The organism is Propioniciclava soli (assembly GCF_014858005.1).
Classification (GTDB): Bacteria; Actinomycetota; Actinomycetes; order Propionibacteriales; family Propionibacteriaceae; genus Propioniciclava; species Propioniciclava soli.
This window is the reverse complement of the sequence record NZ_JACYOT010000007.1, coordinates 1-57,254: the sequence shown is the minus strand read 5'-3', so window position 1 is coordinate 57,254 and position 57,254 is coordinate 1. Positions and strand designations below refer to the sequence as shown.

48 protein-coding genes and 1 pseudogene (1 of these 49 running past the window's edge) are annotated in these 57,254 nt (G+C 71.7%); 19 read left to right on the top strand and 30 right to left on the bottom strand.

Translation table 11 applies throughout. The features are described 5' to 3' along the window. On the top strand, positions 1-511 hold the end of the coding sequence (locus IFY26_RS09155) for an LssY C-terminal domain-containing protein (RefSeq protein WP_232548700.1). 752 nt of this gene lie to the left of the window's left edge; only the last 511 of its 1,263 coding nucleotides appear in the window; its start codon lies off the left edge, out of view; it ends in the stop codon at positions 509-511. 27 nt (positions 512-538) lie between these two features. Here the strand turns inward: IFY26_RS09155 and IFY26_RS09150 are convergent, their stop codons facing one another. From IFY26_RS09150 to IFY26_RS09135, 4 genes are all read right to left on the bottom strand, one after another. Beyond that, the gene (locus IFY26_RS09150) at positions 539-2,008 is read right to left on the bottom strand and encodes a rhamnulokinase (protein WP_232548699.1); all 1,470 of its coding nucleotides are present in this window, start codon (positions 2,006-2,008) and stop codon (positions 539-541) included. Between the two features lie 26 nt (positions 2,009-2,034). Beyond that, positions 2,035-3,201, bottom strand: coding sequence for an L-rhamnose isomerase (rhaI, locus tag IFY26_RS09145; RefSeq protein WP_232548698.1), 1,167 nt, complete (start codon positions 3,199-3,201; stop codon positions 2,035-2,037). 1 nt (position 3,202) lies between these two features. After that, positions 3,203-3,598 carry an L-rhamnose mutarotase gene (locus IFY26_RS09140; RefSeq protein WP_232548697.1) on the bottom strand — a complete coding sequence of 132 codons (396 nt, stop codon included), beginning with the start codon at positions 3,596-3,598 and terminating at the stop codon, positions 3,203-3,205. 110 nt (positions 3,599-3,708) lie between these two features. Then, positions 3,709-5,292, bottom strand: a complete 1,584-nt coding sequence (locus tag IFY26_RS09135; RefSeq protein ID WP_232548696.1) for a Na+/H+ antiporter — start codon at positions 5,290-5,292, stop codon at positions 3,709-3,711. Between the two features lie 215 nt (positions 5,293-5,507). On the opposite strand from IFY26_RS09135, the gene IFY26_RS09130 reads away from it, so the two are divergent. Then, positions 5,508-6,521, top strand: a complete 1,014-nt coding sequence (locus IFY26_RS09130) for a LacI family DNA-binding transcriptional regulator (protein ID WP_232548695.1) — start codon at positions 5,508-5,510, stop codon at positions 6,519-6,521. Beyond that, positions 6,521-7,558, top strand: a complete 1,038-nt coding sequence (locus IFY26_RS09125; RefSeq protein ID WP_232548694.1) for an ATP-dependent DNA ligase — start codon at positions 6,521-6,523, stop codon at positions 7,556-7,558. Before IFY26_RS09130 ends, IFY26_RS09125 begins: the two co-directional genes overlap by 1 nt. Positions 7,559-7,806: 248 nt before the next feature. Here the strand turns inward: IFY26_RS09125 and IFY26_RS09120 are convergent, their stop codons facing one another. Next, on the bottom strand, positions 7,807-9,222 hold the full coding sequence (locus IFY26_RS09120; RefSeq protein ID WP_232548693.1) for an MFS transporter: 1,416 nt from the start codon (positions 9,220-9,222) through the stop codon (positions 7,807-7,809). 91 nt (positions 9,223-9,313) lie between these two features. Further along, the gene (locus IFY26_RS09115) at positions 9,314-11,803 is read right to left on the bottom strand and encodes an alpha-L-rhamnosidase (protein WP_232548692.1); all 2,490 of its coding nucleotides are present in this window, start codon (positions 11,801-11,803) and stop codon (positions 9,314-9,316) included. A 136-nt stretch (positions 11,804-11,939) separates the two neighbouring features. Between IFY26_RS09115 and IFY26_RS09110 the strand changes: the two genes are divergently transcribed. After that, a complete protein-coding gene (locus tag IFY26_RS09110; protein ID WP_232548691.1) occupies positions 11,940-12,968 on the top strand; it encodes a LacI family DNA-binding transcriptional regulator in 1,029 nt (342 codons plus the stop codon). 40 nt (positions 12,969-13,008) lie between these two features. On the opposite strand, the gene IFY26_RS18175 is transcribed toward IFY26_RS09110, so the two are convergent. Further along, complete coding sequence (locus IFY26_RS18175; protein ID WP_232548690.1) at positions 13,009-14,469, bottom strand: LCP family protein; 1,461 nt, start codon at positions 14,467-14,469, stop codon at positions 13,009-13,011. Between the two features lie 88 nt (positions 14,470-14,557). Then, on the bottom strand, positions 14,558-15,505 hold the full coding sequence (locus tag IFY26_RS09100; protein ID WP_232548689.1) for an asparaginase: 948 nt from the start codon (positions 15,503-15,505) through the stop codon (positions 14,558-14,560). 90 nt (positions 15,506-15,595) lie between these two features. Here IFY26_RS09100 and IFY26_RS09095 point away from each other — a divergent pair, with 90 nt between their 5' ends. Continuing rightward, positions 15,596-16,270 carry an aggregation-promoting factor C-terminal-like domain-containing protein gene (locus IFY26_RS09095; protein ID WP_232548688.1) on the top strand — a complete coding sequence of 225 codons (675 nt, stop codon included), beginning with the start codon at positions 15,596-15,598 and terminating at the stop codon, positions 16,268-16,270. 7 nt (positions 16,271-16,277) lie between these two features. Here the strand turns inward: IFY26_RS09095 and IFY26_RS09090 are convergent, their stop codons facing one another. From IFY26_RS09090 to IFY26_RS09075, 4 genes are all read right to left on the bottom strand, one after another. After that, positions 16,278-17,156 carry an amino acid ABC transporter permease gene (locus IFY26_RS09090; protein WP_232548687.1) on the bottom strand — a complete coding sequence of 293 codons (879 nt, stop codon included), beginning with the start codon at positions 17,154-17,156 and terminating at the stop codon, positions 16,278-16,280. Continuing rightward, on the bottom strand, positions 17,153-17,839 hold the full coding sequence (locus IFY26_RS09085) for an amino acid ABC transporter permease (protein WP_232548686.1): 687 nt from the start codon (positions 17,837-17,839) through the stop codon (positions 17,153-17,155). The genes IFY26_RS09090 and IFY26_RS09085 overlap by 4 nt, the downstream gene beginning before the upstream one ends. Positions 17,840-17,934: 95 nt before the next feature. Further along, positions 17,935-18,795: a glutamate ABC transporter substrate-binding protein gene (locus IFY26_RS09080; RefSeq protein WP_232548685.1), complete on the bottom strand. Its 861-nt coding sequence runs from the start codon at positions 18,793-18,795 to the stop codon at positions 17,935-17,937. An 81-nt stretch (positions 18,796-18,876) separates the two neighbouring features. Beyond that, complete coding sequence (locus IFY26_RS09075) at positions 18,877-19,635, bottom strand: amino acid ABC transporter ATP-binding protein (RefSeq protein WP_232548684.1); 759 nt, start codon at positions 19,633-19,635, stop codon at positions 18,877-18,879. 148 nt (positions 19,636-19,783) lie between these two features. Here IFY26_RS09075 and IFY26_RS09070 point away from each other — a divergent pair, with 148 nt between their 5' ends. Genes IFY26_RS09070 through IFY26_RS09060 form a run of 3 tightly spaced genes read left to right on the top strand, consistent with a single transcriptional unit; the run spans position 19,784 to position 24,491 of the window. Next, positions 19,784-20,917 (top strand): rhomboid family intramembrane serine protease, encoded by a 1,134-nt coding sequence (locus tag IFY26_RS09070; RefSeq protein ID WP_232548683.1) that lies wholly within the window; start codon positions 19,784-19,786, stop codon positions 20,915-20,917. A 16-nt stretch (positions 20,918-20,933) separates the two neighbouring features. Next, complete coding sequence (locus IFY26_RS09065; RefSeq protein ID WP_232548682.1) at positions 20,934-21,824, top strand: DUF4031 domain-containing protein; 891 nt, start codon at positions 20,934-20,936, stop codon at positions 21,822-21,824. A gap of 60 nt (positions 21,825-21,884) precedes the next feature. Continuing rightward, on the top strand, positions 21,885-24,491 hold the full coding sequence (locus IFY26_RS09060; protein WP_232548681.1) for an alpha-amylase family glycosyl hydrolase: 2,607 nt from the start codon (positions 21,885-21,887) through the stop codon (positions 24,489-24,491). A 4-nt stretch (positions 24,492-24,495) separates the two neighbouring features. Here the strand turns inward: IFY26_RS09060 and IFY26_RS09055 are convergent, their stop codons facing one another. Together IFY26_RS09055 and IFY26_RS09050 are read right to left on the bottom strand one after the other, a co-directional pair. Further along, entirely contained in the window at positions 24,496-25,470 is a 975-nt protein-coding gene (locus tag IFY26_RS09055) for an ABC transporter permease subunit (RefSeq protein ID WP_232548680.1), read from the bottom strand. Next, entirely contained in the window at positions 25,467-26,645 is a 1,179-nt protein-coding gene (locus IFY26_RS09050) for an ABC transporter ATP-binding protein (protein ID WP_232548679.1), read from the bottom strand. Before IFY26_RS09050 ends, IFY26_RS09055 begins: the two co-directional genes overlap by 4 nt. Before the next feature lie 789 nt (positions 26,646-27,434). Between IFY26_RS09050 and IFY26_RS18380 the strand changes: the two are divergent. The 3 genes and pseudogenes from IFY26_RS18380 to IFY26_RS09040 form a co-directional block, all read left to right on the top strand. Continuing rightward, a pseudogene (locus IFY26_RS18380) lies at positions 27,435-27,515 on the top strand (hypothetical protein); the annotation flags it as partial. 121 nt (positions 27,516-27,636) lie between these two features. Continuing rightward, positions 27,637-28,728: an alpha-L-rhamnosidase-related protein gene (locus IFY26_RS09045; RefSeq protein WP_232548678.1), complete on the top strand. Its 1,092-nt coding sequence runs from the start codon at positions 27,637-27,639 to the stop codon at positions 28,726-28,728. 169 nt (positions 28,729-28,897) lie between these two features. Further along, positions 28,898-29,920, top strand: coding sequence for a hypothetical protein (locus IFY26_RS09040; protein ID WP_232548677.1), 1,023 nt, complete (start codon positions 28,898-28,900; stop codon positions 29,918-29,920). Between the two features lie 58 nt (positions 29,921-29,978). On the opposite strand, the gene IFY26_RS09035 is transcribed toward IFY26_RS09040, so the two are convergent. Next, on the bottom strand, positions 29,979-31,001 hold the full coding sequence (locus tag IFY26_RS09035) for an alpha/beta hydrolase (protein WP_232548676.1): 1,023 nt from the start codon (positions 30,999-31,001) through the stop codon (positions 29,979-29,981). Continuing rightward, entirely contained in the window at positions 30,998-31,978 is a 981-nt protein-coding gene (locus IFY26_RS09030) for an aldo/keto reductase (protein ID WP_232548675.1), read from the bottom strand. Before IFY26_RS09030 ends, IFY26_RS09035 begins: the two co-directional genes overlap by 4 nt. 468 nt (positions 31,979-32,446) lie before the next feature. Here IFY26_RS09030 and IFY26_RS09025 point away from each other — a divergent pair, with 468 nt between their 5' ends. Beyond that, complete coding sequence (locus IFY26_RS09025) at positions 32,447-34,129, top strand: S-layer homology domain-containing protein (RefSeq protein ID WP_232548674.1); 1,683 nt, start codon at positions 32,447-32,449, stop codon at positions 34,127-34,129. A gap of 3 nt (positions 34,130-34,132) precedes the next feature. On the opposite strand, the gene IFY26_RS09020 is transcribed toward IFY26_RS09025, so the two are convergent. From IFY26_RS09020 to IFY26_RS09010, 3 genes are read right to left on the bottom strand one after another with little or no spacing between them, the layout of a single operon-like run. After that, a complete protein-coding gene (locus IFY26_RS09020) occupies positions 34,133-35,392 on the bottom strand; it encodes a glycine C-acetyltransferase (protein WP_232548673.1) in 1,260 nt (419 codons plus the stop codon). A gap of 48 nt (positions 35,393-35,440) precedes the next feature. After that, positions 35,441-36,478 carry an L-threonine 3-dehydrogenase gene (tdh, locus tag IFY26_RS09015; protein ID WP_232548672.1) on the bottom strand — a complete coding sequence of 346 codons (1,038 nt, stop codon included), beginning with the start codon at positions 36,476-36,478 and terminating at the stop codon, positions 35,441-35,443. A gap of 55 nt (positions 36,479-36,533) precedes the next feature. Further along, entirely contained in the window at positions 36,534-37,994 is a 1,461-nt protein-coding gene (locus tag IFY26_RS09010; protein ID WP_232548671.1) for a serine hydrolase domain-containing protein, read from the bottom strand. Between the two features lie 162 nt (positions 37,995-38,156). Between IFY26_RS09010 and IFY26_RS09005 the strand changes: the two genes are divergently transcribed. Together IFY26_RS09005 and IFY26_RS09000 are read left to right on the top strand one after the other, a co-directional pair. After that, a complete protein-coding gene (locus tag IFY26_RS09005) occupies positions 38,157-39,008 on the top strand; it encodes a Sir2 family NAD-dependent protein deacetylase (protein ID WP_232548670.1) in 852 nt (283 codons plus the stop codon). Positions 39,009-39,078: 70 nt separating this feature from the next. Then, the gene (locus IFY26_RS09000; RefSeq protein ID WP_232548669.1) at positions 39,079-40,170 is read left to right on the top strand and encodes a GNAT family N-acetyltransferase; all 1,092 of its coding nucleotides are present in this window, start codon (positions 39,079-39,081) and stop codon (positions 40,168-40,170) included. A 6-nt stretch (positions 40,171-40,176) separates the two neighbouring features. Here the strand turns inward: IFY26_RS09000 and IFY26_RS08995 are convergent, their stop codons facing one another. The 3 genes from IFY26_RS08995 to IFY26_RS08985 form a co-directional block, all read right to left on the bottom strand. Next, on the bottom strand, positions 40,177-41,163 hold the full coding sequence (locus IFY26_RS08995) for an aldo/keto reductase (protein ID WP_232548668.1): 987 nt from the start codon (positions 41,161-41,163) through the stop codon (positions 40,177-40,179). Between the two features lie 89 nt (positions 41,164-41,252). After that, entirely contained in the window at positions 41,253-43,820 is a 2,568-nt protein-coding gene (locus tag IFY26_RS08990; protein ID WP_232548667.1) for a 5'-nucleotidase C-terminal domain-containing protein, read from the bottom strand. A 138-nt stretch (positions 43,821-43,958) separates the two neighbouring features. After that, complete coding sequence (locus IFY26_RS08985; RefSeq protein ID WP_232548666.1) at positions 43,959-44,588, bottom strand: hypothetical protein; 630 nt, start codon at positions 44,586-44,588, stop codon at positions 43,959-43,961. A gap of 56 nt (positions 44,589-44,644) precedes the next feature. On the opposite strand from IFY26_RS08985, the gene IFY26_RS08980 reads away from it, so the two are divergent. Then, complete coding sequence (locus IFY26_RS08980; RefSeq protein WP_232548665.1) at positions 44,645-45,046, top strand: hypothetical protein; 402 nt, start codon at positions 44,645-44,647, stop codon at positions 45,044-45,046. Between the two features lie 10 nt (positions 45,047-45,056). Here the strand turns inward: IFY26_RS08980 and IFY26_RS08975 are convergent, their stop codons facing one another. The 3 genes from IFY26_RS08975 to folP all read right to left on the bottom strand — a co-directional run bounded on the left by IFY26_RS08975 (position 45,057) and on the right by folP (position 47,421). Continuing rightward, positions 45,057-46,001: a hypothetical protein gene (locus IFY26_RS08975; RefSeq protein WP_232548664.1), complete on the bottom strand. Its 945-nt coding sequence runs from the start codon at positions 45,999-46,001 to the stop codon at positions 45,057-45,059. Between the two features lie 122 nt (positions 46,002-46,123). After that, positions 46,124-46,507, bottom strand: a complete 384-nt coding sequence (locus tag IFY26_RS08970) for a DnaJ family domain-containing protein (RefSeq protein ID WP_232548663.1) — start codon at positions 46,505-46,507, stop codon at positions 46,124-46,126. After that, entirely contained in the window at positions 46,504-47,421 is a 918-nt protein-coding gene (gene folP / locus IFY26_RS08965; protein WP_232548662.1) for a dihydropteroate synthase, read from the bottom strand. Before folP ends, IFY26_RS08970 begins: the two co-directional genes overlap by 4 nt. A 163-nt stretch (positions 47,422-47,584) precedes the next feature. On the opposite strand from folP, the gene IFY26_RS08960 reads away from it, so the two are divergent. Then, entirely contained in the window at positions 47,585-48,595 is a 1,011-nt protein-coding gene (locus IFY26_RS08960; RefSeq protein WP_232548661.1) for an aldo/keto reductase family protein, read from the top strand. 74 nt (positions 48,596-48,669) lie between these two features. Here the strand turns inward: IFY26_RS08960 and IFY26_RS08955 are convergent, their stop codons facing one another. Then, entirely contained in the window at positions 48,670-50,037 is a 1,368-nt protein-coding gene (locus IFY26_RS08955; RefSeq protein WP_232548660.1) for an NAD(P)/FAD-dependent oxidoreductase, read from the bottom strand. Positions 50,038-50,217: 180 nt separating this feature from the next. Here IFY26_RS08955 and IFY26_RS08950 point away from each other — a divergent pair, with 180 nt between their 5' ends. Both IFY26_RS08950 and IFY26_RS08945 read left to right on the top strand, forming a co-directional pair. Then, the gene (locus IFY26_RS08950) at positions 50,218-50,742 is read left to right on the top strand and encodes a SigE family RNA polymerase sigma factor (RefSeq protein WP_232548659.1); all 525 of its coding nucleotides are present in this window, start codon (positions 50,218-50,220) and stop codon (positions 50,740-50,742) included. Further along, positions 50,739-51,731, top strand: coding sequence for a hypothetical protein (locus tag IFY26_RS08945; protein WP_232548658.1), 993 nt, complete (start codon positions 50,739-50,741; stop codon positions 51,729-51,731). Before IFY26_RS08950 ends, IFY26_RS08945 begins: the two co-directional genes overlap by 4 nt. A 7-nt stretch (positions 51,732-51,738) precedes the next feature. Here IFY26_RS08945 and IFY26_RS08940 read toward each other — a convergent pair whose 3' ends face one another. The 3 genes from IFY26_RS08940 to IFY26_RS08930 all read right to left on the bottom strand — a co-directional run bounded on the left by IFY26_RS08940 (position 51,739) and on the right by IFY26_RS08930 (position 55,013). Further along, positions 51,739-52,710, bottom strand: a complete 972-nt coding sequence (locus IFY26_RS08940; RefSeq protein ID WP_232548657.1) for an LCP family protein — start codon at positions 52,708-52,710, stop codon at positions 51,739-51,741. A 287-nt stretch (positions 52,711-52,997) separates the two neighbouring features. Beyond that, a complete protein-coding gene (locus IFY26_RS08935) occupies positions 52,998-53,846 on the bottom strand; it encodes a sugar phosphate isomerase/epimerase family protein (protein WP_232548656.1) in 849 nt (282 codons plus the stop codon). A 3-nt stretch (positions 53,847-53,849) separates the two neighbouring features. Then, positions 53,850-55,013, bottom strand: coding sequence for a Gfo/Idh/MocA family protein (locus IFY26_RS08930; protein ID WP_232548655.1), 1,164 nt, complete (start codon positions 55,011-55,013; stop codon positions 53,850-53,852). 148 nt (positions 55,014-55,161) lie between these two features. On the opposite strand from IFY26_RS08930, the gene IFY26_RS08925 reads away from it, so the two are divergent. Beyond that, on the top strand, positions 55,162-55,962 hold the full coding sequence (locus IFY26_RS08925) for a maleylpyruvate isomerase N-terminal domain-containing protein (RefSeq protein ID WP_232548654.1): 801 nt from the start codon (positions 55,162-55,164) through the stop codon (positions 55,960-55,962). Between the two features lie 35 nt (positions 55,963-55,997). Here the strand turns inward: IFY26_RS08925 and IFY26_RS08920 are convergent, their stop codons facing one another. After that, positions 55,998-56,990, bottom strand: coding sequence for a Gfo/Idh/MocA family protein (locus tag IFY26_RS08920; protein ID WP_232548653.1), 993 nt, complete (start codon positions 56,988-56,990; stop codon positions 55,998-56,000). Positions 56,991-57,254 lie beyond the last annotated feature (264 nt).

The window sequence follows — 57,254 nt, the reverse complement described above, 5'->3', positions numbered from 1 at the left end:
TGACCTCCCCATCCTCAACGTCCACGGCGCCGAGACCCGCCGCGAGGAGCCGACCCGCCTCCCCGCCCACCGACCCGCCCGCAGCCACGGCGTCCCACCCCTGCCCCTGATCGTGGCACTGACCCTCCTGCTCGGTCAGACCGTCTGGTTCGGAGTCTGGTGGTGGGTGACCGGCGCCGGACGCACCCTGGCCGCCGACGACGAGATCGAACTCGCCGTCAACCTCGCGGCCGTCGCCTTCATGCTGCTGCTCCTCGGCCTCTGCACGCTCATCCTGTTGCGCCGCCGCTGGGCGAAGCTCATCGTGATGAGTTTGATCGCGGTCACCACGGTGAGCGACCTCATCGATGTCAGCGTCGCCCGCGCCAACCTGGATTCGGTGCTCACCAGCTCGGTGGGCGTCCTCGTCCTGCTCTGTCTGAGCGCCGACTCCGTCCGCTCGTGGGTGTCGTTCAAACGCGGCGGCCGGGTCGCCAAACGCGACCGGGAGGTCACCGTCCCGGCGCCGTGACCGCCGGCACCGACCAACGAGCGCCGGTCAGAAACGGCTGCGGGCCTCGTCCCAGCGGTGCGCGGGGATCGGCAGGACGCCGGGCCGATAGCGCCGCACGTCCGAGGACGCGATCGCCACGCGGCGCAGGGCGTCCAGCCCGCCCTCGATGGCGCCGACGGCCCGCGCCTGCACCAGCAGGTTGCCCAGCGCGGTGCCCTCCGCCGGGCCCGCGACGACGGGCAGGCCGGTCGCCTCGGCGGTGAGCTGGCACAGCAGCTGGTTCTGCGATCCGCCCCCGACGATGTGCACGACGTCGACCGCGTGGCCCGACAGCGCGCAGGCCGACCGGATCGCGTCCCGATAGGCCAGCGCCAGCGAATCCAGGATGCACCGCGCCACCGCCCCCGGGTCGGGCCGCAGCGACTGGCCGGTCTCGCGGGCGAGCTGGGTGAGGCGTCCGAGCATGTTGCCCGGCTTGAGCAACCGGGGGTCATCGATGTCGACGACGCAGGCGAGCGCAGGGGCGTCCGCCGCCAGGTCGACGAGCTCGGCCCAGCTGATCTCGATGTCGGCCTCGCGCCAGGTGCGGGCGCACTCCTGGAGCACCCACAGGCCCATGACGTTCTTGAGGTAGCGCACCGTGCCGTCGACGCCGAGCTCGTTGGTGAAATTCGCCGCCGCGCTCTCCGGCGTCAGCACGGGTGCGGCCAGCTCCAGACCCACCAGCGACCATGTGCCCGAGCTGATGTAGGCGAACCGCTCGGTCGTGGCGGGCACGGACACGACCGCGGACGCTGTGTCGTGCGACCCGACCGCCACCACCGGCACCGGCCGGGCCAGCACCCCATCGGCCGTGGGGCCCAGCACCGTCCCCGGTTCCACGAGCGCCGGCAGGACGCGGCTGGCGGGCACCCCGTAGCGGGACTCGAGGTGCGCCAACACCGCTTCGGACCACTGCCGGGCCGCCACGTCGAGCACCGCCGCCGTGGAGGCGAAGGTGACCTCCGACGCGGCCACACTGGTCAGCCCATAATTCAGCAAATCGGGGATGAACAGCAACGTCTCGGTCTCATCCCAGCCCTCAGCACCCGAAGCGGCCAGCTGGAACACCGTGTTGAACTGCTGCACCTGGGCGCCGGTCTCGGCGTAGAGGCGATCGGCCGGGAAGTCGGCGAAGAACCGCTCGGGGACGCCGTCGGTGCGCCCGTCGCGGTAGCACCACGGCTGCTCGAGCAGGCGCCCCTCGGCGTCCAGGCGGCCGTAGTCGACGCCCCACGTGTCGATGCCGACGCTCGCCAGCTCCGGCTCGGCCGCCAGCGCTCGGGCAAACCCCTCCCGCACGGCCGCCGCGAGCTCGTCGAACGCCCAATGGAGCGCGCCGTCGCGCGAGCGGACCGGCCCGTTCTCGAAGCGGTGCATCTCCTCCAGGGTGATCTGGCCGTCCTCCAACCGGCCCAGGATCACCCGCCCGCTGGAGGCGCCGAGATCAGCCGCCGCGAAGGCGTGGTGCGTCATGGTGTCTCCCGTCCGCGAGGGCTGCCTCAGGCGCCCCAGCCCGCCTGCGTGCCGCCGACGCGCTCGGCCGTGATCTTCTCCTGGTAACCGGACGCCGCGTAGGCCGCCATCGGGTCGGCCGACAGGCCCTTCGACTCCCGCCACGCGGCCAGGTCGGCCCGCACATCGGTGGAGAAGGCGTCCATGAAGACGCCGTGCGCGGCCAGCACGTCGTGGTCCTGCTGCGCCTGGCCGAGTGCCTCGCGGTCGACGAGCAGCGCCCGGGCGAGCATCTCCTGCACGTTGAGCACCGAGCGGATCTGGCCGGGCACCTTGAGCTCGAGGTTGTGGCACTGGTCGAGCATGAACACGACGCCGGAGTCGGCGTCCAGCGCACCACCGCGCACGCACTCGTACATGATGCGGAAGAGCTGGAACGGATCCGCCGAACCCACGATCAGGTCGTCGTCGGCGTAGAACCGGCTGTTGAAGTCGAAGCTGCCGAGGCGTCCGAGCCGCAGGAGCTGCATGACGATGAACTCGATGTTCGTGCCCGGCGCGTGGTGGCCGGTGTCGAGGCAGACCCGCGCCTTGTCACCCAGCGCCAGGCACTGGACGAGCGAGGTGCCCCAGTCCGGCACATCGGTGTGGTAGAACGCCGGCTCGAAGAACTTGTACTCCAGCACGAGGCGTTGGTCGTCACCGAGCTGGGCGTAGATCTCGGCGAGCGCCTCGGCCATGTGGTCCTGGCGGGCTCGCAGGTCGTCCTGGCCCGGGTAGTTGGTGCCGTCCGCCAGCCAGATCTTCAGGTCGGTCGAGCCGGTCGCCTTCATCACCTCGATGCAGTCGAGGTGGTGGTCGATCGCGCGGCGCCGGACGCCGGCGTCCGAGTTGGCGAGCGAGCCGAACTTGTACTCGTCATCCTGGAACGTGTTCGAGTTGATCGTGCCGATCTTCACGCCGAGGTCGGCGGCGTGCTGCTTCAGCGCGTCATAGTCGTCGACCTTGTCCCACGGGATGTGCAGGGCGACGGCCGGGGCGAGCCCGGTCAGCTCGTGCACCTTGGCGGCGTCCGCGATCTTCTCCCACGGGTCGCGCGGCGTGCCCGGCGTGCCGAACACGCGGAAGCGGGTGCCGGAGTTGCCGTAGGCCCACGACGGGACCTCGATGGCGAGCTTCTCGAGCTGGGCGAGCTGGTCGGTCGTGAAAGTCATGTCAGGCTCCTGTCCTGGTCGACGTGGTGGCGGGCGGGTAGTTGGCGTGGGTCGGCAGACCGGCGGCGGTGAGTTGTGCGTCGAGGTTGAACACCTCAGACAGGGTGACGAACCCCTCGTCGGGAGGCGCGTCGGCATCGGCGAAGAGGGCGCCCATCTCTGCCTGCCAGGCGGCGTTGACCTCCGTGGCAGCCATCCGGCGCTGCGCCGCGTCCAGGCTGTCGTCCACCTCGACGACGCCAATCAACAGGCCGTCGTCGTCGAGGAAGAGGGAGTAGTCGCGCCAGCCGGTGTCGCGCAGGGCTTCGAGCATGGCGGGCCAGACCGCCGCGTGGGCGTCCTTGTAGGCGTCGAGCAGCGCGGGGTTGACCTGGGAGCGGAAGCAGATGCGGGCCATTCGTCCCCCTTTGGCGTCGTGGCTCATTCCGATGGTTCATTCCATGAAACGATTCATGGGCAGCCTAGGCGATGCGCCTCCCGGTGTCAACCGTCCGCCCATCGTGGCGGTCACTCCACCGCGCCGGAGCCGGTGAGGCGCACCTCCTCCAGATCGAGGCTCGCCTGCACCTGTCTCAGCACGGCGTCGTCGATCGTGCCCTCGTTGCGCAGCCGGACGACCGTGGCGCGCTTGTGCCCGATCACCGCCACGCGCAAGGCCCGGTACTGGCTGTGCGCGTCGGCGACCCGGGTGCGAAACTCCTCGTCCTCGGGGTCGATCTGCTCGAGATGGGTGCGGATCTCGGCGGTGACGTCGTCGATGACCTCGGACGCGATGCCCAGCTCCCGGGCCAGGGACGGCAACGCGTCGAACGCCTCACGGCTGGCGACGCGTCGGGCAAGGGCGAGCTCGTCCTCGGCGGAGGTGTCCTGTGGCAACCGGGCCCACCGCACCACCGCGGGCAGGGCCAGACCCTGGAGCACGATCGAGGTGACCACGACGCCCGCCACCACGAACACGATCATGTCGCGGTGGGGCCAGACGCCCACACCGTCGGCCGCCAGCGGCACCGACAGGGCGACGGCCAGCGACACCGCGCCGCGGAACCCGGCCACCGTGCTGACCACACGGGCGCGATTGGTGGTGCGCAGCGTCCGCTGGTGGGGACGTCGGTCGAGGAACCGGATGAGGTAGGCGCTCGTCACGAGGAAGGCGAACCGCACTGCTGTCATGGCGACGTACACCGCCACCGTCACCAGCATGCCGGTGCCGATGCTGGCTGCGGAGAGTCCCCCCACGGCGATGGGCAATTCCAGCCCGATCAGCACGAACAGAGCGCCGTTGAGCAGAAAGGTGGTCAGGGTGAAGAACGGTGTCGCGTGCTGGCGCGATTGGGCGTTCACCACGAGGGGCGACATCCGCACCCAGAGCAAACCACAGGCGACCACGGCCAGGACCCCGGAGGCCCCCATCTCCTCGGCCACCAGATAGAGGATGAACGGCGTCAGCACGATGAACACGGCGTTGAGCAGCGGATCGGTGAGCCGACGGCGGATCTGGAACAGCAGCCACCCACCCGCCAGCCCCACGGCCAGGCCGCCGAAGAACGAGACGGAGAACAGCACCGTCACGTGCCCGGGCGTGATCGCTTCCTCGTGCGTCGTCAGCGACAGGGCCAGGGCGTAGAGCACCAGCGCGGTGCCGTCGTTGATCAGGGACTCCGACTTCAGGACGCCGGCCGTCCGGCTCGGCAGGTCGCGGCCGAGGGCGGCGACGGCGGTGGCGTCCGTGGGTGCAAGGGCGGCGCCGATGATCCAGGCCGTCTCCCAGGGCAGGCCCAGCAGGTGCGCCACCCAGGCGATGGCGGCGGCGGTCACGACGACGAGCAGGATTCCGGAGAGCAGGATGCCACGGAAGAACCGGCGCAGCAGGCGTCCCGACGAGGTCAGCGCCTCCCAGAACAACAAGATGGGCAGGAAGAGCACCAGGACGGCCTCGGCCGGCAACTCGATGCCGCGCAGCTGGGGCACCAACGCCAGCGCCAACCCGGCCACGACGAGCGTGATCGGGGAGGCGATGCCGGTGCGCCGCGCCACCACGCTCCCGACCAGCAGGGCCACGCCCAGCGCCACCACGATCTGCAGGGCCTCCACGCGTCCCTCCCCTCTCGACGGTGCGCACCGCACCGCCCACATGATGCACCCCGCCGCCCAGGGGTGCCGCGACACGCTCACTTCGGTCTCAAACTCCAGCTCCGAACCGGAGTTCGGGACCGGAGGCAGCGTGTCGGCGCCCCCCTGGTCACGCGCCACCCGCACCCCCGCGTCAGGTACGCTCACCCCAGCTGGATCGGTTCAAGGGAGGCTTCGTGGCTGTCAGCGTGAAGGACGTGGCCGCGCACGCCGGGTTGTCCGTGGGCACGGTGTCGAATGTCCTCAACCGCCCCGAGAAGGTCGCCGAAGCCACGCGCGTCAAGGTGCTGGACGCCATCGCCGAGCTCGGGTTCGTGCGCAACGAGGCCGCCCGGCAGTTGCGCGCCGGCCTGAGCCGCACGGTCGGTCTGCTGGTGCTGAACCCCGCCAACCCCTTCTTCACCGACATCGCCGAGGGCGCCGAGCAGTATGCCGGTGAGCACGCCATCTCGATCCTCACCGGCAGTTCGGCCGAGGATCCCTCCCGCGAGGATCACTACCTCGAGCTGTTCGAGCAACAGCGCGTCCGCGGCATTCTCGTCAGCCCGGTGGGCGACGTCACCGGGCGCCTGACCCGCATGCGCCAGCTGGGCATCGCCGGCGTGCTGGTTGACCGCGACCACACCGGCGGACGCTTCTCGTCGGTCTCGGTCGACGACGTGCTCGGCGGCCAGCTCGCCCTCACCCATCTCGCCGACCTCGGCCACACCCACGTCGGCTTCGTCGGTGGGCCGTCCTCCCTCCCCCAGGTGGCCGACCGGCTCGAAGGCGCCTGCCGCGCCGCGGGTGAGCGCGGCGTGCGCCTGGAGCACCTCGAGGTCAGCTCATTGCACCTGCGGTGTGGACGCGAGGCGGGGCTCCGCCTCTTGGACCGGCCTGCCGCCGAACGCCCCACCGCCCTGTTCGCCGCCAACGACCTCGTTGCCCTCGGCCTGCTGCAGGCGCTGCTCGGCGCCGGCGTCCGCGTGCCGCAGGACATGGCGCTCGTGGGGTACGACGACATCGACTTCGCGGCCGGCGCCGCCGTGCCGCTCACGTCCATCGCGCAGCCCAGCCACGAGATCGGCACGCGCGCCATGGAGTTGTTGTTGGCCGAGTCCGACGATCCGGAGCGCCCCCGCGAACACGTCGTGCTGACGCCCACCCTGGTCGTCCGGCGATCCACGGACGCCGACGCCCCCATCTCCTGATGGCCCTCCCCCTCGCCCTGCCGATCGAGCCGATGCTGGCGCGGTCGGTGCCGAACATCCCGGAGGGCCGCCCCGGAGAATTCGCGTACGAGCCCAAGTGGGACGGCTTCCGTTGCATCGTCGCCCGCGACGGCGACCACGTCGACCTGTGGAGCCGCAGCCGCAAACGCCTCACCGAGTATTTCCCCGACGTGGCGGACGCCGCGCGTCGCCACCTGCCGCCGCAGGTGGTGCTGGACGCCGAGCTGATCGTCCGCACAGGTGCGACGGGGGCGGAGCGTCTCGACTGGGAGGCCCTCAGCCTGCGCATCCACCCCGCCCGGAAGCGGGTGGTCGAGCGGGCCGCGCTGACCCCCGCCGAGCTCGTCTGCTTCGACCTCCTGGCGCTGGCCGACGTCGACCTCACCAGCCTGCCCCAGGCCACCCGCCGCGACGCGCTGGCCCAGGTGGTGGGCGGGATGGCGGACGCCGGCGTCCACCTGAGCCGCACGACGAACGACGCGGCCGAGGCCCGGGCCTGGTTCGAGCGATTCGAGGGCGCCGGGCTGGACGGGGTGGTCGCCAAGCCGACCGCCTCTCCGTACGCCCCGGGCCGTCGAACGATGCTGAAGGTCAAGCACGAGCGCACGGCTGAGGCGGTCGTGATCGGTTACGGCCGCTCACGGTCGGGCCACGGGGTCGGCTCGTTGCACCTCGGGCTGTACACCTCCGGGGTGCTCGTGCCGGTGGGCGGCATCGGCGCGTTGCCGGACGCCGCGCGCGCCCAGTTGGTGGACGCCCTCGCCCCCCTGGTGCTCACCGGATCCGAGGCGGACGCCGCGCCCGCACCGGCGCAGCTGACCCGCGCCGGCGTCCGTGACTTCGTTCCGCTGCGCCCCGAGCTGGTGGTCGAGGTCGCCTTCGACCAGCTTGAGGGAGCCCGGTTCCGCCACGCAGTGACCTTCCGGCGCTGGCGTCCCGACCGCGACCCGGAATCCTGCCTGCTCGACCAGATCGAGCGCGCCCCGGCCTATGACCTGGCCGACGTCCTGGGGTGAGGACGCCGTCGTCAGCCGCAGGTGACCGCTTGAACCCCACTTCGCTCCCCGCCCGTAGCGCTGCCCTTTGTGCTGCGAGAGCATCGCCATGCTCGGGGAGCGAAGTGTCCCAAGCCGGGGAGCAGCGCTACGACAAGGGAGCCCCGCGGCCCCAGGGGAGCGAGGTGTACCCCGCGCGAGACGCCCGTTGGCCGGTCCCACCCGGTGACGGCCGGGCGTCCTCGCTCCTCACCAGTGCCGGGGCGGCGTCACTCCGCTGCGACGGCGGCGGCGTCCGCCCGGGCTGCCGCACGACGCTCCTCCAGCTCGGCAATGACGCCCGGGTAGATCTTCTCCAGGTCGAAGCGCCACAGCAGCAGCCACTGGATCAGCGCCAGCAGTCCGGGGATCCACATCGAGAACGCAAGGATGCCCAGGTAGGCCGGGGTCTCCTGCGCGGGCAGGGACGGGTCGTAGGCGGTGGCCGCCAGGATCCAGCCGATCATCGCCGCGCCCACGCCGGCGCCGATCTTGCCACCGAAGTTGCTGGCGCTGGCATTCAGGCCGGCGAGGTTGTGGCCGAACTTCAGCTCGTTCCATTCCGCGATGAGCGACACCAGCACGATGGTGTTCACCATCATGGCGATGCCACCGAGCCCACCGAGCGCGCCGCCGACGAGCACGACGGTCAGGTTGGCGGGCGCGAGCGAACGGATCACGAACGACACGACCGTGAGCACCAGGCTCCAGCGCAGCACATTGGTGAGGCCGAACCGCTTGTTGAGCGGGCCGATGGCGGCGAAGCCGACAACGTAGGGCAGCAGCCCGACGGTGCCGAGCAGGGCGACGATGTTCTCATCCCCCATCACCCACTTGGCCCAGTAGACACCCGACGCGCCGCCGAGACCCCACACCATGTTGGCGAGCAGACCGAAAATCAGCAGCTTCACCCAGTAGGGGTTGCGCAGCAGGAACAACAGGCCCTCCCGGACCGGGGGCGCCGCCTCCGTCGACGACTCGGCGGCCACCTCGTTGCGCTCGCGGGTGCCGAGGAAGACGATGAGGGACGCCAGCCCCGCGATCACACCGAAGGCGATGCCCAGCTTCTGCCAGGCCGCCTGGTCACCGCCGAGCATGTTGGACAACGGCACGGCGAAGATGGACAGCACCGCCCCTGCCAGGAAACCCGCGATGGCGCGGAACAGCCCCCTGGACCCCCGCTCCTGGGAGCTCTTCGTGGCGTACACCATCAGCACGGCGTAGGGGATGCCGAGCGCGGTCGCCACCACCCCGGTGGCCAAGATGTTCGTGCCCAGCGCCCAGGCGAGCTGAGTGCCGTCCGAGGCGCCGCTCGGCACGGTGAACAGCAGCGGAACCACCACGGCCGCAGGCAGGGCCATCCACAGGAACCAGGGCCGGGCCTTGCCCCAGCGGGTGTTGGTCCGGTCGACCAGCGGGCCCATGACGAGGTCGGTGAACGCGTCGACGATCTTGGCGAGGAAGATCGCCAGGCCCGCGGTGCCGGCCGCCATGCCCACCTTGTCGGTGTAGACGAACACGAGCAGGCCGACAAGGCCGGTGATCGAGTTCATGGCCACCTGAGCGAAGGCGTCGGCCAGGTAGTTGCCCGGCCGCACGGATTTCTCGACGCCCAGGCTGTCGGTGGTGGAACGGATCTTCTTCATTGAGGTTCCTCTCGTGATGCGGCGTGGACGCCGTGCGGATGGGTCGGGCGGCGCGGACCGCCGCGGTGGTTCGGGGTGGGGAGCGGTCGGGTCAGGAGCTGGTTTCGTCGCCGGCGACGGCGGCGCGGAGGGCGTCCTCGAGCCCGGCGGGCACACCGGGGATGAAGCCGAGCAGCCCCGCGAGCGTGACCGACCCGGCCTGCGGGTCGGTCGGGTCGATGGGGATGCCGGGCAGGTAGGTGTCCAGCGCGGCGCGGACGCGCCCCCAGGCATCGGGATCGGCGCCGACGTCGGCCAGGGTGGAATCCATCGACAGCTCGACGGCGGACACCACCGGGATCGCGTAGGTCCAGCTGTGCTCGCCAGCACCGACGTCCAGCACGACGCCCTCCGGGTGGTCGGGCAGCACGACGCGCGCGGTGCAGCCCTCCGGGACGAGCACGTCAACGGTCACGGTGTCGCCCTCGCGCCGCCAACCGGCGGACGCCGGACCGTGCGGCGTCTCGAGCCGCGCCGAGGCGTGGTCGAGCCCCGGCCCGGGCTGCGGCGCGACGTCGAGCGTCCGGTAACCGGCCTCCCCCGGCGCCAGCCCGGCGACAATGCGGTGCAGCCAGTCGGCCACCGCGCCGAGCGCGTAGTGGTTGAACGAGGTCATCCCGGACGGGTTGACCGTGCCGTCGGGCAGCAGGGAATCCCAGCGCTCCCAGATCGTGGTGGCCCCGAGCGTCACGGGGTGCAGCAGCGACGGGCTCTGGGTCGACAGCAGCATGCGATAGGCGGTGTCCACCTGCCCGGCGCGGGTGAGGGCGTCCATCACCAACGGCGTCCCGGCGAAACCGGTGGCGATGCGGAAGCCGTCCTTCGCCACGATCTGCGCCAGGTGGCGTCCCGCCCGCTCGACCTGGTCGGCGTCCAGCAGCTCGAAGCTCAACGCCAGCGCGTACGCCGTGGCCGACTCGTTCACCAGCCGGCCGTGCGCCGTCACGTACTCGGCGCGGAACGCCGCCCGGACGCGCTCGGCCAGTGCCGTGAACGTCGCGGCGTCCGCGTCGCGCCCCAGGACGCCGGCGGTGTCGGCCATGATCCGCGTCATGCGGGCGAAGAACGCCTGGGCGACCAGATGCGGGTCGGTCTTGCCCTCGGTCGGCCGGTCGGCGGGGGCGTCCGGGTCGAGCCAGTCGCCGAACTGGAAGCCGGACGACCACAGGCCGTCGGCGTCCAGCAGCCCCTCGACCTGGCGGATGAACGCCACCATCGAGTCGTACTGGCGCTCCAGGATGGCCGGGTCGCCGTAGGCGCGGTAAAGGGCCCAGGGCAGGCCGACCGCGACGTCGCTCCACAGGGCCGTGGGCGAGGAGTCGTAGGCGAAGCAGTCCGGCACGACCCACGGGACGAAGCCGCGGTCGGCCTGCTCGGCGGCGAGGTCGTCCAGCCACGAGCCGAGGACACCGCGGACGTCGTACAAGAACGCGGCGGTGGGGGCGAAGGCGTGGATGTCGCCGGTCCAGCCCAGGCGTTCGTCGCGCTGAGGGCAGTCGGTGGGCAGGCCGACGAAGTTGTCGCGCATGCTCCACACCACGTTGCTGTGGAAGCGGTTGAGGAGATCGCTGGACGACGTGAAGTGGCCGAGGCGCGGCATGTCGCTGTGGACGACGCGGGCGGTCAGGTCGGACGCCGCCAGCTCACCCGGCCAGCCCTCCACCTCCACGTAGCGGAAGCCGTGGTAGGTGAACCGGGGCTCCCACTCCTCCACCCCGCCGCCGCGCAGCGTGTAGCTGTCGGTGGCGCGGGCCGAGCGCAGCGGAGCGTAGGCGGGCTCGCCGTGCTCGAGCACCTCCGCGTGCCGCAGCGTGATCGTGGTGCCCCGCGGGCCCTCGACCCGCAGCCGCACCCACCCGGAGATGTTCTGCCCGACGTCGACGACCGTGCGCCCGGACGGCGAGGTGGTGATCGCCACGGGTGCCAGGTTCTCGACCACGCGGATCGGTTCGAACGTGCGGGGCACGAGCCGGCCGAGGTCCACGGGGACGCGCTCGGCCGGGGCCCAGGTTCCGTCCTCGTACCCTGGTTCGCACCAACCGGTCAGCTCGCGCCTCGCGTCGTAGACCTCACCGTCGTAGATGCTGTCGGCGAGGAGAGGGCCCTCGCGGGTGACGCGGAAGTCGTCGGAGAGGACGCGCACCGTGCGGTCGGCGTAGGTGAGCTCCAGCTCGGCGAACACCGCGGCGCGGTCGGCGAACAGGTTGAACTTGCTGCCGGGGGCATCCCAGTCGGCGAGGCGTCCGCGCGCCCAGCCCTGGCCGACGACGGCGCCCAGCACGTTCTCACCGGTGTGGATGCGATCGGTCACGTCATGGGTGCTGACGACGATCCGGTGGCGGTAGGACGTCCAGCCGGGGGCGAGCACCTCGTCACCGACCCGGGCGCCGTTGAGCCAGGGTTCGACCACACCGAGAGCGGTGACGGCCAGGGTGGCGCGGATCGGGGCCTCGTCCACCACGAAGGCGAGGCGGAACCATGCCGCGGGGTCATCCGGGGCAGACGTGCCGGCCGGAGCAACAAAGGATGCGTGCCACATCATCGGGACTTCCTCACTAGAGCGTGCTAGTTGAATCGATGAAAAGGTAACACGGCAAACTAGCGCGTGCAAGTGGGCGAAGGCAGAATGGGGGGCGGGAGCGGCCAACCGGTTGCACACCCCGCGTGAAAGGACCCCCATGGCTCGCCGCATCACCGCCCGCGACATCGCCGACGAGGTCGGCGTCTCCCGGGCCACCGTCGGCTTCGTCTTGAACCGGACGCCGGGCCAGTCGATCTCACCCGATGTGCAGGACCGGGTGCGGGCCACCGCGGAGCGCCTGGGCTACCGGCCCCACCGGGGCGCGCAAACCCTGGCCCGCGGCGCCAGCCACGTGGTGCTCTACCGCCTCCCGGACTGGCCGATGGGCCACGCGATGCGGCTCCACCTGGCCGAGTTCACCCGCCTGCTCGGTGAGGCGGGCTACGCCGTCGTCACCGAGACCATCACCGCAGCACCCGCCGTGCGGCCGCTGTGGGAGGTGGTCGACCCGGACGCGGTCGTCCAGCCCGTCCCGCTCTCCGAGGAGGAGTCGCGCGCGTTGGCCACCCTGACCATCACCCGGGTGGTCGCACCGACGGCCGCGGTCGACGAGGCGGCCTACGGGTTGGTCGAGGGAACGCGCCACCAGGTGCGTCACCTGACCGGGCTCGGCCACCGCCGGCTGGCGTTCGCACGGCCCGGCGACCCGCGGCTGGCCGGCCTGGCCGGGCTTCGTGCGACGGCGGCGCAGCAGGAGGCCCGCGACGCCGGCTGCGGCGAGCTGGTGGTGGTGGACACCCCGGCGTCGGCGACGGAGGCGGTGGCGGCCCTGGCCGAGGTGACGGACGCCGGCGCCACGGGCGTCGTGGCCTACGACGACGATGTGGCCGCCGCGCTGATCGGGGCGGCGGCGCTGGCGGGGGTGGCCGTGCCGGCCGAGCTCTCGGTCGTCGGGCACGACAACGCGCCCCTGTGCGACCTCGTCGTCCCGGCGCTCACGTCGGTCTGGATCGACCACCGCGACCTCGGACGCCGCACGGCCGAGGCGGTGCTCTCCCTGCTGACCGATCGGGACGCGCCGACGCGGGAACCCATCGTGACCCACCTCGCCGAGCGCTGCTCCACGGCTCCGATGCCCCCCAAGCCCTCATCGCCCCCAGCGCCGCCCCGGGACGCCGGCGCCTGAGGTCTGGCCCCAAGCCACGAGAGCAGCGCGGCCTTGCGGGTCAGGCGAACGACTCCACGGACTGCCCGGCCTGCATGGCGGCGAACATCTCCTTGGCGCGCGCCTCGTCCCACAACACGCTCGACCCCGCGGACGTGTGCGCGTTGGCATTCCCCACCGGAACCGACAGTTGGACGCCGTCGCCGCCGGCGATGCGGACGGCGGCGGTCCGCAACCCAGCGAGTTGGCCGATGCCGGTGTCGCGGCCGACCGTGACCGACTGCGACAGCGCCCGGTTGACCCCCCACCAGCGCCAGGGCAGCAGCACGGTGGCGGGCGACACGGTCTTCTTCGCCAGGGCACCGAGCATCTCGCGCTGCCGTTCGGCGCGGCCGAGGTCGCCGCGCGGATCGGCCTTGCGCATGCGCACGTAACCGAGCGCCGTCACCCCGTCCATCTGCTGGCAGCCGGCGGGGATGTCGAGGTTCGAGTCCCGGTCGTTGATGGCCTCGGCCGGGCACATCTCGATGCCGCCCACGGCGTCCACGGCGTTCACGAAGCCACCGAAGCCGATCTCCGCGTACCCATCGACCTGCACGCCGGTGCTCTGCTCGATCGTCGCCACGAGCAGTTCGGGCCCTCCCAGGGAGTAGGCCGCGTTGATCTTGTTCTTGCCGTGCCCGGGGATGGTCACGAAGCTGTCGCGCGGCACTGAGATGAGCGCCGCCCGGCCGTCGCGCGGCAGGTACAGCATCATGATCGTGTCGGTCCGCTGCCCGGCATCGTTGCCCGTGCCGAGGCGGTTCTGCTCCTCCTCGCTGAGGCCGGCCCGCGAGTCCGACCCGGCCAGCACGAACACCTGCCCCGGCTGGGAGGCCGGCCGTTCCCCCTCGGGAGTCGCATCCACGCGCGGCATGAACGGCCACGTCACCAGCGGGATGCCCAGGAGGTAGGCGAGCACGACGGCCACGATCGTCACCCCCACGCGTCGCCGACTCCCCCGGCGCACGCGGCCCCGCGACGCCGCCGCGGTCATCGAGCCGCCGGTCGCCATCGGACGCGAACCCTGCGGCGGGCCCGGCGGGCGACCCGGGATGCCGGGTGGACGCCCACCCGCGCCGGTCGGTCGCCCGGCCGGCCCGGCGGTGCCCCGCGAGCCGTGGTGCGCCACGGGCGTCGGTGTTCCGTACCGGGTGTCGCCGCTGCGCCCCGCTTGCGGGGCCCTCCCCCGCCCGTCGCCGAGAACGGCCGGCGCGTCGACCTCCTGCTCGTACGCGTTCGGCGCGTATGGCCTCGGGGCGCGCACGGGCGGTGAGTCCGAGTTCAGGCCGTACGGGTCCTGCGCAAAGGGATCCTGAGCATAGGGATCCTGCGCAGTGGGGTTGCGCCCCCCATCGAAGGACGCGCGCTGCGACGGAGCCCGGTCGCGGCCGCCGTCGTCGCGCCGGCGGGTCGCCTCGGCGTCGCCGTCGGCATAGCGGCCGCGGCGGTAGAGCCAGTCCTCGTCGTCGTTTCGCGTCACCCGTCCACCGTACGGGCCCCACCCGCCCTCACCATCGAACCGCGGTCGGAATTCACGTCCGTGCCGCCCGACCGCGGGGGCACCCGGCTCAGAACCCGACGGCGCGCACCTCGCCGACCCGCTCGCCGTGCCCCAGCACGGGCACGAGGCCGAGCGCGTCGCAGGCCGACGCGTCCTCGCCGAGGCTCCGCAGCACGGCGGCCGCCACGGTGCGTCCGGCCCGGAACCCGTCCCCGACCTTCACGGCCACGCCGCGTCCGTCCGGCAACCCCACGGCGAAGACGCCCTCGGCACCCTCCTTGGCGATCACGCCGGGCGCCGCCCGCATCAGCTCGGTGTCCGGGCGTCCGTCGCCGCCCACGAAGGCGGGGTGCGCGCGCATCGCGTCCGCCACCTGCCGCTCCGGGCCGCCCGTCGCCGCAGCGAGACGCCCGAACGCCCTCGCCAACCCCGCGAACGCGAACCCGTGCAGCGGCGCCCCGCAGCCGTCCACGGCTGTGACCGAGACCTTCTCGCCGGTCAGGTCCTCGACCGTGGTGACGATGAGGCGCTGCACGGGGTGCGCCACCCCGAGGTAGTCGGCCGTCGGCCACCCCGCCGCCACGCAGGCCGCGAGCATGCCGGCGTGTTTGCCCGAGCAGTTCTGGGCCAGCGACTCCTTGCCGCGCCCGGCCACCAGCCACGCGGCCCGGCTCGCCTCGCCCAGAGGCAGGTCGGGGGTGTTCTGCAGGTCGGCCACCCCCAGGCCGGACGCCGCCAGCATCGCCTCGACGCCGGCCAGGTGCGCCGGCTCGCCGGAGTGGGACGCGCACGCGAGCGCCAGGTGCTCCCCGGCCAACGGGGCGCCGGCCCGCAGCATGCCGAGGGCCTGCCCCGGCTTGAGCGACGAGCGGGGCAGCACGGTCGTCGCGGGGTTGCCCACGGCCCGGATCACCGCACCGTCGGCGTCCGTCACCACCGCGATGCCGTGGTGCACCGACTCGACGAAACCGTTCCGGACCACTTCCGCCACCACGGGCGCCTCGCGCAGACTCACGGGCAGATTGTGGCACCTCGGCCCCACCCGTGCGGCGGCAACAACCTTCCTTAATTTTTCCTGAGGACTCTCACCTGCCACTCTGGAGGTGTGAAGCGTGGAATCCAGACCCTGTTGCTCTCGACCGGCGCCGTGTGCGTCGCCCTGGGCGGCATCACCACCCTCACCGCGGCCCCGGCGGGTGCGACCAACCCGGTGCCCGCCGTGGCGACGACCGCTCAGGCGGACGCGACGGCGTCCGAGCTGGTGGACAGCCGACTGGCCGGAGAGCTCGCGTCCCGCAGCAGCGACCGCACCGACCCGGCCGCGGCCGCCGACGCGCGCAGCGCCCAGCTCACCGCCACCGCGCAGGCCATCGCCGATCGCGAGGCCGCGATCGAGGCCGAGCGCCAGGCCGAGATCGACCGCCAGGCCGCGGAGCGGGCGGCGTTCATCGCGACGCAGGGTTACACCCCCGAGACGACGGAGCCGAAGGAGATCGCCCGCCAGATCGCGGCCAACTCCTACGGCTGGGGTGAGGACCAGTTCACCTGCTACAACAACATCATCATGCGCGAGTCGATGTGGGACACCTTCGCCGACAACCCGACCTCCAGCGCCTACGGCATCCCGCAGGCCCTGCCCGGCAGCAAGATGGCCAGCGAGGGTGCGGACTGGGAGACCAACCCGGCCACCCAGATCAAGTGGGGTCTGAAGTACGTCAAGGAGCGCTTCGGCACCCCCTGCAGCGCGTGGTCGTTCAAGCAGGCCAACGGCTGGTACTGAGACCCGCTCAGCGCACGGCGGGGGTCTCGTCGCCCGTCAGCACAGCGCCACCTTCGGCCACGTGCAGCACGTGCCCGGCCTGGCGCGTCGAGAGCCAGGCCTCGAGCCGGTGGGCCAGCGTGGCCAGCGCCCAGTTGATGAGCACGAAGATCACGCCGGCGACGAAGAACGCCACGATGATGTTGCCGTAGTTCGCCGCCAGGTTCTGTGAGCGCTGCAGCAGCTCGGCGTAGACGATCAGGTAGCCGAGCGCGGTGTCCTTCAACACCACGATCAGCTGGCTGACCAGGGCCGGCAGCATCGCCCGGATCGCCTGCGGCAGCAGGATCGAGCGCAGCGTCTGGCCGGGCGTGAGCCCGACGGCCAGGCCGGCCTCGGTCTGCCCCTTCGGCAGCGCGTGGACGCCGGAGCGCACCAGCTCGGCGATCACGGCGCCGTTGTACAGCGTCAGCCCGACGACGACGCCGGCCAACGAGGCCGCCTGGCCGCGCAGCACGCCGGAGTAGATGAAGGCGTAGTACGCGAACACCATCATCATCAGCACGGGCACGGCGCGGAAGAACTCCACGAGCACGCCGGACGCCGCGCGCACCACCGGCTGCGCGGCGAGGCGTCCCACCCCGAGCAGCAGGCCGACCACGAGCGAGGTCACGACCGAGATCGCCGCGGCGGTGAGCGTGGCCTGCAGGCCGGGCAGGAGGTAGGCGGTCCAGGTCACGGGGTCGATGAACGGACGCCACATCGCCCACCGCAGCTCGTTGCGGAGCAGGTAGACGGCGCCGGCCACGAGGGCGGCGATCAGCAGGACGCCGACGACGGCCAGCACGCGGTGCCGCGCCCGGGCCCGGGGGCCGGGGAGGTCGAACAGCAGGTTCTGGGCGCTCATCGCAGCACCGCCGCCCGCTTGGACCACCAGGTGAAGAACATGCCGAGCGGCAGGGTGAGGATGACGAAGCCGGTCACCATGATCACGAAGATCGGCACGATCAGGTCGGAGTAGAACTCGATCATCGACTTCATCAGGGCCGCCGCCTCGGTCACCGAGATGGTGGCGACGACGGTGGTGTTCTTGCACAGGGCGATGAGCGTGCTGCCCAGCGGCGCGATGGCGCCGCGGAACGCCTGCGGCAGGATCACCTCGCGCAGCGATTGCCCGAAGCCCAGCCCGAGGGCGCGCGCCGCCTCGGCCTGGCCGAGCGGCACCGTGTTGATGCCCGAGCGCAGCGCCTCGGCGACCAGCGAGGAGTGGTACACCGCGATGGCGACCACCCCCATCGCAAAGTGCTGGTCGAGCAGGGTCGCCGGCGGCTCGGGGAGCAGCCGGATGTTCATCTTGATGAGCACTCCGAACGCGAAGAAGAACGCGATCAGCGTGAGCGGCGTATAGAGGATGACGTTGGTCCACAGGGCCGCAGCCCTGCTGAACACCGCCACCGGCGACACCCGCATGACGGCCACGATCGTGCCGAGCACCAGCGCCCCGATGGCACCGTAGACCGTGAGCTGGATGGTCGTCCAGAACGCCGCCAGCACGTTGTAGTCGCTGAGCATCTGCATCAGGCGCTCCACGGGCGTCGCCTCCTATCGCGAACCGGGGGTGGAAGGGACCGAACCGGCCGCACCCGGTCTCGAGGGGCGGGGCGGCCGGTCGGCCGAACCGAGGGTCAGGCGCAGTCCTCGTCCACGCTGGGCGGGTTGCGGTCGTCCGGCTCGAACCCGGAGCGTCCGACGGTCTCGTCCAGGGCGGTCTGCCACGCCCCGTCCTCGATCATCTTCTCCAGCGCGGCGTTGACGGCCTCGCACCGCTCGGTCTCCCCCTTCGGCACGCCGACGCCGTAGCGCTCGGTGCTGAACGGGTTGCCGACGACGCGGAACTTGCCCTCCCACTGCGGCTGCGCCGCGTAGCCGGCGAGAATGACGTTGTCGGTGGTGAGGGCGTCCACGGCCCCGGAGTCCAGCGCGGAGACGCACAGCGAGTAGGTGTCGTACTCGATCAGCTCGACGTCCGGGTGCTCCTTCTTGACGTTCTCCGCCGGGGTGGAGCCCGCGACCGAGCACAGCCGCTTGCCGGTGAGGGTCTCCGGGCCGGTGATGGAGGTGTCGTCGGCGCGCACCAGCAGGTCTTGGCCCGCAATGAAGTACGGCCCGGCGAAGCTGATGCGCTCCTTGCGGGTGTCGGTGATCGAGTACGTGGCGAAGATCAGGTCGACCTGGTCGCCCTCCAGCATGGTCTCGCGCTGCGGCGAGGGCGCCTGGATGAACTCGATCTGGTCCTCGGGGTAGCCCAGCTCCCCGGCGACGTACGTGGCGACCTCGACGTCGAAACCGGTGAAGTTCGTGCCCTCCTGCAGGCCCAGCCCGGGCTGGTCGTACTTGATGCCGATGCGGATCGGGCCGGACGGGGCCGCGTCGCCCCCGGCCGTCGTGTCCGTGCCGGGTGCGGCCGCGCTGCCGCCACAGGCCGACAGGGTCAGGGCGAAGGCGGCCGCGCTGGCGGCCAGTGCCCAGGTGGTGGATCGGGTCATGGTCGGTCCTCTCTCAGGGGTGTGTCGTCGGGAGTGCGGGGCCGGACGCCGGCGGCGTCCGGGGCTGGGGGACGCCGGGCGTCAATGGGTGAGGATCTTGCTCAGGAAGTCCCGGGCACGGGTCGATTGCGGGCGGGTGAAGAACGATTCGGGGTCGGCCTCCTCGACGATCTGCCCGTCGGACATGAACACGACCCGGTCGGCGGCCTTGCGGGCGAACCCCATCTCGTGGGTGACGACGATCATGGTCATGCCGCGCTGGGCCAGGCCGACCATGACGTCCAGCACCTCGTTGACCATCTCGGGGTCGAGCGCCGAGGTGGGCTCGTCGAACAGCATGACCATCGGGTCCATCGCCAGGGCCCGGGCGATGGCGACACGCTGCTGCTGCCCCCCGGAGAGCTGGGCGGGGTACTTCGCGGCCTGGTTCGCCACCCCGACGCGCTCCAACAGCTCCATGCCGCGCTTCTTCGCGTCCTCGGTGCCGGACTTCTTGACCTTCACCGGCCCGAGGGTCACGTTCTCCAGCACGGTCTTGTGGGCGAACAGGTTGAACGACTGGAACACCATGCCCACCCGCGACCGTAGCCGGGCGAGCTCCCTGCCCTCCTCGGGCAGCACCTCACCCGCCACCTTGATCGTGCCGGAGTTGATGCCCTCGAGCCGGTTGATCGTGCGGCACAGCGTCGACTTGCCCGAGCCCGAGGGTCCGATCACGACGACCACCTCACCGGCACGGACGGTGAGGTTGATGTCGTTGAGCACGTGGAGATCGCCGAAGAACTTGTCGACGTGCTCCATCTCCACGACCGGCTGGGCAGCGGCAGGCGAGTCGGTCATGGGCGGCACCCTAGCGAGGCCGGGTGCACGGTGAGGTCGCGGAACGGTTACTTTCTGGTTGCAGCTACTTTCTGGTGGCAGCCGCCCGCCGGCTCCCCCGTGGTCGGTGGGACGCCCCTTCTAAGCTGGCGGGCAGGAGGTGGTTCTCGTGACCGACCCGAACCAGCGACCCGACGAGTGGCTCGCGCCGGACGCCGGCGCCGCGCAGCCCTCCTTCCCCAACTCCGCCACGCCGCCGCCCACCCCCGGTCACGCTCCGCAGCCCCAGCAGCCCTACCCCCCGGGCGCGCCGCAGCCGCCCTACCCGCAGGCGCAGCCCTACCCGCCGGCGCAGCCGTACCCGCCCCAGCCGTACCCGTTGGCGCCCCAGCAGGCCGGGATGAACGTCGTCTCCTGTTACCGCCACCCCGGCGTCCCGGCCGGAGTCGGCTGCCGGCGGTGTGGGCGTCCGATCTGCGGTGCCTGCATGGTGGAGGCCCCCGTGGGGCACCAGTGCCCCGAGTGCGTGGCCCGCGGCACCGCCGAGACGCGGCAGGCGACGCTGCCCTACGGCGGACGCCGCTCGGCCGATCCGACGCGCACGAGCATCGTGCTCATCGGGGTCAACGTGCTGGTCTGGGTCGTCGGATTCCTCACCGGCGGCGTCCGGAGCCCCCTGTTCAGCACCCTGTCGCTCTCTCCGACCAGCATCTGCCTGGCGGGCAACAGTTACTACCCGGGGTTCGACCGGGCGGCATGCGCGGCCTCGGGCGCCACCTACGTGCCGGGCGTCTCCGGCGGCGCGTGGTGGCAGCTGCTCACCAGCGCCTTCGTGCACGTGGACCTGATGCACATCGCCTTCAACATGCTGGCGCTGTGGTTCCTCGGCCCGAGCCTGGAGCGGGCGCTGGGTCGCGGCCGGTTCCTCGCGCTGTATCTCCTGGCAGCGCTGAGCGGCTCGGTGTTCGTGCTGTTCCTCTCCGATCCGCTCTCGCAGACGGCGGGGGCGTCCGGGGCCATCTTCGGCCTGCTCGGCGCGCTGCTGGTGCTGGCCGTCCGGGCGGGCGGCGACGTCCGCAGCCTGCTGATGTGGCTCGGTCTCAACGTGGCGATCACCGTCTTCGGCGCTTCCTGGATCTCGTGGCAGGGTCACCTCGGCGGGTTCGTGGGTGGCGCGGTGGTCGCGCTGCTGCTGATCGCGTTGCGGGGCCGCGGCCGCGAGCGGCTCCAGATCGGGGCGCTCGCCGGCCTGGGCGTGCTGCTGGGTGCCGCCACGCTCGTGTGGCAGCTCACGCTGGCCTGAGCGGCCCGGACTCCCCGTGATCTGGATCGACCCGCCCCGCTGGCCGGCGCACGGCACGCTGTTCTGCCACGTCGTGTCGGACGCCTCGCTGCCTGAGCTGCACCTGTTCGCCCGCCGGGCGGGGCTCCACCCGGGCGCCTTCGACCACGACCACTACGACGCCCCCGCCGAGCGCCACGCCGCCCTGGTGGACGCCGGCGCCACCCCGGTCGACTCCCGCGAGCTCCTGCGCCGCCTGGTCGCCGGCGGGCTGCGCGTCCGGCCCGCCCAGAAGGGCCCCCGCCGGGCCGCGGCGGCGGCGTCCGCCCGTCGCCACTGGGACGCCGACCCACCTGCGACGGCGGGCGTCCGCGACGCGCTGCTCACCCGTTGGGGCGAGCCCCACCGGCGCTACCACGACGTGCGTCACCTGGCCCAGTGCCTACACGCGCTGGACGCCCTCGGCGCGACCGACCCCCGGGTGCGGCTGGCCGCCTGGTTCCACGACGCCGTGTACGAGGGAAGGGCCGGCGAGGACGAGCGGGCTTCCGCCGCGTTGGCCGGCGCATTGCTGGCGCCGCACCTGCCCGTGGCCGACGTGGCCGAGGTGCAACGGCTGGTGCTGCTCACAGCGACCCACGACCCCGACCCCGGCGATGTCCGCGGCGCCGCGCTCGTGGACGCCGACCTCTCCGTCCTCGCGTTGCCCACCGCCCGCTACCACGTGTACGCGCGCGACGTGCGGCAGGAGTACGCCGCCGTGGCCGAACCGACGTTCGTGGCGGGCCGCACGGCCGTCCTGCAAGGACTGTTGGCCCTCGACCCGCTCTACCGCTCGGCGTCCGCCCAGGCCTGGGCGGACGCCGCCACGGCGAACCTCTCCGCCGAGCTCGACCACCTGCGGACCCACCGCGTGCCCCTGGTGTGACCGTTCCGCCCGGCGGGCCGTCTTGGCCTGACTTGGTCGAACATGGCACTCTGGGCCGACGTGAGCCCTGCACCCCGTGCCGTCCAAGAATCCCGCTGGAGCGAGGCCGAGTGGCCCCTCGGCGCCCTCCTGCGCCGCAGCGAGGGCACCACGACGTTCGCCGTCGCCGCACCGCGCGCCACCCGCGTGCAGCTGGAGTTCTACCCCGAGGCCGTGGGTGCGGACGCCCACGCGACGTTCGCCATGGGCCAGGGGGCGGACGGCCTCTGGCGCGCGGAGGTGGACGGCGCCCGGCACGGCACCCTCTACGGCTTCCGCGTCTGGGGTGAGAACTGGACCTTCGACGAGGCCTGGACCCCCGGCTCCACCGCCGGTTTCGTCTCCGACCGGGACGAGGAGCTGAACCACTTCAACCCCAACAAGGTGCTGTTCGACCCCTACGCGCGCGAGGTCACGCACAACACCATGAGCGCCCGGGTCGAGGAGGCCGGCGGCGACCGCGGCGTGTTCGGTTCGGGCCCGGTGGAATGGCGGGGCCGCCCGGGACGCGAGGTGGACACGGCGCGCTACGCGCCGAAGGGCGTGGTGATCGAGGATGACACCAGCATCGGCGTCCACCCCCGCCACCCGGAGGAGGACAACGCGATCTACGAGGCGCACGTCAAGAACCTGACGATGCACCCCAGCTCGGCCAAGCTCGGTGACCTCCTGGCCGGCGTGCCCGGGTTTGCCGGCCTGCCCAACATCCCCGACGAGCTGCGCGGCACCTACGCCGGCGCGGCCCTCATGGCGCCCTACCTCAAGGCGCTCGGGCTCACGGTCATCGAGCTGCTGCCCGTCCACGAGACCGACTCCGACCAGGTGGGCGACCAGAACGGCACCACCAACCACTGGGGCTACCAGACCCTGGCCTTCTTCGCGCCCAACCGCGACTACGCCCACGACAAGTCCTTGGGCGGCCCCACCCGCGAGTTCAAGCAGATGGTGCTGGCCTTCCACGAGGCGGGGATCGAGGTGTTCCTCGACGTGGTGTACAACCACTCCGCCGAGGGTGGCAACTGGAACGGCGAGCTGGACGCCGCCGGCTTCACCACGCTGGGGGGCTTCGCCACCACCGAGTACTACGTGTTGACCTCGGACGGCGGCCTCATCGACGGCGCGACCGGCACGTCCAACCAGATGAACTTCAGCTCCACGATCACCTGCAACCTCGTGCTCGACTCGCTGGTGCACTGGCACGACACCATGGGCGTGGACGGCTTCCGGTTCGACCTCGCGCCCGTCCTCGGACGCCGCCCCGAGTCCGCGCAGGCCGAGGACTGGGTGGCCCAACGCCGCTTCTTTTCCAACCACCCGCTGTTGGACGACGTCGCCCGGCTCGCCGCCGAGAACGAGTTCGAGGTCATCGCGGAGGCGTGGGACCTGTGGGGTTACGAGGTCGGCAACTTCCCCTCCGGTTGGGGCGAGTGGAACGGGCGGTTCCGCGACGCGATGCGCGCCTACTGCAAGGGCGACGCCAACACCGACGACTTCATGGCGTTCTTCAACGGCGACTACCTGCACTTCAACAGCAACGACGGCCCGCAGAAGTCGGTCAACTTCGTCACCGCGCACGACGGTTTCACCATGTTCGACCTGGTGGCCTACAACGAGAAGAACAATGACCAGCCGTTCCCGTTCGGGCCCTCCGACGGTGGCTCGGACAACAACCTGTCGTGGGATTCGGGCGGCGACCTGGCCCTGCGCCGGACGCGGTGGCGCAACTTCTGGCTCCTGACGTTGCTGGCGCGCGGCGTCCCCATGGTGGTCTCGGGCGACGAGTACGGCCGCTCGCAGAACGGCAACAACAACCCGTGGTCGCTCAACACGGTCGGGATCTGGAACAACTGGGCCCAGGCCGCCTCGAACGCGCCGATGCGCGTCCCGGTCGACCCGCGTGACCCCGAGCTGACCGGCTACAACCACGCCATGGGCATCACGGACGCCCCCGAGGGCGTCAACCCGCTGCTGGTGTTCGCGCGCTTCGTGGCGCACCTGCGGCAGTCGCAGGAGACGTTCCGGCAACGGACCTGGGGCGACACCGAGCGGGGTGGCGAGAACGTCGCCTACGTGTATTTCAGCACCGACCTGAACGATCCGCCCTCGCCGGGCGACCGTCAGATCGCCGTCGCCATCGACTCCGGCGCGACGAACGGTGACGACTTCTGGGTGCTCATCAACATGTACGACCAGCCCGCCCGGTTCGACCTGGCGGAGTGGACCGAGGACGAGGACACCCAGCACGACTGGTACCGCATCATCGACACGGCGCCGTGGGCGGAGTCCGAGTTCAACTGCTGGTCGCAGGAGGACGCCCTCCACGTCACGGGCGAGTACACGGTCGAACCGTGGTCGATCGTCGTGCTCGAAGCCCGCCCGACCAGGGTGCCCGATCCCGTGCCCGGCAACCTGTGGGGTCGCGGCGGCGGTCTGCAGATGGACCGCTGGGGCATCCCCTACCTGCGGGGCCGGTTCGGCGAGGTGCTGGACCGCATCCGGCGCGGCGCCGACCGTCCGGCCCCGGTGGCGGAGGGCCCGACCGGACAGATCAGCGCCGACGGCACGCCCTCGGGCAAGCCCGCCGCCCCGGTGGCCGACGTGCCTACCGACGACGACCAAGGCAGCTGAGGCGTCACTCGGCCACGTCGCGGCGCTGGAACGCGATCAGGGACGCCACCGCCAGCGCGCCGGTCAGCACCAGCAGATAGGTGAGACCGTGGGCGAATGGCAGGTGACGTTCCACCATGCCCTCGCCCGGTTCGAGGGCCGGCACCCAGTAGGTGGTGCCCAGAGCGAGGTAGGCCATCAGGTTGGTCTCGGGCATCAGGGTGGCGAGGAATTCCAGGCCGGGCACGTAGGTGACTGCGCCGAACATCGACGTCAGCACCAGGTAGGCCACCGGCACAGCGGCCGCGGCGACGGTGTTGCGGAACAGCACGGCCATGGCCGCCCCGATCAGCGCGGCCAGCGCGGCGAACCCAAGTCCGCGGGCGGCGATGCCGAGGGGTGGGCCCCAATCGCCCACCGATGCCGGGCCCTGGAACATGACGAACCCGATGGTGGTCACGCCCAGCACCACCGCGCTCATCACCAGGGCTGCCACGGCGGACATCAGTACCGCGACCACGTTCTTGGCGGTCCAGACGCGGGTGCGGTCGGGGACGAAGGTGAGCCAGGTGGCGATGGTGCCGTGCCGGAACTCCGCCCCCCAGAAGCTCGCCGCGACCAGCATGGCGAGCATCCCGCCCAGGATTCCCGCAAAGATCGCCGCGCTGCGCATCCCGTCCGCCCATGCGAGCGGGGCGGGGACGTAGTCAGATTCCACGGGGGCCGCGAGTGTCTCCGCACACATGGCCTGCGGATTCTCATCCTCCGGCGTCGCGTCCAGGCAGTCCTGGTACCACTCCTGGTGATTCTCGTTCCAGTCGGCCAGGTAGGAGGCGTAGTCAACCTTGGCCTGGGCCACGGTGGCCTCGTCGGGTGGCTCGGCGCTCGCGGCCATGGCCACGCCGCTCATCACGGCGAGCAGGAGGAACACGGCAACGGTGGCCCACAGGCCCCGCCGGCGCAACCACCGGAGCGCCTCGGCCGCGATGACGTGCCTCATGCCGCTCCCTCCCGTGCCCCGCTCGGGTCGCCGGGGAACACGATGCCCTGGCCGGACGTGGCCGTCAGGTGTTCGCGCGCGGTGAGGGCCAGGAACACGTCTTCCAGGCTCGGCGTCGCCCGGATCAACTCGGTGGGCCACAGCCCGGCCTCACCCAGGGTGCGAGCGATGGCGTCCGGCCGCGGGGCGGCGTCCGGGTGGCTGACGGTGACACGGTCGGAACCATCGAGGGCGACCATGTAACCCGCGTCGGTGAGCGCGCGCGCGGCGTCCTCCACGGGCCGGACGCGCACCTGCACCCGGCCGGACGACGTCAGCAGTTCCGCCACGGTGCCTTCGCGGAGCAACCGGCCGCGTCCGATGATGCTGACCGTGTCGGCCACCTGCTGCACCTCGGCGAGCAGATGACTCGAGATCACGACCGTGCGCCCCGCCTCCGCCAACCCGCGCAGCGTGACGCGCACCTCGTGCATTCCGGCCGGGTCGAGCCCGTTGGTGGGTTCGTCGAAGATGAGCACCTCCGGATCCTTCAGCAGTGTCGCGGCGATCGCCAGGCGCTGCCGCATGCCGAGCGAGTATCCGTGGACGAGGTCCTTCGCCCGTGGCCCGAGACCGACCTGATCGATCACCGCGTCCACCCGCTGCCGCGGCAGCCCGATGCCACGCCCCAACACGACGAGGTTGTCGCGGCCGCTCATGGTGGGGAACAGCTTTGGCTGCTCCACGATCGCACCCACGCGGTCGATGACGTCGGGGAGCCCGTCCGGCACCGGCGTGCCGAGAATCGTCATCGTGCCGGCGTCCGCCCGCGTCAGGCCGAGAAGCATCCGCAGCGTGGTCGTCTTGCCCGAGCCGTTGGGCCCCAGAAACGCATGGACGCCGCCGCGCGGCACGGTGAGATCCAGATCGGAAACCGCTGCGACGCGTCCGCGCCGATACGTCTTGCGCAATCCGCGGATCACGATCGCGTGCTGGCCGGGATCCTCGGCGTCCGGGACGCCGGGGTCGTGGTCGTTGGGGCCAACGAGGTGGCGGTCGTGGGCGTCGCGGTCGTGGGCGTGGGCGTCGCGGTCGTGGGCGTGGGCGTCGCGGTCGTGGGCGTCCCCCCCGATGTCGGGGCGATGGGCGTCGCGCTCAGCGGGGTCGCTGGCACCCTCGGATCGGCTGGCCTGCATGGGCCCATCCTCCCCTGTCGCTGCCGACTGGACGACCCGCCCCGGTCGGACGTTGCCGCCCCCCGGTCCGACCACGGGCGGACGAGCCCCGACGGCCACCCCGCCGTGGGGGCCACCGCCACGCTGCCCCGCCACCCGGAGCCAGCGGCCCCGACCTTGGCGCCCCCCTGCCCGTCGCGCCGCCACCCTGCCAGTGCCACTGCCCCGCTGCGCTGACCGCCTCGCTCTTGGCCCCGCCACCCTGCCCTTCTCGCCGCCACCCTGCCCTTCTCGCCGCCTCCCCGCCAGAAGCCCAGCACCCTGCCGTTGCGACGGCAGGGTGGTGCACGCGCGACAGGGTCGCAGCGCGAACGGCAGGGCGGGGGCCGCATAGGCAGGGAGGCCGCACCAGACACCGGGGGTTCCTGCGCACGAGCGACAGGGTCGCAGCACGAACGGCAGGACGGCGGCCGCATAGGCAGGGAGGCGGTCGCTTTGGCAGGGAGGCGGTCGCTTTTGGCAGGGAGGCGGTCGCTTTGGCAGGGAGGTCTCGACAAGGCCAGAGTGGGCGGCTCCTCCGCCGGCTAGGGGACCCCCGACCGGGGACCCCGAGTCGCTCTCCCCGGGTCGTCGGTTGCCACGCATTGCCCACCCCATGCTTGCCGTGGGGTGGCGCCATGGGTTACTTTCTTCGCGAGCCAGTTGGTTCATTCAGGGTTGTTACTCTCCTCGCCGCAGAGGCAAGACCTGGGACGATGCGTCGTCCCGGGCTTTTTTTGTGCCCGGGGAGCGGATCGAAAGGGGGTCGACATGGCAGTCGACTACGACACGTTGGCGTCCGACATCGTCGCCAAGGTGGGCGGCAAGGAGAACATTCGCTCGGCCAAGCACTGCGCCACCCGGCTGCGGCTCGACCTACGCGACGAAGGCAAGGCCGCCACGCAGGCCATCAAGGATCTCGACGGTGTCATCACCGTGGTGCAGGCCGGCGGCCAGTACCAGATCGTCATCGGTGACGACGTCCCGATCGTGCACGCTGCCGATCAGCTTCGAGGGGTCCGCGGGGTGGGGCGACGCCATCGCGATCGTCCCGTGGCGGCTGTACGAGGCCTACGGCGACGTGGGCGTTCTCGAGCGCACCTACCCGGCGATGCGCCGCTGGCTCGCCCACGTGAGCGAGGTCGCCGAGCGGTTCCGCCACCACGCCCGGACGGGGCCGACACAACCCCACGAGCGCTACCTATGGGACGCCGGGTTCCACTGGGGCGAGTGGCTCGAGCCGGGCGGCCAGTGGAGCCCGATGGACGACCACGGCATCGTCGCCACCGCCTACTACGCCTGGACCGCGCGACTCATGGCCCAGGTCGCCACCGTGTTGGGGGACGCCGACGCCGCGGCCGAGCACGCCGCCCTGGCCGAGCGGGTGACCGACGCCTGGCGCACCGAGTACTGGCGTGACGGCCGCCTGACCCACGAGTCGCAGGCCAACTACGTGCGCGCCCTCACCCTCGGCCTGGTACCGGACGCCGATCGCGCGGCCGCCGCGTCCCGGCTCGTCGAGCTGGTGCACGAGGCGGACGACCACCTCGGCACCGGCTTCCTGACCACGCCGTGGCTGCTGCCGACGCTGGCCGACGCGGGCCACGCCGACCTCGCGCACCGCGTGCTGGGTCAGCGCGACTACCCCGGTTGGCTGATCATGCCCGAGCGCGGCGCGACGACCGTGTGGGAGAACTGGGACGGTGTGGACCCCGAGGGCATCGCGTCCGCCTCGCTCAGTCACTACAGCAAGGGTGGCGTGATCGACTTCTTCCACAGCCACATCGCGGGCCTGCGGCGTCTCGAGCCGGGGTGGACGCGGTTCGCCGTCGCACCCGTGCCGGGTGGCGGCATCACGTGGGCCGAGGCGTCCTTCGACTCCCCGCAGGGGCGCATCGCGGTGCGCTGGGAGGCCGACGGGGACGTGCTCCGCGCGGAGGTCACGGTGCCCGAGGGGTCGGTCGCCGAGGTCATGCTGCCGGGTGCACAACCCGTCGAACTGGACCCAGGGCGCCATGTGGTGAATTCCGGAGCGATGGTTGACCCCGGGACTTCACCCGCGTGACACCCGTTGGTCAGAGGAGCGACGTCCTGAACCCCTTGACCGTCGCCACCAACCCCGGGCAGGGTGGACCTCGGCTGCTCGCCAACCGTTCGTCGCGTTGCCTCCCATCCTGATGCGCTCGGGTCGTGGTGTGGGTCCGCGTCGGCGGCCCCCTGACTGGAGGAATCACATGAAGAAGAGCCTGTCCATCGCCGCTGCCGGCCTGCTCGCCCTCACCTCGATCGGACTCACGACCCAGACCAGTTCTGCCGCCTTCACGACCCGCTGCGTGGGTGAGGGCGGCGCCGTCACGATTCCGGGCGACCTCGTCGTCCCGGCCGGCCAGGCCTGTTACCTCAACGGCACCGTGATCCAGGGCAACGTCCGCGTCCAGAGCGGCGCCGACCTGGTGATGACCGGGGTGACCGTGTCGGGTGACACCGTCGTGCGGGACGACGGCTACCTGGAGGCCGTCGACTCCACCCTGGAGGGCGCCCTCACCGCGCGCCAGAGCTTCGGCAACGTGCTGGACGGCAGCACCGTGGCGGGCGCCGTCACCACGGTCAACGACACCACCGGCACCGGCTTCATCATCATCGATGAATCGCACCTGGCCGATCGCGTGCGCTCCACCGGCGGCGCGCTGGACCTCTCCTCCTCGACCGTCGCCGGCCAGGTCCAGGGCATCCGGACGGAGTACACCGACGTCTACGACGCGGTAATCGAGGGGGCCCTGCAGGTCGACGGCAACACCGTCGGCTCGGTCGTCTGCGACTCGGAGGTCTACGGTCCGGCCACGTGGCGGGGCAACCAGACGGGCGTGCAGCTCGGTGGTGACCTCTCCCACGGCGCCCTGTCCAACTGCGACGGGTCGAACTACTTCGGCGGCAACGTCACCGTGGACAACACCTCCGGAGGGGTCTGGGTCGTCGGCAACATCATTCGGGGCGGCCTGACCGGCACCGGCAACGATCCGGCTCCGGTCGGCGCGGGCAACCGGGTCCGGGGCGAGCTGGGCGGCCAGTTCACCGCCATGGGGGCACCGACCGGCCCGGCCGTTTCCGCGCAGCGCGCGAACGGGCGCGTGGCCGAGACGGTGACCGAGCGCAGCGCCGAGCAGGTGACCGGGCGTGGCGCCGAGGTGCGTCAGGACGCGCTCGACCGTTCCGCAAAGGCCACGCAGCGCGCGGAGGCGGCCGGCGCCGCCTTCTGAGATACCTCCGTGTGAGGCACTCCGGACTGGCCCCGACGCTTCGGCGTCGGGGCCAGTCTCACGCGCGCAGGGCGCGCGCGAGCGCTGCCGTCCAGGCCCGGGTGAACGCGCGCGCCCCCGGCACGGGGAGCATGTCGGCCGCATGGGGCATGCCTGGCTCCACGACCAACTCGGCCGGCACCCCGGATTGCTCGAGTCGGTGCGCGTACGCGACGTCCTCGTCGTGGAACAGGTCGAGATCGCCGACGCCGATCCACGCCGGCGCCAGCCCGGTGAGGTCCTCGCGTCGGGACGCCGCGGCGTACGGCCGGGGCTCGGCCCGGCCGGGCGGGTGCCCGAGGAACCACGTCCACGCGATCCGGTTCTGCGCCGGCGTCCAGACCAGTTCGCCCCGCCCCGCCGGGTCGGCCAGCACCGTCCGGTCATCGAGCATGGGGTAGATCAACACCTGGAACGCCAGCGGGACGCCCTCGTCGTGGGCCCGTTGGGCGAGCACGGCGGCCAGCCCGCCGCCGGCGCTCTCGCCGCCAACCGCGATGCGCGCCGGGTCGAGACCCAGCTCCTCCGCGTGGTCGTGCAGCCAGCAAAGGGCCGTCATGGCGTCGTCGAGCGCGGCGGGGAACGGGTGTTCGGGAGCGAGCCGGTAGTCGATCGCGATCACGAGGACGCCGAGCTCGCGCGCGAGCCGGTTGGCGACGCCATGGCTCATCCAGGGCCCGCCGGTGATCATGCCGCCGCCGTGCAACCAGAGCACCGCCCCGGACGGCCGATTCCGCGTGGGCGGATCGTAGAGGTAGCCCCCCACGCGGACGCCGGCGCCCGGGTCGTCGAACATCGTCGGGACACCGAGGCCCGGCGGCAGCAGACGGGGCAGCACCGCCGCCAGCCCGCCGCGGCGCGGTGGGCGCCGGGTGGCGTCCGGCGGGAGCAGCAGCAACGGCGTGCGCCAGCGGGGAGCCACCCGCCCGAGCGCCCGTACCGGTGCGGACGCCAGCGCGGTGCGGACGCCGAACCAGGCGCCGGCTCCCAGGGCGAACGCGAGGATCGGCCGCGCCCGTGCCGGACGCCCGGGCCGGCTCACTGGTGGCCGACGACGGGGTGCGGCACGTACGGCTCCTCCAGGGCCGCCATCTCGTCCTCGGTCAGCTCGACGTCGAGGGCGCCGATCGCCGTGTCGAGGTGGGACAGCTTGGTCGCGCCGACGACGGGGGCCACGACCGGATCCTTCGCGAGCAGCCACGCGAGCGCCACCTGGGCCCGCTCCACGCCGCGCGCCGCGGCGATCTCGGCAACCATGGCGATGATCTCGCCGTCCTTCTCGGCGGTGGCGTCGTACTTGCTGCGCTGCACGGCGTCCGACTCCGACCGCTCGGTACTCGTGCCGGGGTCGCGCGTGAGGCGTCCGGACGCAAGCGGGCTGTACGGCGTCGACGCGATGCCGCGGGAGCGGCACAGCGGCAGCATCTCGCGCTCCTCCTCGCGGTAGAGGAGGTTGTAGTGGTTCTGCATCGAGACGAAGGGCGTCCAGCCATTGAGGTCGGCGGCGGCCAGGGCGGACGCGAACTGCCACGCCCACATCGCGGACGCCCCCAGGTAGCGGGCCTTGCCGCAGCGGACGACGTCGTCGAGCGCCGCCATGGTCTCCTCGATCGGGGTCTCCGGATCCCAGCGGTGGATGATGTAGAGGTCGACGTAGTCGGTGCCGAGGCGGCGCAGGCTGGCGTCGATCTGGCTCAACACGGCCTTGCGGGAGAGGCCCGCACCGTTCGGCCCCTCGTGCATGCGGCCGTGCAGCTTGGTGGCGATGACGATCTCGTCGCGATCGGCGTAGTCGGCCAGGGCCCGGCCGAGGATCTCCTCGCTCGTGCCGAGGGAATAGACGTTGGCGGTGTCGAAGAAGTTGATCCCCTGCTCGACGGCGTGCTTCACCACGGGGCGGGCGTCGTCCTCGCGGAGCACCCACGAGTGGATCCACTTCTCCGGGTCCCCGAACCCCATCGTGCCCAAACAGATCCGAGACACGTCCAGACCCGTGTTGCCCAACTTCGCGTACTCCATCGTCCGCTCCCCTCGCTCGGTGACCCCAGCCTAGAACGCCGCCCGCCACCATCGCAGGAGCCCAGAACGTGGCCCGATCCTCCGCCACCGTTGGAGGCGGACGGGCGACGTGGCGCAGCTGACATGCACGTGGCGCAGGGGAGCTCACCCGGCGGGCCGTGCACGGGCCGCCTTGTGAGCCGCGCTGCGCCACGTGGTGTCGGGGTGCGCCACGTGGATTGACGTGCGCCACGTGGCGACACGGTGCGTCACGTGAGCTGGCGCCGCGCCACCCGACCCCCACACTGCTCCCCGAAGGCGTCGCGACAAGGCCCGATGACCCGTCACCATGAATTCCCCGAGGCTTGAAAGTGAAGTCTCAACCTTTCCTTAAGATTGGCCGAGAATCGGGTTCAACCAAGCCGGATGATGAGCCATAGTGGGCGTGCCGTAATTCCGCGGATCCCCCAACCGTCCGGGAGCTGACCGATGCCCTTCCGTACCCACATCCCCGTGCTCGCCCTCGCGCTCACCCTCGTGGGAGCGCCGACGGCGCTCGCCGCACCGCCGGTGACCACCCCTGCGCCCGAGGTGGGCAGCACGGAGGTGGCTCTGGCCGAGCTGCCCTCCGCCGAGCTGTCCGAGCTGTCCGACCTGCCGGAGGAGGTGGCGTCCGAGCTCGAGACGACCTCCGACCTGGCCGTGGAGACGGCCAGTCAGCCCCTCACCGACGAGGTTGCGGTTGCCGCGCTCATCCTGCCCGCGGACGCCGACCCCGCCTCGCTGTGGGTACGCAGCACCGCGGACGGCCAGCCCGAGGCCTGGGAGCAGATCCAGATCGACCCCACCGACGACGGTCAGAGCGGCACGGTCAGCAGCGAGCCGGTCATCATCTCGTCGAAGGACGAGGTCGAGGCGATCGTGGTGTCGGCCGACGGCGAGCCGGTCGGCGCCGAGCTGCAGGTGTACTCCTCGGTGGTCACCGCCGCGGACGCCACGGCGTCCGCCACTGCCTCCTCGTACGCGTGGGACAACCCGCGCATCCTGAGCAGGGCCGCCTGGGGCGCCGACGAGTCGCTCGTCCGCTACGGCTACTCCCGCGGCGAGGTCACCGGCGCGATGATCCACCACACCGCCGGCACGAACAGCTACACCTCCGCGCAGGTGCCCGCGATCCTGCGCTCGATCCAGGCCTTCCACGTCAACGGGCGCGGCTGGAACGACACGGCCTACAACGTGCTGGTCGACAAGTTCGGCCGCGCCTGGGAGGGGCGCGGCGGCGGCGTCAACCAGCCCATCGCCGGCGGCCACGCCTGGGGGGTCACCAACCGCCGCGTCTTCGGCATCTCGCTCATGGGCAACTACGAGACGGCCACGCCGTCGTCGGCCATGATCGAGACGATGAACCAGGTCATCGCCTGGAAGCTCCAGATGCACAACGTCAACCCCTACGGCAGCACGTGGGGTTCGGGCGGCCAGGACGGCGGTTCGACCTTCCTGCCCGCCATCTCGGGCCACCGCGACGAGAACGCCACCTCCTGCCCGGGGCGGTACGTCTACTCCCGGATGGGCACGATCCGCTCCCGCGTCCAGACGCTGATGAACACCACCCGCTACCCGCGCTTCCGCGACGTGCCGATCGGGCTGCAGTTCGAGCCGGAGATCCGCTGGATGGCGACCACCGGCATCTCCACCGGCTGGTCGGACGGCACCTACCGCCCGTGGGAACCGGTGACGCGCGAGGCCATGGCCGCCTTCCTCTACCGCATGGCCGGCTCGCCGGCCTACACGCCCCCGGCCACCTCCCCGTTCTCCGACGTGCCCACCTCACACACGTACTACAAGGAGATCGCCTGGCTGGCCGCGACCCGCGTCGCGGAGGGCTACCCCGACGGCACCTTCCGCCCCTACGCCACGACGAACCGGGACGCGATGGCCGCCTACCTCTACCGCATGTACAACCGGCCCTCCACCACCGGGACCGCCACGTACAAGGACGTCGCCCGCTCGACCCAGTTCTACCGTGAGATCGCCTGGTTGACCCAGCGCGGCATCGCCACGGGCTACCCGGACGGCTCCTTCCGCCCGACCGAGCCCGTGCGCCGTGACGCCATGGCCGCGTTCATGAACCGGTCGGTGAGCAAGCTCGGCACGCCGCGGCCGCAGGGCTGAGGCTTACTCCGTCTCCCGGGACGCCGCACGGGCGGCGACGAACGCGTCCACACAGGCGCGGACGTCGTCGCCCGTGTGCGCCGCCGACAACTGGACGCGGATCCGCGCCCTGCCGCGGGGCACGACGGGGAAGCTGAACGGGATCACGTAGACCCCGTGGGCCAGCATGTGCTCCGCGACCCGGCCCGCCAGCCGCGCCCCGTCATCCCCGGGGAACATCACCGGAGTGATCGGGTGCGGCGGCACGTCGGTGGGGATCACCCGCCCGGCGGCCGGGGCCCCCTGCGGACCGGCGGTGAACGGGTCCAGGTCGAAACCCGCCTCGGTCATCAGCGAGCGGAACAGCTCGGTGTTCTCCCGCAGGCGCGCGCGGGCGTCGGCGGAGGCGTCCACCAGGTCGAGGGCCGCCAACGAGCCCGCCACCACGCTCGGGGCGACCGAGTTGCTGAACAGGTAGGGCCGGGCGCGTTGACGCAGCAGCTCGACCACGTCCGCCCGGCCGCTCACGTACCCCCCGGACGCCCCGCCGAGCGCCTTGCCGAGCGTGCCGGTCAGCAGGTCGACCCGGTCGGCGACGCCGAACAGCTCCGGCGTCCCACGACCGCCCTCGCCGACGAACCCGACGGCATGGGAGTCGTCCATCAGCACGAGCGCGTCATGGGCATCGGCGAGGTCGCAGATCTCGCGCAGCGGGGCGTAGGCGCCGTCCATCGAGAAGACGCCGTCGGTCACGACGATGCGGAAGCGGGCGGACGCCGCCGCCTCCAGCTGGGCCGCCAGGTCAGCCATGTCGGCGTTGCGGTACCGGAACCGCTGCGCCTTGCACAGCCGGATGCCGTCGATGAGGGAGGCGTGGTTCAGCTCGTCGGAGATGATCGCGTCCTCCGCCGAGAACAGCGCCTCGAAGACGCCGGCGTTGGCGTCGAAGCAGCTCGAGAACAGGATCGTGTCGTCGGTGCCGAGGAACGCGCTGAGCCGGTTCTCCAAGGCGCGGTGGGGCGCCTGCGTTCCGCAGATGAACCGCACCGACGCCATGCCGAAGCCCCAGGCGTCCAGGCCCTCCCGCGCGGCGGCGACCACGGACGGCTCGTCGGCCAAGCCGAGATAGTTGTTGGCGCAGAAGTTCAGCACCCGGTCATCCGCCGTGCTGACGCCGATCTGCCCGCCCTGCGGAGTGGTGATCACTCGCTCGCGCTTGGTGAGCCCGGCGGCGTCGATCTCGTCGAGCGTGGCGCGGACGTGGGCTGCGAATGCGTCGGTCATGATTTCCTCTCACAGGGATTCCCCGGGGCCGGGGCGGGGGTCGGCGGGTCAGCTCCAGTCGAGGATCACCTTGCCGCACTGGCCCGAGCGGGCCGTGGCGAAGGCGTCCTCCCAGTCCTCTGCGGCGAAGCGGTGGGTGACGACCGAGCGGACGGCGTCCTTCAGCTGGGGCGACGTCGACAGGATGGACGTCATCAGGTACCAGGTCTCGAACATCTCGCGGCCGTAGATGCCCTTCACGGTGAGCATGTGCGTGATGATGCGGCCCCAGTTGACCGCGTAGCCGGACGCCGGCAGCCCCAGCATGGCGATCTTGCCGCCGTGGTTCATGTTGTCGATCATCTCGGCCACCGCGGCCGGCGCGCCGGACATCTCCAGGCCGACGTCGAACCCCTCCCGCATGCCGAGCTGGGCCTGGGCCTCCCGCAGCCGGGTGGTGCGGGGGTTGACCGTCAGATCGGCCCCGGCGCGCTCGGCGAGCGCGAGACGTTCCGGCGAGAGGTCGGTGACGACGACGTGGCGTGCCCCGGCGTGCTTGGCGATCGCCGTGGCCATGACGCCGATGGGCCCCGCACCCGTGACCAAGACGTCCTCCCCCACCAGGGGCCACTGCAGGGTGGTGTGGGTGGCGTTGCCGAGCGGGTCAAACAACGCGCCGAGCTCGGGATCGACCCAGTCGGGGTGCTTCCACACGTTCTCGACCGGCAGCACCACGTAGTCGGCGAACGCGCCGTCGGTGTTCACGCCGAGCCCGACCGTGCGGACGCACTGGTGGCGGCGTCCGGCGCGGCAGTTGCGGCAGTAACCGCAGACGATGTGCCCCTCGCCGGAGACCTTGTCGCCCGGCACGAGCTCCTTGACCTCGCGGCCGACCGCCACGATCTCGCCGTAGAACTCGTGGCCGATCGTCTGCGGCAGGTTCATCTGGGACGCCGCCCAGTCGTCCCACTGCTGCAGGTGGAGGTCCGTGCCGCAGAGGCCGGCCCGCTGGACGCGGACCTTCACCTCCCAGTCCCCCGCCTCCGGCTCGGGCCGCTCGACCAGCTCGAGCCCCGCCCCGGGCCGCATCTTCGCCAGCGCACGCATGGGGCCATCTTGGCATGCCGGGCCCGCGGGCCGGCGACCGGAGCGTCCCCAAGCGCTAGACGAGCAGCCAGCCCAGCATGGCGCTGCCCGCCGCGGCCAGGGCGAGGGCCACCACGGGCTGGTAGGGCCGCCGCTGCGGCAGCCACGGCGCGGACGGGGCCCGCAGCACCGCGAGCCAGGCCGCCCCCACCAGGGCCCCCAGGAGAAAACCGATCGCCCAGCGCAGGGCCCACTGCCAGGGCCCCAGCAGCGTCAGGGCGACGCCCGCCGCGGCTGCCATGACGACCGCCGCCAGGGCGCCCACCCGGCTCGGGAGCTGGTTGAGGCTGAGAAGGACGAGCAGCAGCACCAGAATCGCGGCCAGCACGCTGGCCACCCCCGCCGCGTTGGGCCCGAAGTGCACGCTCTGGGTGGGGTCGAGCAGCAGATGGCGGGCGATCGGGCCCACGTCCGCGTCGGTGGCGGCCAGCACGACGACCGCGCGGTCGGCGTCCGGCTGGAGCACGAGGTGGGTGGAGGTGCCGCCGGTGGCGCCGCCGTGGCTGAGGAGGGCGGGGGTCTGGCTCGTGTCGACGCTCCAGCCGAGCCCGCGCCCGTGATCGGGTCCGGTCACGACGGGCTCGACGGCCCCGGCGCCCGGCACGGTGCCGTCGAGCACCGCCGTGGCGAACCGCGCCAGGTCGCCCGTCGTGGTGCGCGTGGCGCTCCCGGCGGCGGCGAAGCCGTCGCCAGTCCACGGCTGCACCGCCCGCCCGTTCGCCGTCCGCGGCCAGACGAGCCCGTCCGGCTCCGGCTCCCCGGCCTCCACGACGGTCGTGTCGTCCATCCCGAGCGGCTGGAACAGCCGCTCCTCCGCGAGCTGCGACCAGGTGGGGACGCCGGCGGCGCGCGCCTCGGCGATGCCCAGCAGCGCGACGCCGAAGTTGGAGTAGTTCTCCTCGCCGACGGCGGTGGTCGGGGCAGTCCGTGCGGCGTCGACCACGCGGTCCACCGCCCAGTCGCGGTAGGGGTCGCCCGTCCCCAGCGCCCCGCGGAAACGCACCAGCTCGCCGGGCACGCGCGGCAGGCCGCTCGTGTGGCTCGCCAACTGCTCCAGGGTCGCCGCCCCCGCCGGGGTGTCGGCGAGCTCGGGCAGATAGGTGGCGAGAGGCGCGTCCAGCTCCAGTTCACCGCGCGCCACCCCGTCGGCGAGCAGGTGCCCGGTGAAGGTCTTCGTGACCGAGCCGAGTTCGAACAGGGCGTCGCGGCCATCCTCCGGCGAGCCGTCCGCCGCTGAGCCGGTGGTGTCACCCGCTGCGGCGTAACGCACCGCGTCACCCTCGACGCGGGCCACGGCAACCGAGGACATCCCGCGGCCCTCCCCGACCACGGCAGCGAGATCGGCCGCCAACGCCGGGTCACCGGTTTCGGTGGGGCCGAGGCGTGGATCGGGGGCCAGGAAGTGCGCCGCAAACGCGCCGATCAGCGCGGCCGCGAGGGCGCCGAGCAGCGCGCTCTGGGGCGTGGTGTCGGGCATGGCCGTCCCTCCTTCGACGCGTCACGACAGAAGCGGCCCAATTCACCAGGCGGCGCTCGATGGAACTGTACCGGTACGACGCCACAGATCAGGTCAGCCCCAGCCACGCGGCGAGCGCGATCAGGCTGCTGGCGGAGAGCGGGGGTCGGTAGGCTCGGCTCCGTGCCCTCGCCCAAGCCCCACCCCACTGCGGGCCAGGTTGCGGGCATCGTCGACCTGCTGGCCGGGCGGCGCTGGGTGGCGCTGACCGGCGCAGGGCTGAGCACCGACTCGGGCATTCCCGACTACCGGGGCCCGGATGCGCGCCCGACCCGTCCCATCCAGTACGGCGAGTTCATCCGGCACGCCGACGCCCGGCGTCGCTACTGGGCCCGGTCGATGCAGGGCTACCGCAGCTTCGGCGCCGCGCCGCCCAACCCGGGGCACACGGCGTTGGCGGCGCTGGGCGTCCCGATCATCACGCAGAACGTCGACGGCCTGCACACTGCGGCCGGCTCGACCGACGTGGTCGACCTCCACGGCCTCATCGAGCGCGTCGCATGCCTGGGCTGTGGTGAGCTGACGCCGCGGCGCACGCTCCAGGAGCGGCTGGAGGCCGCGAACCCGCAGGTCACCGGACAGATTCCGGCCGGCAACGCCGAGCTGCGCCCCGACGGCGACGCCGACATTGCCGACCCGGTCGACTTCGTGGTGGTGCCGTGCCTGCGTTGCGGCGGGGTGCTCAAGCCGGACGTCGTGTTCTTCGGGGAGAACGTGCCGCGCGATCGGGTGGCCCGCTCCTACGCGTGGGTCGATGCCGCCGAGGTGCTGCTGGTCGCCGGGTCGTCGCTCACCGTGATGTCGGGCCTGCGCTTCGCGCGCCACGCCGCCAAGGCGGGCATGCCGGTGGTGATCGTCAACCACGGCGCCACCCGTGCCGACGAACTGGCCGCCCTCACGGTCGATGCGGGCACCTCCGAGACCCTCACCGCGGTGCGTGCGGCGCTGACGGCCCCGGACGCCGTCGGCGCCTGACCCGCCCGCTTGCGCCCCACCGCGCGGTCCGCCATCCTGAAAGGCTGCCCAGCGCCCGAAAGGTCCCACCATGGTCACCATCAAGCCGGTCCCCACGCCCGCGCCGGGTGACGACACCGCCCATCCGTGGGTGGAGGCAATGGCCGCGCTCGACGGCGCGACCTGCCGTGAGCTCTACGGGCACGACGACTTCAACGACAGCGTCGCCGCCCGCGTCCTCAGCCTGCGCGGGTCGCCCTACTGGAGCCAGGACGTGTGGGTGGCGCTGGACGGTGCGGGGGAGGTCGGCGACCCGGTGCTGGGGTACGTGGGTGCCGATCAGCCCCTGCGGGAGGACCCGGACACCGCCAGCCTGGACCTCACGGTGACCCGGGCAGCGCGACGCCGCGGGGTGGGGACGGCGCTGTTGAACACCGCCGCCGCCGCCCTGGCCGCCCAGGGACGCACCACGCTGCTGGCCTGGGCCTTCGAACCAGGGCTCGGCCCCGACGGTGACGACGGCGTCGCTGCCTCCTCCGGAACGGGGGCGGTCGACCCGCGCCGACCCTCCAACGCCTTCCTGCTCCGTCACGGCTTCACCCTCGAACAGGTTGAGCGCCCCTCCACCCTCACCCTCGACGAGGCCACCCTCACCCAGGCACAGCGGCACGCCGAGGTGGCCCGCGTGGCGTCCGGGGACGACTACGAGCTGGTGGGCTGGGACGGCCCGGCCCCCGATGCGTTCGCCGAAGGGCGCGCCCTCTTGGAGGGCCGCATGAGCACCGATGTCCCGTTGGCCGAGGAGCTGGGCGAGGCGCAGGCTTGGGATGTCGCCCGTCTGCGCTCGGCTGAGCAGCGGATGCTGGCGCGTGAGCGGGGGTGGGTGACCTCGGCGGCCCGCCACCGCGGCAGTGGCGAGCTGGTCGCGTTCACCCTGGTGGAGTGGCCCGGGCACAACCCGGCCGGGGTCTGGCAGGAGGGCACGCTGGTGCACCCCGACCACCGCGGCCACCGCCTCGGCATGCTGGTGAAGGCCGCGAACCTGCTGCGGCTCAGACGGGCCAACCCGCACGCCCTGCGCGTCCACACCTGGAACGCGGCGGAGAACGCCCACATGCTGGCGATCAACGACGCCCTCGGTTTCGCCCCCACGGGCCTGGAGGGCGCTTGGCGGCGACGCTGATCCGCCTCACCAGGACGCGTGCACGTGCTCGGCGATCCGCTCCTCGTACAGCGCAGCCACGGCGGCGCGCTGCGCGTCGGTGACCGGGGCCAGCGAGCCGGCCGCGGCGTTGGCCCGCGCCTGCTCAGGGTTGCGCGCCCCCGGGATGACCACGCTGACACCGGGGGTGTCCACCAGCCAGCGCAGCGCGAACTGCGCCGGGGTGACGCCCTCGGGCGCCAACGCCGAGAACTCCTGGGCGGCGGCGACGCCGACGTCGTAGGGCACGCCGGAGAACGTCTCGCCCCGGTCGAATTGTTCTCCGTGGCGGTTGAAGCTGCGGTGGTCGTCCGCGGCGAACGTGGTGTCGGCGTCGTAGCGTCCGCTCAGCAGGCCCGAGGCCAGCGGCACGCGGGCGATGACGCCGACGCCCGCCTCCGCCGCGGCGGGCAGCACCCGCTCGAGCGGCTTGTGGCGAAAGGCGTTGACGATGATCTGGATGCTCGCCAGGCCGGGGTGCTCCAGGGCGGTCAGTGCCTCGTCGCACCGCTCGACCGAGACGCCGTAGGCGCGGATTCGGCCCTCCGCGACGAGGGTCTCGAGCGCCTCGAACACCTGCGGTGAGGCGAACACCTCCGAGGGCGGGCAGTGCAGCTGCACCAGGTCGAGCGCCGCCACGTCGAGGTTCTCCCGGCTGCGGTCGATCCAGCGGCGGAAGGCGTCCAGGGTGTACGCGGACGCCTCGTGCGGATCGGCGCGCCGCCCCATCTTCGTGGCAACGACAACCGACCCCGCCGGCCGCTGCTTCACGAACCGGCCCACCAGCTGTTCGCTCCGGCCGTCACCGTAGACGTCCGCAGTGTCGAAGAAGGTGACACCGGCGTCCGCCGCCGCGTGCAGCGTGGCGAGCGCGTCGTCCTGCCCGACCTCACCCCAGCTGCCTCCGATCTGCCAGCAACCCATGCCGATGACCGAGGTCTCGAGCCCGAGCCGTTCCATCCGTCGCGTTTCCATGCATCCCACCTTGTCACACGCAGCGAAGCGGGGCGCCGGTCAGGTGACCAGGCGCCCCGCGGCGTGTCGCCCGGAGGCGAGGATGGACGTCAGCCCAGCTCGGGCACCCCGAACTCGGCGACGTAGCGGTGGAGGAACGCCGCCATCGCGTCACGGTTCACCGGATCGGTCGGGCGGAAGGTGCCGTCCGGCCAACCGGTCGTGATCCCCGTCGAGTGCAGCCAGGCGATCTCGGTGTAGAACTCCGAGTCGACCGTCACGTCGCTGAACGGCGAGGTCGCCGGCGGCGTGTAGGCGGGGCTGCCCGCGGCGCGGTGGAGGAAGGCCGCCATGGCGTCCCGGCCGATCGACAGGTCGGGGCGGAAGGTGCCGTCGCTCCAGCCGTTGGCGATCTCGCGCTGCGACAGCCACGCGATCTCCTTGTAGAACTGGTGGGTTGTCGGCACGTCACTGAACGGCGATTCGGCCGGGACGGGGAACTCGGGGCTCCCGGCGAGGCGGTACAGGAAGGCCGCCATGGCGTCACGATGGATCGCCGTCACCGGGCGGAACGTGCCGTCGGGCCAGCCCTGCGCGATCCCGGCCCCGCCCAGCCACGCGATCTCGTCGTGGAACTGCGTGGCCGGCGTCACGTCGGAGAACGACGCCGTGGGCAGCGCCGCCAGCGGCAGGGTCACGACCGTCCCCGATGGCTTGGCGACGAGCTGCACGGTGTCGGCCACGTACGCCGGGTTGACCGTCAGGGTGACGGTGGCCGCCCCGTCGCGCGTCGGGACGCCGGGCGTCCGCGCGGTCGTGATGGCGGCTGTCCCGATGGTGAAGCCGTCGACCACCACGTCGAACTCCGTGTTGGCCGGGGCGCCGAGGCTGGTCAGGTCGACCCCATCGACGCGCACCGTGGCCTGCTCGCCGCGCGCGACCGGCAGGGCGCCGTCGGTGACGGCCACGCCGTTCTTCTCGAACGACGGCTCCACCACGTCCTGCGCCGCCAGGTAGTTGATGAACGCATCCATGTCGATCAGGCCGAGGTCACGCACCTGCGTCCCCTGCTGCAGCGCGGTGAAGTTGTCCCCGCCGCCGATCAGGAAGCTGCCCGCCGCCACGGTGTAGGTGGCCGCCTCGTCCAGCGGCGCGCCGTCGACCCACACATCGAGGATGCGGCTGCCTGCGGCGGCGTCCGGGTCGTACGTGTAACGCACGTTGTCCGAGAGCCCGAGCTTGAGGAACGGACGCGACGACGCCGCCGGCTGCCACTGCTGCTCGAGCACCTGGCGGAACACGGCACCCGTGACGTCGATGCTCTGCAGCGTGTTGGCGAAGGGGTTCACCGCGGCAGCCTCGGCGTAGGTGACCACCCCGTCGCCCTCGGCGTCGGAAGGATCGAACAAGAGATCGGCCCGCAGGCCGCCCGGGTTCATGATGCCGATGTCGGCGCCAGTCCGGCCGGGTTGGTTGGCCGCCCACGCCCACGCGTTGGCAGCCAGGTTGCCCAACGCGCTCTCGCGGAGGCGATCATCGCGCGTCGTGCCCCAGTAGACACCCTGGACGACCTGGGCGTCGCCGTAGGCCGTGGTGATGTCGGCGCTGATCTCGGCCACCGGTTGCGTGCCGATCTCCTTGGCGTTGGCCACGGCCTCGTCGACGATCTCGGCAGCCGCCGCATAGGTCGGGTCGGCCTCGCAGGCGGGCGTGACGGGCGCGGTCGCGAGCTGGCTGGCGATGTACTCCTCCACCTCGCCGGTCTCGGCGTTGTAGCCGAGCTGGACGACGCCGAGCCGCGCGCCGTAGCTGGCCGACTGGCTGATGACGCGCGTGCCGGACTCCACCGGGCCGTCCCACTGGTAGGCGAGGTGGGTGTGGCCGTTGAAGACGACGTCGACCGCGGGGGAGGTGTCGTTGACGATGCGGTCGAAGATCTCGGTGGCGTCCTCCGCTGCGCCTAGGCTCGTCGCCACGGCGGCACCGTCGTGGTACTCGGCGATGAGGACGTCGGCCTCGCCGTTCAGCGCGTTGCCGTCGGAGAGTTGGGCGGCCACCCGGTTGACGGCTGCGACCGGGTCGCCGAACTCGATCGATGAAATGCCGTCGGGCCCGACCAACGACGGCGTCTCGTCGGTGACCGCACCGATGATGCCGAGCATCACCCCGTTCACCTCGGTGAGGCGGTACTCCTCGAGCGCCGGGGTGGTCGTGCCCCGCTCGTAGACGTTCGCGCCCAGATACTGGAACCCGGCGGCCGGGATCGCCTCACCCTGCAACCAGGGGAAGCCGCGGTCGAACTCGTGGTTGCCGACGGCGGAGGCGGTGACGCCCAGCGCGTTGAGGTACTCCAGCGTCGGCAGGTCGCCGAGAATGTTGGAGGCGAACGACGACGCCCCGACGTTGTCACCGGCGGAGAGCAGCACCGTCTGCTCGGCGCCGTACGTGGCCCGTGCCGTCTGGATCGTGCAGGCGAAGTTCTTGCCGAGTACGCCCGTCAGGGCGAGGCCGTCGTCGATGCGGCCGTGGAAGTCGTTGAAGTTGAGCAGCGTGACGGGCGTGAGGCCCTCGCTGATGGCGTCGACGGGTGTCGCGGCCTGGGCCGAGCCGGCGATGCTGCCGGCGCCGAGCAGGCCGAGCGTCGCGGCCAGGGCCACGGCGCGTCGGGTGCGGTTCATGGTTCCTCCGGATGAGTGATGCGGCGTCGCGGGTCGGGGGCGTCCCTGCAGCCGATCATGCCGGGGTGAACGCCTTGTGTACAGGCGGGAAAGCCCTCGGGATCCGTTCGCCGGCGGGCGGTGCGGGCCCGCGCGCGCTCAGGCTCGCTCGGCGCGTCGGCCGAACGGACGCCGCGGGCGCGAGCGCCACCAACGCCACAGCACCACCAGCGGAGAATTGCGGCTGACCAGGAGCAACACCAGCGTCACGAGGCCCACCGCCGCCGGCAACGCGAGGCGCGCGTAGTGCGCCACCCAGCCGAGGATGCCCCACGGCGTCGACTCGCCCGAGGCCGGCCCCACCTGCTCCCCCACCACCACGGGCGGAATCCAGAAATAGGCACCCAGGGCGACGCCGAGGAAGGCCCCGCACCAGGCGATGACGGACGGCCCCCAGGCGGCGTGACCGCCGCCGGCCCCGCGCATCGCCCACCGCAAGAACAGGTGACTGACGAGGATCGCGACGATCCCCACCACGATGACCCACGGCTGTGGCAACCGCCCCGTGTCCCAGGCGAACTCGGAATTCATGGCGATCCGCCGCAGCACGCCCAAGGACCCCATCACAGCCAAGGCCGTCACCAGCCACGCCAGCCCGACGGCCGCGTGCGCCAGCAGCGCCAGCAGGGCGTAACCCGCCCGGGCCGGCGAGAACCGACGGCGCCCGGGGGCGTCCGGGGTGGTCCGGCTGGTGGGTGCCGTGGCGGAGGCGTCGGTCGCGGGGGTCACGGCGCCCATGCTAACGCCCACTGCCCGGGCGACCAGGCATCTGCCACGATGGGGTGATGCCGATGCCGCGTCTGCCCCACCCCCACCTCATCGCGCTGCGCTCGGGCGTCACGGTGGCCCTGAGTTGCCTCCTCGGCCAGGCCGGGTGGGCTTCGGCGTTCCTGGGTGGGCAGGCGCAGTTCCGCCCCTACCACGTCTGGGGTGCCTGGGTGACCCTCGCGGTGTGCGTGGCCAACGCGCTGGTGTACGTGGCGCTCCGACGCTCCGCCGGGCCGGTGAACCTCACCCTCGCCGTGGCGCTGGCCGCAGCCGTGGGCATCCAGGTCGCGCTCGGTGAGACCCACCAGGTGTCGCTCCACATCTTCGTCGGGGTGCTGATCGTGATGCTGGGCACCGCCCTCACCTCGTGGACCTACCGCCACACCCTGCCGGACGCGGACGCCCCGGCGCGGGCCTGACCGGCGACGGTCACTGCGCAGGCGTGGCGGGGGTGGGGACGGCCTCGTTGGTCGCCATGCTCACGGCCGACGGCGTCGACCCGGCCGCCGCGGGTGTCGCGGTCGGAACGGGGGTTGCCGTCGGAGTGGGGGCCGTCGGTGACGGCGTGGCGGTCGGCGTGGCCGTGGCGGCGGGTGTCGGCTCGGTCGGCGTGGCGGTGGGCGCCGGCGTCGACGCATCGGACGCCCCGGTCGCAGCGTCGGAGGTCTCGGCCCTCTCGACCGTCGTCACGTTGCCCACCGTCGTGCCCTCGCCGCCGGAGAGCGCTCGGCCCGTGCTGGCCTCGACGCCCGTGATCACCCCCAGGCCCACGACGAACGCCACACCGGCGGACGCGAGCGCCCCCGCCGCCGCCCAGCGCAGCCCCGAGCGTCGGCTGGTACCGGCGGCGGTCGCTTCCGCACCCGGGGCCACGCCTGTATCCGCACCCGTTCGCTCCTCCGATCCGCCGCGTGTGGCCGTCGGGCCGATGCCGGCGGGCTCGCCGACCGCGCCATCGGGACCGGTCGGGACCAGCCCGGGCGCGACACCGTCGAGAGCGGGGGCGTCCGGGTGCACCCCGGAGCTGAGACCGGTGAACAGGACGGCGTCCGGCACATCCCCTTGGAAGTGCGCTGCCTCCATGTCGGCGTCGGTGGTGCCGGCCGGTGCGACGTCGGCGACACCCGCGTCGGGAGAGTCACCGCGGAAGCGGTCGGAGATGGAAGAAACGGAGTAGTGCGTCCGCCGGATGCCGAAGGAGTAGAGCGCGGTCGCGACGGCACCCACCACCGATCCGATGGCGGCACCGGCGAGCGTGCCCGCCGTGCCGAGGGTCGAGCCGAGGACGGAGGCGGTGACGGACGAGAGGGCACCGGCCGTGATGGCGGTGGGTGACAGCTCCAGGGTTGGGCGTGGGGAAGTGGTCGTGCTCACCGAGCAATTTTAGTTCTGGAAACCATTTACCAGCCAGCTGGTTGCTGCGACCTGGGTCTGAAGTTGCACCTTCAACCATCCGACCGCAGTGGCAGGCGGCTCGCCGGGCCACCCGCCGGCGCTCAGCCGGACCGCCTCTGGCGCCAGCGCGCCACCTCGGCGTCCACGTCGACCAGCCGCACCACCAGCTGCCGGCCGCGCTGGGGGGCGGCGTAGTACGCACGAATACGACCGTTGAGGTCCTCGCAGCGCTCGCGGGCCTCCACCTCGGTACGGGCGTCGGCGAGCGCGCTCTGGATGTCGGCCACCTCGCGGCGCAGCGCGGCCGGCCCGGTCAGCACCGGTTCGAGGTTCTCGGCGCGCATCTTGTTCTTGACCCACCAGTCGGGGTCGTCGTCAAGGTGCAGGGGCTTGCCCGCACCGGGCAGGTGATCGAACGCGCCACGTTCCATCGCTTCCCGGATCTGGCGGTCGATCCAGCTCTCGAACCCGCTCGGGCCGCTCATGGCTCACCCCGTTCGGCCCGGGCCGGGGGTCGGTCACCCCGCACGGACGCGACCATGTCGAGAGTGCGCCGAGTGGCCGCAACGTCGTGGGTGCGGAACACCGTCGCCCCCAGCCAGGCCGCCACCGCGGTCGCCGCCAGCGACCCCTCCAGCCGATCGGCCACGGGCAGGCCAAGGGTCTCCCCCACGAAGTCCTTCCGCGAGATGGCCTGGAGCACCGGGTGGCCGAGCGAGGCGATCTGTGCGGTGGCGCGCAGCACGCGCAACGAGTGGCGGGTCGTCTTGCCGAAATCCAGGGTCGGATCCACAAGCACCGCCTCGGGTGCAACGCCGGCGTCCATCGCCCGGCGCGCTCCTTCCCGCAGCCCGGTGATGACGGACGCGACGACGGCGTCCGGATCGTCGCCGTAGGAGACGGCGACCGGATCCGTCCGCGGCGGCAGCCCCCCGGTGTGCGACACGACGTAACCCGCCCCGAGGTCGCCTGCGGCCGCCGCCAGATCGGGGTCGTGGCCCGCCCACGTGTCGTTCACGAGGTCGATCCCCAGATCGGCGACGGCGGCCAGCACCTCGCTGCGCCACGTGTCGACGCTGAGCACGAGATCCGGGTGTCGCTCCCTGGCCTTCGCGAGCAGGGGCTGAATGCGCCCGATCTCGGTCCGGGCGTCCACCCAGTCACCGGCCTGCCCGGCCCGGACACCCCCGACGTCCACCAGATCCGCCCCTGCAGCCACGGCGGCGTCGAGCGCTGCGAGCGATTCGTCCACCCCCTGGCTGCCGGAACTCGCCCAGAACGAGTCCGGCGTGCGGTTGAGGATCGCCATCACCGCCGGGTGAGCGGCGTCGAAACGCTGCCCCCGCAGCACGAGCACAGGCGTGCGGGGGAGGTTCACGGGCCAGACGTGCTCGGTCACGGCGCGATTGTCACTGATCGGGCAAACCTGCTTGTCCGGATGCGGCGGGGCTCGGCCGAGAGCATCGGGGCGCACTGTCAGGCGCCGGTGGTAGACATGGTGGGGTCAACCTGCCCCCACCCCATCTGTCCACAGCAACCTTTCCCCACCACAAGGAGTGACGATGAAGTACCGCTACCTGGGCAACTCCGGGCTGAAGATCACCGAGATCGTGTACGGCAACTGGCTCACCCACGGCTCGCAGGTCGAGAACGAGGCGGCGACGGCGTGCGTCCGGGCCGCGCTGGACGCCGGCATCACGAGCTTCGACACCGCCGACGTCTACGCCAACACCGTCGCCGAGGAGGTGCTCGGCGAGGCGCTCAAGGGCGAGCGCCGGGCGTCGCTGGAGATCTTCACGAAGGTCTACTGGCCGACCGGGCCGAAGGGGCCGAACGACTGCGGCCTGTCCCGCAAGCACATCATGGAGTCCATCGACGGCTCGCTGCAGCGGCTGCAGACCGACTACGTCGACCTCTACCAGGCGCATCGGTTCGACACCGAGACGCCGCTGGAGGAAACCATGCAGGCGTTCGCGGACGTCGTGCGCGCCGGCAAGGCGCTCTACATCGGCGTCAGCGAGTGGACGGCCGACCAGATCCGCGCCGGTCACGAGCTGGCCCGCGACCTTGGCATCCAGCTCATCAGCAGCCAGCCGCAGTACTCGATGCTGTGGCGCGTCATCGAGCCCGAGGTCGTGCCCACCTGCGAGGAGCTGGGGGTGAGCCAGATCGTGTGGTCGCCCATCGCGCAGGGGGTGCTCACCGGCAAGTACGTGCCGGGCGAGGATCTGCCGGAGGGCTCGCGCGCCACCGACACCAAGGGCGGCGCCGACATGATCAAGCGGTTCATGAACGACGACGTGCTCGGCCGGGTGCAGAAACTCAAGCCGATCGCCGAGGGGCTCGACCTCTCCATGGCGCAGCTGGCCGTGGCCTGGGTGCTGCAGAACAAGAACCTCGCCGCAGCGATCATCGGCGCCTCCCGGCCCGAGCAGGTCACCGAGAACGTCAAGGCCTCCGGCGTCGAGATCCCCGCCGACGCCATGCGGGCGATCGACGAGGCGCTCGGCGACGTGGTCGTGTCCGACCCGGCGATGACGGCGCAGAACGGTCCGCAGAAGCGCCCGGTGTGAGCCCGGCCTGACGGCCTGACGCCGCACCCGGACGCCCGGCTCGGCGACCCGCCCGCGGGTCGCCGGGCGGGGCGTCACCGCGTGGTGCGCTTCTCCGATGAGCGGGGGTTCTCGCCCTTGAGCAGCCGCCCGGTGACGCGCTGGCCGAGCTGCTCGAGCGCGAGGCGTCCGACCATCTGCTGGTTGGTGGTCACGCGCTCGGTGCGGCCGGTGCCGAGGAACGAGATGGCCCAGTGCAGCAGGGTGGTCACGCGGCCCTTGAAGCCCGCGATGTAGAACAGGTGCAGGATCAACCACATGACCCAGGCGATGAAGCCGGTCAGCTCGATGCGGCCGATCTTCACGACCGCCTCGTACTTGGCGATCGTCGCCATGGATCCCTTGTCGTGATACTTGAACGGTTCGCCGTCCGGCGTCCCGGCCACCTGGTTGGCGATGCGGCGGGCGGCGTACTGCCCCTCCTGGATCGCGCCCTGGGCGACGCCCGGGACGCCGGGCACGGAGGCGAGGTCGCCGATCACCATCACGTCGGGGTGCCCGGGCAGGGTCAGGTCGGGCTGGACGACGACGCGGCCCGAGCGGTCGACCTCCGCGCCGGCCTGCTCGGCGATGGTCCGTCCGATGGCGTTGCCCTGGACGCCGGCGGCCCAGACCTTCGCAGCGGCCGGAATGGTGACCGGCGCGCCGTCCTTCGGCTGGTAGGTGACGGACGTCGAATCGACGCCGGTCACGATGGCGTTGAGGATGACCTCGACGCCCGCCTCCTCCAACGACTTCTGCGTCTTGGCGCCCAGCGAGGGCCCGAAGGGCGGCAACACCTGCGGCGCGCCGTCGATGAGGACGACCCGCGCCTCGCGCGGATCGATGCGCCGGAACTGGCCGACGAGCGTGCGGGAGGCCAGCTCGCGGATCTGACCCGCCATCTCGACGCCGGTGGGCCCGGCACCGACGACCACGAAGGTCAGCAGCATGCGACGCTGCTCGGGGTCGGTGGCCTGCTCGGCGTGTTCGAACGCCCAGAAGATGCGGGCGCGGAGCTCGAGGGCGTCGTCGATCGTCTTCATGCCGGGCGCGAACGTGGCGAACTGGTCGTTGCCGAAGTACGACTGCCCGGCGCCGGCGGCGACGATCAGCGAGTCGTACGTGAGCGTGCCGGGCGCGTCGTGGAAGCGGTAGTGGACGACCTTGTTCGCGACGTCGACGTCGGTCACCAGACCGGTCACGGTGCGCACGTTCTTCTGCCGCTTGAGGATCTCGCGGGTCGAGGGCGCGATGGCACCCTCGGACAGGATGCCGGTCGCCACCTGGTAGAGCAGGGGCTGGAACAGGTGCTCGGGGCTCTTGGAGATGATGGTGACGTCGACGTCCGCCGAACGGAGCGCCTTGGCGGTGAAGAGACCACCGAAGCCGGAGCCGATGATGACGACGTGGTGCTTGGGCATGTCGGGAAACCCCTTCTGGTGTCGGACCGCTCCCATTGTGCGTGACCGGGCGGGCGAAGGCCACCGGTTGCCAACCCGTGGTCGGCCCGGCGAGCATGGGGGCGTGGCCTGCCGTCGACCTCGCGGGGCGTCTGTGAAGATTCGTGCAACCCGCGGCGCACCCGCGCCGTCCTTGTGTGCATGACAACCAGCACCACGACGCGCGAGGAGGAGTTCTCCGCGTTCGTCGCGACCCATGGCGGGTCGCTGCGCCACGTCGCCCACCTGCTGACCGGCAGCCGCGACGGGGCTGATGACCTGCTCCAGGACGCACTCCTGCGCACCTGGCTGCACTGGCGGCGTGTGGAGCCACAGACCGCCTGGGCCTACACGCGCCGCATCATGGTCAATCTCGCGACGGACCGTTGGCGCCGCAAGCGCTACGAAACGGTGAGCGCCGATCTCGGCGACTGGCAACCCGATGCGCACGCCGCCGCCGCGTTCTCGGCCACCGAGGATCGCGACTTCATCGTCGACCAACTCTCCCACCTGAGCGCCCGCGAACGCGCGATCGTCGTGTTGCGCTACTACGCGGATCTCTCCGAAGCCGAGGTCGCCGAGCACGTCGGCGTGAGCGTCGGCACCGTCAAGTCCACCTGTTCCCGCGCGCTCAGCCGGCTCCGCAGCCGGAACGACGCCGCCGAAGCCACCAGGAGCAAGTCATGAGCCCCATCAACGAGAACGAACTTCGCAACGAGCTGTGGTACGCCCACGACGGAGCCGAACCCGACACCGACCGTCTCACCGCCAGCGTCCTCCAGCGCGGTCGAACCGTGCGCCGCAACCGCACGATCGCGGGCGGCCTGGCCGCCGTCGTCCTGCTGGGCGGTGCCACCTTCGGCATCGGCTCCCTGCTGGAGAACACCACCCAGCGCGGCGTCCCGGTCAGCGAGGTCTCGCCGACGCCCACGGCGACGACGACGGCATCGCCCTCGCCCACCCCGAGCACGTCGCCCGGGACAACGCCGACCCCGGGGTCGCCGACGTCCGCCACGACGCCGGCCGGCGACCAGACGCCGCCCGCCGACCCGCCCGCATCGGCCACCCCCGCCTGGCCGGACTACACGGACAACGGCATCTTCCCCGCCGACTTCGGTGACCTCGGGGGGTTCCGTCTGCTCCACGAGGGCACCCCGGCAACGGACGAGGTGACGGCATGGGAGGAGGAGTCGCCCGTGGTGCGGTTCTGCGACCAGGCGCCGGGCGCCCTCGTCGAGGTCGAGGCGGGCCGCCACATCCAGGCCCGCGGCCCCGCGGGGATGGGTTGGGACGAGTCCGTTCTGGTGTTCCGCACCGAGCAGGCGGCCATCGACTTCCTGGACCAGGTGCGATCGTATGAGTACTCCGACGAGGCGTGCAGCCGCGATGAGCAGACGCCGGGGTGGCGCGACCAGTGGGCGCTCGCCGAGCTGAACGATCTCGGCGACGACGCGATCGGCCTCAGCTGGTGGACGCAGGCGGAGGTCGACGGTACGTGGGCGGACGCCCCGGGCGGGTCGCTGAGCGTCAGCGTCCGTCAGGGCCGCGCCGTCTACACGGGGCTGACTTTCGGTGAATACGTGGGTGACCCGCTGGACGCCGACGCCCTCGCCGAGCTCCAGCCGTTCTTCGACGACGCGCTCGCGCAGGACTGCCCCTGGCCCGGCGGTTGCTGATCCGGTGTCAGGCCCGCGCGGCCAGGTAGGCGTCCAGCGACTCGGTCTGGATCGCCCGGGCGAGGTCGGCCATGCCGGCCTCGTCCATCACCACGATGGACTGGCCGTCGGCCGACGTCCCCAGCCCGGAGACCGGGGCCTGCAGGCTGACGATGTCGGTCGCCCCGCCCAACCGCAGGCTCATGGCCGTGGCGAGCAGCTCGGAGTTCGTCAGCCCGGCATCCACGGTGACGTACTGCCCCAGCAGCCCCGCCACGTCGTTGAAGCGGCTCGGGTTGGCCAACGTCCCGGAGGAGAACAACTGGTCGAGCGCGGCGGTGACCACGGCGCGCTGCCGGGCCGCCCGATCCAGGTCGCCGTGGGGCAGCTCGTAGCGCTGCCGGACGTAGGCCAAGGCCTCGTCCCCGCGGAGGGTGATGGGGCCGGCGGGCCAGGAGTACCCCCGTGACGACGACGCGATGGTGTTGTCCACCGTCACCCCACCGAGCGCTTCGGTCAGGCCCGCAAATCCGTCGAAGTCGATCATCACGACATGGTCGGTCCGGACGCCGACCAGCCCCTCCACGGTGCGGACGGCCAGCGCCCCGCCCCCGTGCGCGAAGGCAGCGTTGATCTTGGCCTCGCCATACCCCGGGATGTCGACCCACAGGTCGCGGGGAAACGAGATGAGGTACAACCGGTCCCGCGCCGGCGTCAGGTGGGCCAGCATCAACACGTCGCTGCGGCCCCGCTCGTCCTCGTTGCGGGCATCGCTGCCGATGAGCAGGTAGGTGAGCGACCCGGGTTCGGACGCGTCGGGCGCCGGGCGGGGCGGGTCGGCGGCATCGGCTGCCCCGGCCGGGGCCGCCGCGCCCCCCGCGTCCGCCAGGGGCAACAGCTCGGGATTGCGCGAGATGGCGCTGACCGAGGCCCAGGTGCGCCACGCGTAGAACCCGCCCAGCACCAGGCCGAGGCCGAGCAGACCGCAGATCAAGGCCACGGCCCACCGGCGGCGGCGCTTTTCGGGCGCACCAAAACGACGCGCAACAGACGTATTCATGTCATTCCCCCCGCGCTGTTCAATCACCGCATGCACACGGCCCCGTCCGGGCGATGACTGAACACTACGCCGCGCGGAGGGGGGCGAAAAGGCCCCCCAGAGGGGACACGAGAAATGCCGCGTGGGACTAATTCACCATCGCCCGCAACGCGTCCGAACAGGCAAATTCCCCACATTCGATGAATGTGGGGAATCAGCGAGCGGTGTCGGCCACCGCGGGCCCGGGGTCAGTAGCCGATGGAGGCGAGGTAGCGACGGGAGTCGGCGATGCAGTCGTACGGGTCGCGGCCGTAGGTGTCGTCCTGCTCGATGAAGAAGTACTCCGCGCCGGCGGCCTCGGCAGCCGGCAACAGCTCGGGCCAGTTCATGTTGCCCTGGCCCACCTCGGCGAACTGCACGATGTTGTTGAACGCGCTCTGCCAGCCGGCGAAGTCCCCGGCGCTCAAGAACTCCATCGCCGAGGCCGGCACGGGGGTGACCCGGAAATCCTTCACGTGGATGATCTTGCACACCCCGGAGTAGCGCTTGAGCATGTCCAACGGGGCCATGCCGCCGCGCTGCACCCAGTGCAGGTCCACCTCGAAGTTCAACGCAGGCGCCACCCGACGCACGAGGTCGAACAGCAGCTCGCCGTCGAACCGGGTCAGGTCGACGTGGTGGTTGTGGTAGCACAGGGTGATGCCGTCGGCGGCCAGCCGCTCGGCGGCGCTCTGGCACTCGGCGGCCCAGGCCTCCGCAGCGTCCTTGGCCATCATGGCCTCGAACGGCATCATGCCGATGCGCACGAACCGCGTCTCGAGCCGGCCGCAATCGTCGACGATCTTGGCGTAGCTCTCCTCGAGGTTGTCGCCGGTCGCCACGCGACCCGGCTTGAGCGCGACCGACAGGGCACCCACGTCGATGCCGAGCTCGCGGACGCCGCGCTCCAGATCGGCGGTGGTGGCGGCGTCCATCGGAATCTGGGAGACCTCGACCGCCGTGAGGTCCATCGCGACAATGCGTTGCAGCACCGCGAACATCCCCTCATCCGCGACCTGCTGCTTGAGCATCATCATCATCACGCCCAGGGTGGCCATGGTTCAGCTCCTCGTCTCGAAGGTGCCCTCGGCGGTGATCCGCGCGTTGAGCTCGCTCAGGTACGTGTCCTCGTCGAAGTTCTCGATCGAGACCTCACGGCCCAGCCAGCTCGACAGGTGGATCGCGTTCGCGAGACGGACGCCGTGGATGCCGTCCGCGCCGGGCGCGAGCAGTTCCTCCTCGCCCCGCACGGCCGCGGCGAAGTTCCGCAACACCTCCGCGTGCTGGGCGCCCCAGACCGAGCCGTAGTCCTTCGTCTCAGTGGTCATCAGCTCGGCGCGGTCGAGCTGCCCGGTGAACAGCCGGCGAACGGCGTCCACGTCCATGCTCGCCGAGAGCTCCTTCTCGTCCTGGACGAGGCGGGTGATCGTCACCGTGTTCGAGTCGTCGACGACGACCTTGCCCCGGTCGCACAGGATCTCGAGGCGGTCGGTGCCTGGCAGGTCGTGCACGCAGGTGATGAACGAGCCGGTGGCCCCCTCACCGAAGTCGACCAGGGCGTTGACCTCGTCCTCCACGGCGATGTCCCGCCGGAAGCCGTAGCCAACCTTGGCGAACACCGACCTCGGCACCCCGCACACCCACTGCCACAGGTCGAGCTGGTGGGGTGCCTGGTTCACCAGGACGCCGCCACCCTCGCCACCCCACGTGGCGCGCCACGCGGACTGGGCGTAGTAGGGCTGCGGGCGCCACCAGGTCGTGATGGTCCAGCTCGTGTGCCGCAGCTTGCCCAGCTCACCGGAGCTGATGAGCTCGCGCAGGTCCTGGTAGAGCGGGTTGGTGCGCTGGTTGAAGAAGACCCCGAACTGCAGGTCGGGCTTGCTGGCGGCGAAATCGATGAGTTCGCGCGCCTGCTTGGTGTAGACGCCGACCGGCTTCTCCACCAAGGCGTGGACGCCGTGCTCCAACGCATGGATGCCCATCTCGGGGTGGAGGTAGTGCGGCACCGTGGTGACCACGGCGTCCACCTCGCCGGAGGCGACCATCTCGGTGTAGTCGGTGAAGAACGGCACCCCCAGGTCGTCTGCCGCCTGCTTCTTCTCGGGCAAGATGTCGCAGATCGCGCCGATCGTCATGGTGGGCACCTTGCCCTCGCTGATGAGCTTGGCGTACATGCCGCCCTCGGCTCCCAGCCCGATGATGCCCAGTCGCACCGTGTCACCCATGCCCGCTCCTTTGCTCGTGGTTCGGTGTCCACCCTAGTGCGTCACGACAGCGCCCGGAGGGGGCTCGGCGGCGATTGACCGCCAGTTGTCTCGGGGACCCGGACGCGGGGTCCACCGAACTGTCGGAGCCGGGTGCGAGGATCGGCCCATGATCGATCACGCTCGCGTCCTGGCCGACGAGTCGGCCCGCTTCGCCGCCGTTGTGGCCGAGTCCGATCCGGACTCCCCCGTCCCCACGTGCCCCGGTTGGACCGTTGACGACCTGCTGTGGCACCTCACCGACGTGCACGGCTTCTGGACGCGCATCCTGACGACGGGCGCCCAGAGCGACGCCGACGTCGAAGCGGCGGAGGCGGCCGGCCCCGCGCGGCCGGAGGACCGCGCCGCGCTGCTGGACCTGTTCGCCGCCGAGACCAACGCCCTGGCCGAGGCGCTGGCGGGCCGGGCGGACGACGAACCCGCTTGGTTCTGGCTCGGGAGCGACCAGAGCGTCGGCGCGACGCGCCGCATGCAGGCGTTCGAGGCGACGATGCACCGCGTGGACGCCGAGGTGGCCGCCGGGCTCGACCCCACCCGCATCGGTGTCGAGGTCGCCCTCGGTGCGATCCGGCACGCCTTCGACGTCATGTGGGCGTGGTGGGGCACGCTCCCCGGTTTCACCTTCACCCCGGTCGCGAAACCGGTCGCCCTGGTGGCGACGGACGCCGACGCCACGCTGGTCGTCCAAGGTGGCCGCTGGCGCGGCACGGGTGAGTCGGGCAAGGAATACGACGAGCCGGGCGTTCTGCTCATGGCCGAGCGGGACGCCGCGGCGCCGGCCGCGTCGGCCACCGGCACGGCCGAACAGCTGGCGCTGTGGCTGTGGGGCCGCGGGCCGGAGCCGGCGACCGAGGGCGATGAGGCGTCCCTCACGGCGCTCCGCCAAGTGCAGGAGGCCGGGATGCAGTGACCGCGCAGGCGCCAGTCGCGCAGCGCCGGCGTGCGTCAGAAGCCGGAGACCTCGTAAGTGCGCTTGAGCATCTCGAGGCTCTTCATGGCCTCGGCCGGCCCGATCCAGAAGGGTTCCGGATCGTCGACGCGGGTGTAGAAGTCGCGGATCAGGAGTTCGTGCGAGACGCCCCAGTACGAGCGCCCCCCGGAATTGGCACGACGCTCGTCGAAGGTCTCGACGCGGCCGTCCGCCCAGGTGACGGTCAGGCCGTTGCGCAGACTCACGTAGGCGTTCTCGCAGTCGAGCTCGATCTCGACGGCCCGGTGCTGGGGCGCGGTGAGGGTGGCGTACACCGAACTCTGGACGCCGCTCGCGTGGGTGAACAGCATCTCGGCGGTGTCCTCCACCTCGATGACGTCGCCGAACTTGTTCTGCGCCACGTGTCCCTTGACGTCGACCACGTCGCCGAGGAACCACTGCACGAGGTCGAGAGTGTGGATGGCCTGGTTGATGAGGAGGCCACCGCCTGCCCGGGCGCGGCTGCCGCGCCACGGTTTGGCGGCGTAGTAGTCGGCGGTGCGCGTCCACACCACCGACGCGTACGCCCCCCGGACGGCGCCGAGCGCGCCCGAGTCGAGCAACCGGCGCAGCTCCTGACTGCTCACGTTGTAGCGGTTCTGGAAGCAGATGCCGATCTTCGCCCGCGCGCCCGGGGCGGCGTCGACGAGGCGCTGAGCATCGGCCAGCGACGCGGCGATCGGCTTCTCCTGCACCACGTGGACGCCCAGCGCCAGCGCCGCCAGCGAGGCGGACACGTGCTGATCGTGCGGCGTGGTGACGTGCACGACGTCGGGGTCGACGGCATTCACGAGCGCATCGACGGTGTCGAAGGCGGGGACGCCGAGGTCACGCTCGGCAGCCTCGCGTCGTGCCGGATCGGTGTCGACCATCCCCACGAGCTCGACCCCGGCGATGGCGTCGATGGCTTCACGATGAACGGTGGCGACGTCGCCCCAGCCGATGATGGCGGCCCTGCTCACTGGCATGCCCCCACCGTACTCGTCCCTCACCCGTCGCACCCGGCGGACGTGACCGCACGCCGCCACCCTGCCCGTGTCACCGCCACCCTGCCCCTGCCCACGCCCCCCTGCTCGATTCGCACCGCCCTGCCGTTGCGCCGCTAGGGGGGCGGTCCCAACGGCAGGGAGGCGGTCCCAACGGCAGGGAGGCTGGCCCGGCAGCGCTGCGCAGACAGGCTGGTGGGCCGAGAATCCGGCTCTTCACGAAAGAGAGTGGATGAGGGGTCGGAA

What these genes read in the sequence shown, in the direction of transcription:
- IFY26_RS08920 (WP_232548653.1), bottom strand. Translation starts at nt 56,990, where the DNA reads ATGCCAGTGAGCAGGGCCGCCATCATCGGCTGGGGCGACGTCGCCACC.
- IFY26_RS09140 (WP_232548697.1), bottom strand. Translation starts at nt 3,598, where the DNA reads ATGGCCCGCATCTGCTTCCGCTCCCAGGTCAACCCCGCGCTGCTCGAC.
- IFY26_RS09150 (WP_232548699.1), bottom strand. Translation starts at nt 2,008, where the DNA reads ATGACGCACCACGCCTTCGCGGCGGCTGATCTCGGCGCCTCCAGCGGG.
- IFY26_RS09050 (WP_232548679.1), bottom strand. Translation starts at nt 26,645, where the DNA reads ATGCAGGCCAGCCGATCCGAGGGTGCCAGCGACCCCGCTGAGCGCGAC.
- IFY26_RS09000 (WP_232548669.1), top strand. Translation starts at nt 39,079, where the DNA reads ATGGTCACCATCAAGCCGGTCCCCACGCCCGCGCCGGGTGACGACACC.
- IFY26_RS08925 (WP_232548654.1), top strand. Translation starts at nt 55,162, where the DNA reads ATGATCGATCACGCTCGCGTCCTGGCCGACGAGTCGGCCCGCTTCGCC.
- rhaI (WP_232548698.1), bottom strand. Translation starts at nt 3,201, where the DNA reads ATGACTTTCACGACCGACCAGCTCGCCCAGCTCGAGAAGCTCGCCATC.
- IFY26_RS09055 (WP_232548680.1), bottom strand. Translation starts at nt 25,470, where the DNA reads ATGAGGCACGTCATCGCGGCCGAGGCGCTCCGGTGGTTGCGCCGGCGG.
- IFY26_RS08935 (WP_232548656.1), bottom strand. Translation starts at nt 53,846, where the DNA reads ATGGCCACCCTGGGCGTGATGATGATGATGCTCAAGCAGCAGGTCGCG.
- IFY26_RS08995 (WP_232548668.1), bottom strand. Translation starts at nt 41,163, where the DNA reads ATGGAAACGCGACGGATGGAACGGCTCGGGCTCGAGACCTCGGTCATC.
- IFY26_RS08930 (WP_232548655.1), bottom strand. Translation starts at nt 55,013, where the DNA reads ATGGGTGACACGGTGCGACTGGGCATCATCGGGCTGGGAGCCGAGGGC.
- IFY26_RS09080 (WP_232548685.1), bottom strand. Translation starts at nt 18,795, where the DNA reads ATGACCCGATCCACCACCTGGGCACTGGCCGCCAGCGCGGCCGCCTTC.
- IFY26_RS08980 (WP_232548665.1), top strand. Translation starts at nt 44,645, where the DNA reads ATGCCGATGCCGCGTCTGCCCCACCCCCACCTCATCGCGCTGCGCTCG.
- tdh (WP_232548672.1), bottom strand. Translation starts at nt 36,478, where the DNA reads ATGCGTGCGCTGGCGAAGATGCGGCCCGGGGCGGGGCTCGAGCTGGTC.
- IFY26_RS09075 (WP_232548684.1), bottom strand. Translation starts at nt 19,635, where the DNA reads ATGACCGACTCGCCTGCCGCTGCCCAGCCGGTCGTGGAGATGGAGCAC.
- IFY26_RS08990 (WP_232548667.1), bottom strand. Translation starts at nt 43,820, where the DNA reads ATGAACCGCACCCGACGCGCCGTGGCCCTGGCCGCGACGCTCGGCCTG.
- IFY26_RS09120 (WP_232548693.1), bottom strand. Translation starts at nt 9,222, where the DNA reads ATGAAGAAGATCCGTTCCACCACCGACAGCCTGGGCGTCGAGAAATCC.
- IFY26_RS09040 (WP_232548677.1), top strand. Translation starts at nt 28,898, where the DNA reads ATGAAGAAGAGCCTGTCCATCGCCGCTGCCGGCCTGCTCGCCCTCACC.
- IFY26_RS09025 (WP_232548674.1), top strand. Translation starts at nt 32,447, where the DNA reads ATGCCCTTCCGTACCCACATCCCCGTGCTCGCCCTCGCGCTCACCCTC.
- IFY26_RS08970 (WP_232548663.1), bottom strand. Translation starts at nt 46,507, where the DNA reads ATGAGCGGCCCGAGCGGGTTCGAGAGCTGGATCGACCGCCAGATCCGG.
- IFY26_RS08960 (WP_232548661.1), top strand. Translation starts at nt 47,585, where the DNA reads ATGAAGTACCGCTACCTGGGCAACTCCGGGCTGAAGATCACCGAGATC.
- IFY26_RS09020 (WP_232548673.1), bottom strand. Translation starts at nt 35,392, where the DNA reads ATGACCGACGCATTCGCAGCCCACGTCCGCGCCACGCTCGACGAGATC.
- IFY26_RS09030 (WP_232548675.1), bottom strand. Translation starts at nt 31,978, where the DNA reads ATGGAGTACGCGAAGTTGGGCAACACGGGTCTGGACGTGTCTCGGATC.
- IFY26_RS09090 (WP_232548687.1), bottom strand. Translation starts at nt 17,156, where the DNA reads ATGAGCGCCCAGAACCTGCTGTTCGACCTCCCCGGCCCCCGGGCCCGG.
- IFY26_RS09115 (WP_232548692.1), bottom strand. Translation starts at nt 11,803, where the DNA reads ATGATGTGGCACGCATCCTTTGTTGCTCCGGCCGGCACGTCTGCCCCG.
- IFY26_RS09010 (WP_232548671.1), bottom strand. Translation starts at nt 37,994, where the DNA reads ATGCCCGACACCACGCCCCAGAGCGCGCTGCTCGGCGCCCTCGCGGCC.
- IFY26_RS08950 (WP_232548659.1), top strand. Translation starts at nt 50,218, where the DNA reads ATGACAACCAGCACCACGACGCGCGAGGAGGAGTTCTCCGCGTTCGTC.
- IFY26_RS08955 (WP_232548660.1), bottom strand. Translation starts at nt 50,037, where the DNA reads ATGCCCAAGCACCACGTCGTCATCATCGGCTCCGGCTTCGGTGGTCTC.
- IFY26_RS08945 (WP_232548658.1), top strand. Translation starts at nt 50,739, where the DNA reads ATGAGCCCCATCAACGAGAACGAACTTCGCAACGAGCTGTGGTACGCC.
- IFY26_RS09125 (WP_232548694.1), top strand. Translation starts at nt 6,521, where the DNA reads ATGGCCCTCCCCCTCGCCCTGCCGATCGAGCCGATGCTGGCGCGGTCG.
- IFY26_RS09110 (WP_232548691.1), top strand. Translation starts at nt 11,940, where the DNA reads ATGGCTCGCCGCATCACCGCCCGCGACATCGCCGACGAGGTCGGCGTC.